The organism is Kitasatospora sp. NEAU-69 (assembly GCF_057158765.1).
In genome coordinates this window covers 229,497-286,936 of record NZ_JBWXUE010000005.1, presented here as the reverse complement: position 1 = coordinate 286,936, position 57,440 = coordinate 229,497, and the positions used below count along the sequence as shown (strand labels likewise).

General features: G+C 72.7%; 46 protein-coding genes (2 of these 46 cut by a window edge). 19 read left to right on the top strand and 27 right to left on the bottom strand.

What is annotated here, in order from left to right; translation table 11 throughout:
• On the bottom strand, positions 1 to 2,115 hold the 5' portion of the coding sequence (locus AC060L_RS08625) for a helix-turn-helix transcriptional regulator (RefSeq protein ID WP_483797983.1). 789 nt of this gene lie to the left of the window's left edge; only the first 2,115 of its 2,904 coding nucleotides appear in the window; it begins with the start codon at positions 2,113 to 2,115; its stop codon lies beyond the left edge, outside the window.
• Between the two features lie 438 nt (positions 2,116 to 2,553).
• Here AC060L_RS08625 and AC060L_RS08620 point away from each other — a divergent pair, with 438 nt between their 5' ends.
• Positions 2,554 to 3,420: a helix-turn-helix transcriptional regulator gene (locus AC060L_RS08620; RefSeq protein ID WP_483797982.1), complete on the top strand. Its 867-nt coding sequence runs from the start codon at positions 2,554 to 2,556 to the stop codon at positions 3,418 to 3,420.
• A 72-nt stretch (positions 3,421 to 3,492) separates the two neighbouring features.
• On the opposite strand, the gene AC060L_RS08615 is transcribed toward AC060L_RS08620, so the two are convergent.
• From AC060L_RS08615 to AC060L_RS08570, 10 genes are all read right to left on the bottom strand, one after another.
• A complete protein-coding gene (locus AC060L_RS08615) occupies positions 3,493 to 3,903 on the bottom strand; it encodes a nuclear transport factor 2 family protein (RefSeq protein ID WP_483797981.1) in 411 nt (136 codons plus the stop codon).
• Between the two features lie 66 nt (positions 3,904 to 3,969).
• Positions 3,970 to 5,676, bottom strand: a complete 1,707-nt coding sequence (locus AC060L_RS08610) for an FAD-dependent monooxygenase (protein WP_483797980.1) — start codon at positions 5,674 to 5,676, stop codon at positions 3,970 to 3,972.
• Between the two features lie 81 nt (positions 5,677 to 5,757).
• On the bottom strand, positions 5,758 to 7,338 hold the full coding sequence (locus tag AC060L_RS08605; protein ID WP_483797979.1) for an MFS transporter: 1,581 nt from the start codon (positions 7,336 to 7,338) through the stop codon (positions 5,758 to 5,760).
• 54 nt (positions 7,339 to 7,392) lie between these two features.
• Positions 7,393 to 8,604, bottom strand: coding sequence for an MFS transporter (locus AC060L_RS08600; RefSeq protein ID WP_483797978.1), 1,212 nt, complete (start codon positions 8,602 to 8,604; stop codon positions 7,393 to 7,395).
• Positions 8,605 to 8,608: 4 nt separating this feature from the next.
• Positions 8,609 to 9,562 carry an NADP-dependent oxidoreductase gene (locus tag AC060L_RS08595; RefSeq protein WP_483797977.1) on the bottom strand — a complete coding sequence of 318 codons (954 nt, stop codon included), beginning with the start codon at positions 9,560 to 9,562 and terminating at the stop codon, positions 8,609 to 8,611.
• Positions 9,559 to 10,281 (bottom strand): HAD family hydrolase, encoded by a 723-nt coding sequence (locus AC060L_RS08590; protein WP_483797976.1) that lies wholly within the window; start codon positions 10,279 to 10,281, stop codon positions 9,559 to 9,561. Before AC060L_RS08590 ends, AC060L_RS08595 begins: the two co-directional genes overlap by 4 nt.
• Before the next feature lie 4 nt (positions 10,282 to 10,285).
• On the bottom strand, positions 10,286 to 10,522 hold the full coding sequence (locus AC060L_RS08585; protein ID WP_483797975.1) for an acyl carrier protein: 237 nt from the start codon (positions 10,520 to 10,522) through the stop codon (positions 10,286 to 10,288).
• A gap of 39 nt (positions 10,523 to 10,561) precedes the next feature.
• Positions 10,562 to 11,596, bottom strand: coding sequence for a beta-ketoacyl-ACP synthase III (locus tag AC060L_RS08580; RefSeq protein ID WP_483797974.1), 1,035 nt, complete (start codon positions 11,594 to 11,596; stop codon positions 10,562 to 10,564).
• A gap of 86 nt (positions 11,597 to 11,682) precedes the next feature.
• Positions 11,683 to 12,396: an AAA family ATPase gene (locus tag AC060L_RS08575; RefSeq protein ID WP_483797973.1), complete on the bottom strand. Its 714-nt coding sequence runs from the start codon at positions 12,394 to 12,396 to the stop codon at positions 11,683 to 11,685.
• Positions 12,397 to 12,544: 148 nt separating this feature from the next.
• Complete coding sequence (locus AC060L_RS08570) at positions 12,545 to 13,549, bottom strand: AvrD family protein (protein WP_483797972.1); 1,005 nt, start codon at positions 13,547 to 13,549, stop codon at positions 12,545 to 12,547.
• Between the two features lie 327 nt (positions 13,550 to 13,876).
• Between AC060L_RS08570 and AC060L_RS08565 the strand changes: the two genes are divergently transcribed.
• The 6 genes from AC060L_RS08565 to AC060L_RS08540 all read left to right on the top strand — a co-directional run bounded on the left by AC060L_RS08565 (position 13,877) and on the right by AC060L_RS08540 (position 18,019).
• Complete coding sequence (locus AC060L_RS08565; protein ID WP_483797971.1) at positions 13,877 to 14,335, top strand: hotdog fold thioesterase; 459 nt, start codon at positions 13,877 to 13,879, stop codon at positions 14,333 to 14,335.
• 30 nt (positions 14,336 to 14,365) lie between these two features.
• A complete protein-coding gene (locus AC060L_RS08560; RefSeq protein WP_483797970.1) occupies positions 14,366 to 15,100 on the top strand; it encodes a dienelactone hydrolase family protein in 735 nt (244 codons plus the stop codon).
• An 11-nt stretch (positions 15,101 to 15,111) separates the two neighbouring features.
• On the top strand, positions 15,112 to 15,555 hold the full coding sequence (locus tag AC060L_RS08555) for a carboxymuconolactone decarboxylase family protein (protein WP_483797969.1): 444 nt from the start codon (positions 15,112 to 15,114) through the stop codon (positions 15,553 to 15,555).
• A 134-nt stretch (positions 15,556 to 15,689) separates the two neighbouring features.
• The gene (locus AC060L_RS08550; protein WP_483797968.1) at positions 15,690 to 16,754 is read left to right on the top strand and encodes an AvrD family protein; all 1,065 of its coding nucleotides are present in this window, start codon (positions 15,690 to 15,692) and stop codon (positions 16,752 to 16,754) included.
• 69 nt (positions 16,755 to 16,823) lie between these two features.
• Positions 16,824 to 17,387, top strand: a complete 564-nt coding sequence (locus AC060L_RS08545) for a hypothetical protein (RefSeq protein WP_483797967.1) — start codon at positions 16,824 to 16,826, stop codon at positions 17,385 to 17,387.
• Positions 17,388 to 17,488: 101 nt separating this feature from the next.
• Positions 17,489 to 18,019, top strand: coding sequence for a hypothetical protein (locus AC060L_RS08540; RefSeq protein ID WP_483797966.1), 531 nt, complete (start codon positions 17,489 to 17,491; stop codon positions 18,017 to 18,019).
• 27 nt (positions 18,020 to 18,046) lie between these two features.
• On the opposite strand, the gene AC060L_RS08535 is transcribed toward AC060L_RS08540, so the two are convergent.
• Positions 18,047 to 19,597: an AfsR/SARP family transcriptional regulator gene (locus AC060L_RS08535; RefSeq protein ID WP_483797965.1), complete on the bottom strand. Its 1,551-nt coding sequence runs from the start codon at positions 19,595 to 19,597 to the stop codon at positions 18,047 to 18,049.
• Between the two features lie 92 nt (positions 19,598 to 19,689).
• Here AC060L_RS08535 and AC060L_RS08530 point away from each other — a divergent pair, with 92 nt between their 5' ends.
• Entirely contained in the window at positions 19,690 to 22,791 is a 3,102-nt protein-coding gene (locus tag AC060L_RS08530) for an AfsR/SARP family transcriptional regulator (protein WP_483797964.1), read from the top strand.
• On the opposite strand, the gene AC060L_RS08525 is transcribed toward AC060L_RS08530, so the two are convergent.
• On the bottom strand, positions 22,719 to 24,800 hold the full coding sequence (locus AC060L_RS08525; protein WP_483797963.1) for an AfsR/SARP family transcriptional regulator: 2,082 nt from the start codon (positions 24,798 to 24,800) through the stop codon (positions 22,719 to 22,721). The genes AC060L_RS08530 and AC060L_RS08525 overlap by 73 nt on opposite strands.
• A gap of 312 nt (positions 24,801 to 25,112) precedes the next feature.
• Between AC060L_RS08525 and AC060L_RS08520 the strand changes: the two genes are divergently transcribed.
• Entirely contained in the window at positions 25,113 to 28,751 is a 3,639-nt protein-coding gene (locus AC060L_RS08520) for a protein kinase domain-containing protein (RefSeq protein WP_483797962.1), read from the top strand.
• 42 nt (positions 28,752 to 28,793) lie between these two features.
• Here AC060L_RS08520 and AC060L_RS08515 read toward each other — a convergent pair whose 3' ends face one another.
• A complete protein-coding gene (locus AC060L_RS08515; protein ID WP_483797961.1) occupies positions 28,794 to 30,176 on the bottom strand; it encodes a protein kinase domain-containing protein in 1,383 nt (460 codons plus the stop codon).
• 218 nt (positions 30,177 to 30,394) lie between these two features.
• Between AC060L_RS08515 and AC060L_RS08510 the strand changes: the two genes are divergently transcribed.
• On the top strand, positions 30,395 to 30,769 hold the full coding sequence (locus AC060L_RS08510; RefSeq protein WP_483797960.1) for a hypothetical protein: 375 nt from the start codon (positions 30,395 to 30,397) through the stop codon (positions 30,767 to 30,769).
• Positions 30,770 to 30,815: 46 nt separating this feature from the next.
• On the opposite strand, the gene AC060L_RS08505 is transcribed toward AC060L_RS08510, so the two are convergent.
• Positions 30,816 to 31,028, bottom strand: a complete 213-nt coding sequence (locus AC060L_RS08505; RefSeq protein ID WP_483797959.1) for a hypothetical protein — start codon at positions 31,026 to 31,028, stop codon at positions 30,816 to 30,818.
• Positions 31,029 to 31,531: 503 nt separating this feature from the next.
• On the opposite strand from AC060L_RS08505, the gene AC060L_RS08500 reads away from it, so the two are divergent.
• A complete protein-coding gene (locus tag AC060L_RS08500) occupies positions 31,532 to 32,032 on the top strand; it encodes a hypothetical protein (RefSeq protein ID WP_483797958.1) in 501 nt (166 codons plus the stop codon).
• A 185-nt stretch (positions 32,033 to 32,217) separates the two neighbouring features.
• Positions 32,218 to 33,090: an SURF1 family cytochrome oxidase biogenesis protein gene (locus tag AC060L_RS08495; protein WP_483797957.1), complete on the top strand. Its 873-nt coding sequence runs from the start codon at positions 32,218 to 32,220 to the stop codon at positions 33,088 to 33,090.
• Positions 33,091 to 33,099: 9 nt separating this feature from the next.
• Here the strand turns inward: AC060L_RS08495 and AC060L_RS08490 are convergent, their stop codons facing one another.
• A complete protein-coding gene (locus tag AC060L_RS08490; protein ID WP_483797956.1) occupies positions 33,100 to 35,664 on the bottom strand; it encodes an FtsX-like permease family protein in 2,565 nt (854 codons plus the stop codon).
• Positions 35,661 to 36,629, bottom strand: a complete 969-nt coding sequence (locus AC060L_RS08485) for an ABC transporter ATP-binding protein (RefSeq protein ID WP_483797955.1) — start codon at positions 36,627 to 36,629, stop codon at positions 35,661 to 35,663. The genes AC060L_RS08490 and AC060L_RS08485 overlap by 4 nt, the downstream gene beginning before the upstream one ends.
• A gap of 281 nt (positions 36,630 to 36,910) precedes the next feature.
• On the opposite strand from AC060L_RS08485, the gene AC060L_RS08480 reads away from it, so the two are divergent.
• Positions 36,911 to 38,263 carry a sensor histidine kinase gene (locus tag AC060L_RS08480; RefSeq protein WP_483797954.1) on the top strand — a complete coding sequence of 451 codons (1,353 nt, stop codon included), beginning with the start codon at positions 36,911 to 36,913 and terminating at the stop codon, positions 38,261 to 38,263.
• Positions 38,263 to 38,949, top strand: coding sequence for a response regulator (locus AC060L_RS08475; protein ID WP_483797953.1), 687 nt, complete (start codon positions 38,263 to 38,265; stop codon positions 38,947 to 38,949). The genes AC060L_RS08480 and AC060L_RS08475 overlap by 1 nt, the downstream gene beginning before the upstream one ends.
• Before the next feature lie 46 nt (positions 38,950 to 38,995).
• Here the strand turns inward: AC060L_RS08475 and AC060L_RS08470 are convergent, their stop codons facing one another.
• Entirely contained in the window at positions 38,996 to 39,655 is a 660-nt protein-coding gene (locus AC060L_RS08470; RefSeq protein ID WP_483797952.1) for a TetR/AcrR family transcriptional regulator, read from the bottom strand.
• Positions 39,656 to 39,792: 137 nt separating this feature from the next.
• Between AC060L_RS08470 and AC060L_RS08465 the strand changes: the two genes are divergently transcribed.
• Positions 39,793 to 40,728, top strand: a complete 936-nt coding sequence (locus AC060L_RS08465; RefSeq protein ID WP_483797951.1) for an NADP-dependent oxidoreductase — start codon at positions 39,793 to 39,795, stop codon at positions 40,726 to 40,728.
• Positions 40,729 to 40,922: 194 nt separating this feature from the next.
• Positions 40,923 to 41,249, top strand: a complete 327-nt coding sequence (locus tag AC060L_RS08460) for a carboxymuconolactone decarboxylase (RefSeq protein WP_483797950.1) — start codon at positions 40,923 to 40,925, stop codon at positions 41,247 to 41,249.
• A gap of 39 nt (positions 41,250 to 41,288) precedes the next feature.
• On the opposite strand, the gene AC060L_RS08455 is transcribed toward AC060L_RS08460, so the two are convergent.
• From AC060L_RS08455 to AC060L_RS08435, 5 genes are all read right to left on the bottom strand, one after another.
• Entirely contained in the window at positions 41,289 to 41,501 is a 213-nt protein-coding gene (locus tag AC060L_RS08455; RefSeq protein ID WP_483797949.1) for a hypothetical protein, read from the bottom strand.
• Positions 41,498 to 42,271 (bottom strand): COG4280 domain-containing protein, encoded by a 774-nt coding sequence (locus AC060L_RS08450; protein ID WP_483797948.1) that lies wholly within the window; start codon positions 42,269 to 42,271, stop codon positions 41,498 to 41,500. The genes AC060L_RS08455 and AC060L_RS08450 overlap by 4 nt, the downstream gene beginning before the upstream one ends.
• A 214-nt stretch (positions 42,272 to 42,485) precedes the next feature.
• Complete coding sequence (locus AC060L_RS08445) at positions 42,486 to 45,956, bottom strand: S8 family serine peptidase (protein WP_483797947.1); 3,471 nt, start codon at positions 45,954 to 45,956, stop codon at positions 42,486 to 42,488.
• A gap of 407 nt (positions 45,957 to 46,363) precedes the next feature.
• Entirely contained in the window at positions 46,364 to 46,864 is a 501-nt protein-coding gene (locus AC060L_RS08440) for an FMN-binding protein (protein WP_483797946.1), read from the bottom strand.
• Positions 46,865 to 46,952: 88 nt separating this feature from the next.
• Entirely contained in the window at positions 46,953 to 48,296 is a 1,344-nt protein-coding gene (locus AC060L_RS08435) for a ferredoxin reductase family protein (protein WP_483798021.1), read from the bottom strand.
• 378 nt (positions 48,297 to 48,674) lie between these two features.
• Here AC060L_RS08435 and AC060L_RS08430 point away from each other — a divergent pair, with 378 nt between their 5' ends.
• Both AC060L_RS08430 and AC060L_RS08425 read left to right on the top strand, forming a co-directional pair.
• Positions 48,675 to 49,382: a response regulator transcription factor gene (locus tag AC060L_RS08430; protein ID WP_483797945.1), complete on the top strand. Its 708-nt coding sequence runs from the start codon at positions 48,675 to 48,677 to the stop codon at positions 49,380 to 49,382.
• Positions 49,379 to 50,866: a sensor histidine kinase gene (locus tag AC060L_RS08425; RefSeq protein WP_483797944.1), complete on the top strand. Its 1,488-nt coding sequence runs from the start codon at positions 49,379 to 49,381 to the stop codon at positions 50,864 to 50,866. The genes AC060L_RS08430 and AC060L_RS08425 overlap by 4 nt, the downstream gene beginning before the upstream one ends.
• Before the next feature lie 27 nt (positions 50,867 to 50,893).
• On the opposite strand, the gene AC060L_RS08420 is transcribed toward AC060L_RS08425, so the two are convergent.
• Positions 50,894 to 51,784, bottom strand: a complete 891-nt coding sequence (locus AC060L_RS08420; RefSeq protein ID WP_483797943.1) for an FAD:protein FMN transferase — start codon at positions 51,782 to 51,784, stop codon at positions 50,894 to 50,896.
• A gap of 765 nt (positions 51,785 to 52,549) precedes the next feature.
• Between AC060L_RS08420 and AC060L_RS08415 the strand changes: the two genes are divergently transcribed.
• Entirely contained in the window at positions 52,550 to 54,469 is a 1,920-nt protein-coding gene (locus AC060L_RS08415) for a putative Ig domain-containing protein (protein ID WP_483797942.1), read from the top strand.
• 117 nt (positions 54,470 to 54,586) lie between these two features.
• Here the strand turns inward: AC060L_RS08415 and AC060L_RS08410 are convergent, their stop codons facing one another.
• The 3 genes from AC060L_RS08410 to AC060L_RS08400 all read right to left on the bottom strand — a co-directional run.
• Positions 54,587 to 56,083: a purine-cytosine permease family protein gene (locus AC060L_RS08410; protein WP_483797941.1), complete on the bottom strand. Its 1,497-nt coding sequence runs from the start codon at positions 56,081 to 56,083 to the stop codon at positions 54,587 to 54,589.
• 240 nt (positions 56,084 to 56,323) lie between these two features.
• The gene (locus AC060L_RS08405; protein WP_483797940.1) at positions 56,324 to 57,310 is read right to left on the bottom strand and encodes an SDR family NAD(P)-dependent oxidoreductase; all 987 of its coding nucleotides are present in this window, start codon (positions 57,308 to 57,310) and stop codon (positions 56,324 to 56,326) included.
• Positions 57,311 to 57,342: 32 nt separating this feature from the next.
• A protein-coding gene (locus AC060L_RS08400) for a UDP-N-acetylglucosamine--N-acetylmuramyl-(pentapeptide) pyrophosphoryl-undecaprenol N-acetylglucosamine transferase (protein ID WP_483797939.1) crosses the window boundary here: on the bottom strand, positions 57,343 to 57,440 show its final stretch. Its footprint extends 1,072 nt past the window's final position; 98 of the gene's 1,170 nt are visible here — the last part of the coding sequence; the start codon falls outside the window, past its right edge; its stop codon occupies positions 57,343 to 57,345.

Genomic DNA, 57,440 nt, shown 5'->3' with positions numbered 1-57,440 from the left:
GCCGCCGGCCCCGGCCACCACGGCGACACCCGACTCGGCCAGCCGGACGGCCCGGCCGGCGTCCGCCGGAGCACAGGCCCAGAGCAGCGGCTCGGCCCGGATCACCTGCGCCAGGCCGGTGAGCACGGGCCCGTTCACCTGCCGGGCCAGCTCCTCGGCCTCCTCGCTGACCAGCCGGGCACTGGCCAGCCGCCCGGTCCAGGTGTGGACGAGGCAGAGCGCCGTGAGGATGTCGAGGGTGAAGAAGTGCAGTCCGGCCCGGCGGGCGAGCACGAGGCCGCGCGACAGGTGCCGCTCGGCTTCGGCGAAGCTCTCGACGAAGAACTCGGCCCAGCCGAGCCGGGAGAGCGCGCCCGGCTCGGCGCTGAGCGTGCTGTCCGGCAGCGCGTCCACCGCCAGCGCCGCCTCGGCGATGGCGGCGCCGGCCGTCGGGCCGCCGACCGAGCCCGCCACGAACGCGCGCAGCGACCGGGCACCGGCCGCCGCCGCGTGGTCCCGGTGCAGTTCGGCGATGCGCAAGGCCTCGGCCGCCTCGGCGTGGGCCGCGCCGACGTCGCCCCGGTGCAGGGAGAGGAAGCCGAGTTCGATGTGCAGCTTGACGGTCTCGACCGGAGAGCTGTCCGGCTCGGGCAGATCCGCGAGGACGAGGCGGGCCAGCGCGGTGGCGTCGGTGTAGCGGCCGAGCTTGCGCTCCATGACCGTGCAGAAGACCGCGGCGTTGAGCCGGTCGGTGGTGGCATCGTGCGGCAGCCTGCCGAGCAGGTCCTGCAGCAGGTCGCGGCTCTGCGCCATCCGGCCGGAGAGGCCGAGGGCCCGTGCCAGCAGGAGGTCGATCTCGGTGCGGGCGGCGGTGTCGTGATCGGGCGTCAGCCACTGGGCGACCCGCAGCCAGTGGACCGCGGACGCCGGTGCGGTCCCGAGCGAGTCCCGCGCGGCCGTCACCAGGGTGGCCAGGTCGTCGGCTCCGCTGCCGTCCGCGGCCCGCGCGATGTGGTGCGCGCGTTTCGCGGCCGAGGCGCCGAGCCGGGCGAGTTCGTCGGCGGCCCTGCGGTGTGCGGCGAGCCGCCAGACCGGGTCCGACTGGTCGTACACCAGCCGGCGCAGCACCGGGTGGCGGAAGGAGAACCGCGGCAGGCCTGGCACCGGCCGCACGAGGTCCCGGCGGACCAGCGCGGCGAAGGCGGCCGAGGCCTGCTCCGGCGACAGCCCGGCGACGACCGCCACGTCGCTGGGGCCGAACGCGTCGCCCAGCACCGCCGCCGAGCGCGCCGCCAGCAGCTCCTCGGTGCCGAGTGCCGCCAACTCGGCGATCAGCAGGCCCGCCAGCCGGATCGGCAGGCCGTCCTCGCGCGCGCCGACGGCCCCGGCCGGATTCTCGGGCCACTGGTCCTCGAGGCCGCCGTCGAGGCCGCCGTTGACGAGGGCTTCGAGGTAGAGCGGGTTGCCGCCGCTCTGCGCGTGCAACCGCTCGATCCGCAGCGGTGACTGCGCGTCGGCGGCGTGCGCCAGCAGCCGGGCAGCGGCCAGCGTGAGCGGCGCGGGTTCGATCCGTTCGACGACGCCGGCGAGCTCCCCCGCGGCCAGCGTCGCCAGCAGCCGGGAGGATGCCTGCCGGGACCGGTAGGCCGTGGCCAGCAGGACGGGGTGCTCGGACGGGTGGCGGATCAGGTAGTCCAGGAGCTCGATCGAGCTCTGGTCCGCCCAGTGCAGATCGTCGAGCAGCATGACGAGCCCGCTGCCACCGGCCAGTCGGGACAGCGCGGCGCGCACCTGCTGGAACAACCCCAGCCGGCTGCTCCCGGCGGGCGGGCAGGCGCCGGGTCGCTGCGCGATCTCGGGCGGCAGGCTCCCCAGGGGTGCCACCCGCGGATCGTCGAAGGCGTCGATGAAGATCCGGTACGGCACGTCCTGTTCGAACTCCGTCGAGCGGCCGGACAGGACCAGGGCACCGTCCTCGGCGCCCAGCTCGCCCAGCTCGGCGAGCAGCCTGGTCTTGCCCATCCCGGGGTCGCCGACCACCTCCAGCACCATGGACTCCCCGGTGCGCAGGCGTGCCATGGCGCAGTGCAGCCTCGTGAGCTCCGCCTCTCGACCGACCAAGGGAGACACGGCCATCGGCCATCACTTCCTTCAGACTCGAGCCACCCCGAACCGACGCGCGCGGTGGGGCAGTTCTGCCTCACTCAACGCGCGTAGGTTCGGTAATCCTACGGATGTTCCGTGGGGATCCCGCGTGCCAGGGTCGGAAGAGACGGACGGCGGGCCGGGCGACTCCGGGGCGCGATCTGATGAACCGTCAGAGAAGCGGGCAGAAAGTGACATTCCCTCACATGTGCTGTGGTGAAAGGCGATTCATCTCGCCGACCGGGCGTCGTCCGTCGGATACGAAGCGATCGAAAGACGGGAATCCGCCTACGGAGTGTCGGACTCCCCTGCCAAGCTGGTTGGCAACGGTAGTACGCCGGGCCGGACCGACGGCCCCGGATCGCAAACCACTCGTCATTGCCGTGACGACGAACTGCACCATACCGGGAGAAGTGGATGGTACATGCCATGCCTGATGCTGCCAGACAGCACAGGCTGCAAGAGCTGAGCCGGTTCCTGCGGAGCAGGCGGGCCAAGCTGTCCCCCGAGGAACTCGGCCTCGGCACTTCGCGCAGACGCCGCACGCCCGGTCTGCGCCGCGAGGAGGTGGCCGTGCTGGCCGGCGTGGGGACCTCCTGGTACACCTGGCTGGAGCAGGGTCGTGACATCAACGTCTCGACCGAGGTGGTGCAGGCGATCAGCCGGGGGCTGCGGCTCAGTCAGGCGGAGGAGGAGTACCTCTTCCGCCTCGCCGGCGTGAGCCTGCCGAGCAGTCCGAGCCGGCCCCGGACCGCGCCGGAGGTGGAGGAGAGGAGCCACCTGGACCAGATCGTGGACCAGTGGTTCCCGCAGCCCGCGCTCGCGGTGGACCCGTTCTTCAACATCCTGGCCGCCAACGACGTGGTGCCGGAGGTGCTCGGCTTCTCCGCCGGCGGCAACGTGCTGACGACCTTCTTCACCGACCGGTCCTGCCGGGAGCGTTACCGGGATCCGGAGTACCTGTCGGCGCTGACGGTCTCCCACTTCAGGGCCACCATGGCACGCTACTTCGGTGACCCGCGCCTGGAGCGCCTGACCACTCATCTGTGCGAGCACAGCCCGGAGTTCACCGAGCTGTGGGAGAGCCACGACGTGCTGGACGTGAACCAGCACCGGGTCAAGGTGATCCGGCACGAGAAGGCCGGCGAGCTGTCGTTCAACGTGCACACCTGGAACCTCGCCGCCAATGACAACGTGCAGCTCATCCTGCACACGCCGACCAGCCAGGCGACCCGGGAGAGCCTGCACGGGCTGTTCCCCGGGCGGCCGTCGCCGTCGGACGGCTCGGGGGGCTGACGGCCGAACCCGGGGTGCGCCCGACCGGCTCCGGTCGGGCCCACGTCGGTTCAAGGTCTGGTTCGAGGCGCGTCAGGCCGCGAAGGCCAGCGCGGCGCCGTGGCTGTTCTCGAACATGTGGTAGCGCCGGATCAGCCCGCCCTCGACCGTGATCCGCAGCGCGAAGACGCTGGCGAAGAGCTTGCCGGTGCTGCGGACCTCATGCGCGAACGAGCCGAGCACCACGGCGTCCGGGCCGTCCACGATGATCTTCTCGACGTCGAACTCCTTGGTGGCGACGTCCTCCAGCGCGCTGCGCAGGAACTCGTCCACCTCGTCCGGGGTGGTCCGGTGTCCGGTCCACGGGACCGTCTCGGAGCCGGCGACCAGGAAGTCAACGGTCGGCGCGAACAGCGCCAGCATGCCCGGCCGGTCGCCGGCGCCGAACCGGCCGAAGAACTCCTGGATCGTCTCGGCGGTGCCGCGCTCGGTGGTCGTCGTCATCGGAAATGCCTTCCCTTCGTCGTACGTTCGTCGTGGATTCGTCGTGTCGGGGTGCCCGGGGAGCAGTCAGGCCGCGGCGTCCGCCGGTGCGGCGGCCGGCAGCAGCACCCCGCGCAGATGCGCCAGGATCCGCTCCAGCTCCGGCGTGCCGTCCTGCTCCGCGATGTAGTGGTCCGGCCGGACCAGCACCGCGCCGAACTCCCGCGGCCGCCAGGACAGGGCGGCGCCGACGGCGCCGAGCGGGGCAGCGGACGGCAGCCCGTCCACGAGCACTCCCCGCTCGGTGATCGTCCGCACCGTGACCAGGTCGCCGTACAGCCCGCGCAGTTCCTTCAGCGCCGTCTCGGTCGCCACCCGCGCGGTGTCGTCCCCGGCGGAGAGCGTGACCAGCAGGGTGTACTGCGCGGCGGAGAGCTCCTCGCGCAGCGGCGACACCCCACGGGTGCCGCTGACCTGCACCGGCAGGTTGGGCAGCAGGTGACCGTTGCGCAGCTCCGTGGGAGCGAGCGACGGCAGGCTGTCCAGCGGCAGCAGATCCAGCAGCGGAGCCGGGCCCTCCTGCGGCGAGGCCGGCGAGGCCGGCGATGTGGCCGCCTGCGGCTCGCCGACCGCGATCCCGGCCGGGTAGCCGTTGGTCAGTCCGGCGAGCCAAGGCGTGTAGAACCGGTCGAAGAGCCCGAGCCGCTCGGCGAGGCCGGCCGCCGCGTCCCGCAGTGCCACCTGCCAGGGCTCCTTGAGCAGCCACGCCTTGGTCTGCACCTCGGCCTGCTTCACGACGGCCGCGGTCACGGCCGACCGCTCGGCGCCGTAGCTGTCGAACAGTGCCGCGGGCGCGTGGCCCTGGAGTACCAGCGCCACCTTCCAGGCCAGGTTGTGCGCGTCGGTGACACCGGTGTTCAGGCCCTGGCCGCCCGCCGGGCTGTGGATGTGCGCGGCATCGCCCGCCACGAACACCCGGCCGACCTGGAACCGGTCGGTGTGCCGGGCGTGGATCTTGAAGGTGGTCTTCCAGTCCACGTCGTACAGGGTCAGCCCACCCGGGCCGCGGTTGTCCACGTACTCCTGCAGCACCTGGTCGGTGAGGTCCTCCGGGCGCATGTCCGGCGGGCCCGCGGTGAAGACCCGGAACCGGCCGTTGTACAGCGGGACCATCACCAGGATGCCGCGCGCGGACTGGAAGTAGTGGACGGCATCGCGCTGCAGCTCGCCGTCGACCGAACTGTCCGCGAGGATGAACAGGTTGGGGTAGGTCGAGCCCTCGAACTCCAGGCCGATCAGCCCGCGCACGGTGCTGCTCGCGCCGTCCGCGCCGATCACGTAGGAGAACTCGGCGCTCACCTGCTCCCCGGCCGGGGTCCGCAGGGTGGCCGTGACCCCGTTCTCGTCCTGGTCCAGCCCGACCAGGGTGGTCTCCCACTCGATGCGGCCGCCGGCCTCCTCCAGCGCGATGCGCAACAGGCTCTCGACGTCCGGCTGCGTGATCACGGCGGGCTGGGTCTCCTGGTCGAAGGAGAGCCGGCAGATCTGACGGGCGTCGGAGTAGTACCGGAACGAGTCGACGGGCAGCCCGTACGTCTCGATGTGCGCTCCGCCGCCCAGGCGGCGCAGGACCTCCAGGGTGCGCGGCCACACCATCAGTGCCTTGGTCAGCGGGCTGGGCCCGCTCACCTGGTCGATGAGCCGCACCGGGACTCCCCGGCGGACCAACTCGGTCGCTGCGGTCAGGCCGACGGGCCCGGCGCCCACCACCAGGACCGGTCGTGTGTCTGTCATGACGTCATTCCTCCTGGCAACTCGAAACCTTGGCTTGGCTTGTCACTTGCGATGTGCGGCACAGCTGACGCTTAGGGCCGGTCAGCCGGTCGTGACGGCTTCCGTCTGGAGCCGGCGCTCGTGCCCGGCGGCGGACGCCTTGCGCTCACGGAGCATCCAGACGATCGCGGGCGCCCCCAGCAGGCAGACGGCCGCGAGGATCCACAGCACGGTGTGGAAGGCGGAGGTGTAGGAGCCGGAGACGAACCGGACGAACGCGCCGTGGTCGCTCACGGCCACCGAGTCGGCGGCCGAGTTCAGTTCACCCTGGACCGCCTTGTTCGCCAGCGCGCCGGCACCGTGCGCGTACGGGCCGCCGAACCGGCCGAGCCCGCCGGTCAGCCGGCTCTGGGTGAGGCTGACCAGGACGGCGCTCATGGCGGCGATCGCCACCGTCTCACCGGTCAGCCGCATGGTGTTGAACATGCCGGCCGCCATGCCCGCCCGGTTGGCCTCCACCGTGCTGACCGCCGCGCCGTCCAGCAGGCCGAAGGAGATCCCGACGCCCGTTCCGATCACCAGCAGCGGACCTGCCAGGTCACCGGTGGTCGAGCTGCGGTCGATGCCGGTCAGCCAGGCCGCGCCGATCGCGACCAGCAGCAGGCTGCCACCGAGCAGCACCCGGGCCGGGACGGCCTTGGAGAGCACGCCCGCCGCCACCGGCAGCAGCAGCACCGGACCGCTCAGCAGCAGCATGGTCAGACCGGCCTGCCGTGAACTCATCCCGTTGATGCCGATGAAGAAGGAGGGCAGCATCACCAGCAGACAGACGAATCCGAAGGCCAGCAGCACCGGCATCAGCGAAACGGCGACGAACTGCGGCCGCCGGAACAGCGACAGCTCGAACATCGGCCGGCTCTGCCGCCGTTCGGCGACCACGAAGCCCGCCAGCAGCAGGGCCGCCAGGAGCAGCAGCACCAGCACCACCGGGTGCCCCCAACCCAGTTGCGGCCCCTCGACCAGGGCCAGGGTGGCGGCGAAGAGGCTGCCGCTGAAGGTCAGCGCACCCGGCCAGTCCACCCCGGTCGCCTCCAGGTCACGGGACTCGCGCAGGAACGGCAGGCTGAGCAGCACCACCGCGGAGACGGCCGCGTGGCACAGGAAGACCGTCCGCCAGCCGCCCGCCTGGACCAGCAAGCCCGCCACCGAGGGGCCGAGGGCCAGTCCCAGACCGAAGGAGGACCCGAGGAAGCCGAACGCCCGCATCCGGGCCGGACCTTCGAAGGTCTGCGCCAGCAGCGCCGAGGCCGCGGTGAGCACCATCGCCGCGCCCACCCCGGCGAGGGCACGCAGCAGGTCGAGCAGCACGATGTCCGAGACCAGCGCGCCACCGAGGGTGCAGAGCGTGAAGACGCTCAGGCCCAGGCCGAACATCCGGCGGCGCCCGACCAGGTCGGCGATCGAGCCGGCCGCCAGCATCACGCTGGCGAAGGTCAGGTTGTACGCGTTGACGACCCATTGGAGGCTCACGAGGCCGGCGCCCAGGTGGCTGCCGATCGACGGCAGGGCAACCGAGGTGCCGGTGAGCGAGGCGGGCAGCAGACCGCAGGAGACGCAGACCGCTATCAGGGTGATCGTGGGATGGACACGCGGGCGCGCGCCATCGAGGGACGCTATCGACACGGGAGTGCCTTTCATCGGCTCGTCAGCGGAAGGTCGGTCTGTGCGGGACAGGGCCTAGGCGACTGGTCGGCTGTCGGCAGCGTCACGCCGCCGCAGGGCGCTCGACTCGGCGCCCCAGAGGAGCAGGGCGAGCGTTGAGAGTCCGGCGCCCGCCGCGCAGACGCCGCTCCAGCCGGCCGACGCGTAGACCGCACCGGAGATCGCCGATCCGGCCACGCCGCCCAGGAAGTAGGTGGCCATGTAGGCCATGGTGATCCGGCTGCGTGCCTCCGGGCGGAGCCGGAACAGCACACCGAGGTTGGTCACCTGGGCACCCTGGACGCCGAAGTCCAGCAGCAGGACGCCCGCGATCAGCGGACCCGGCCAGCGCCCGCCGTTCAGGGCGAGCAGGCCCCAGCCGAGCAGCACCGCGCCGAGCAGGACGGTGCCGACCAGCCGGTCCCGGCCCCGGTCCACCAGCGGCCCGGTGACCCGCGCCGCCAGCGCCCCGGCCGCACCGAGCAGGCCGAAGACCCCGATCAGGCCCTCCCCGTACGAGTACGGCGGCCGCGCCAGCAGGAAGGCGACCGAGGCCCAGAAGGTGCTGAAGGAGGCGAACGACAGGAAGCCGTACGCGCAGCGCACCCGCAGCACCGGCTCCTCACGCACCACCGAGGCGACCGAGGCCAGCAGCGCCGGGTAGCGGATCCGCGGACCCGCCGGCACGTCGGGCAGCGTCCGCCACAGCACCGTCGCGAGCAGCACCATCAGCACCGCCGCCGCGACGAAGACGGCACGCCAGCCGCCGGCCCACTGGGCGACCAGACCGGCGCCGGTCCTCGCCAGCAGCACGCCGCCGAGGACCCCGCTCATCACCTTGCCGGTGACCCGGCCGCGCTGCTCCGGCTCCGCCAGGGTCGCCGCGAAGGAGACCAACAGCGGAGCGACCACCGCGGTCACGGACATCAGCCCGCAGAGCACGATCAGCGCGCCGATCGTGGGCGCCGTGGCCGCGGCGGCGTCCGCCACCGCCACCGCCGACAGCAGACCGACCACCAGCCGGCGCCGGTTGACCAGGTCGCCCAACGGCACCAGCAGGGCGAGCCCGATGGTGTATCCCAGGGTGGTGGCGGTGACCACCAGGGAGGCGGTGCCGCTGCTCGTGTGGAAGGTGGCGGCGATCACGGTGAGCAGCGGCTGCGCGTAGTAGATGTTGGCCACGCCCAGGCCGCCCGCGACCGCGAAGAGCGTGGTCATGGCCTTGGAGAGGCCGCTGCCGGGGAGCATCCGGTCAGTCCCGGACGGCGAGCACGATCTTGCCGGTGGTCCGGTTGGACTCGCCGAGCTCATGGGCCTTGGCCGCCTCCGCCAGCTGGAAGACCTCGGCGATCCGCACCCGCAGGCTGCCCTGGTCGGCCATCGCGGCGAGCGCCTCCAGGCCCAGGCGGTCGGGCTCGACCAGGAAGGAGCTGACCCGCACGCCCAGGCTCGCCGCCCGGGTGGCGAGCTCCGGGCTCACCTGACCGATCGTCAGGATCAGCAGCCCGCCGGGCCGCAGGGTGCGCAGCAGGTCGAAGCTGTGGTCGCCGCCGAGCACGTCCAGGACCACGTCCTGGTCCCGCACCTGCTCGTGGACCGGCGCCACGGTGTAGTCCACCGGGTCGTCCACCCCGACCGAGCGCAGGAACTCGTGCTTGGCCGCCGTCGCCGTCCCGGTCACCACCGCGCCGAGGTTCCTGGCGATCTGGGCGGCCAGGTGGCCGACCCCGCCGGCCGCGGCGCTGATCAGCACGCGCTGACCGGCCGTCAGGCGGGCCACCTCGACCATGGTCTGCCAGGCGGTGAGTCCGGCCAGCGGCAGCGCGGCGGCCTCGGCGAAGCTCAGCGCCGCCGGCTTGCGGGCCAACTGCCGGGCCGGCGCCGTGATGTACTCGCCGTAGCCACCACCCGGGCGGGGGAACCAGATCAGCCCGAAGACCTCGTCGCCGGGCTGGAACCGGGTCACCCTGGGCCCGGTCTCCACGACTCCTGCCACGTCCCACCCCTGGATGAACGGCGGGGTGCCGAGCGCTCCGGGCGGGAACACGCCGCTGCGGATCTTCCAGTCGACCGGGTTCACGCCCGCGGCGTGCACCTTGACCAGCACCTCGGTGGGCAGCGGCACCGGGCGGGGCACGTCCCGCAGTCGTAGCGTCTCCGGGCCGCCGATACCGACGGTCTGGATCGCCTTCATCGTCTCTGTCATGGTTCGAACCTCTCCCCTACCGTTTCGTTGAGGCTGTTCAGGCACTGCCCTGCACTTCGCTGCCCTGGCCCTGGTACGGCCCAGCCGCGGGCCGCCGCCTCCCGGCGCAGCCCGGGGTCGTCCCCGACCACGACCGGGTGCCCGACGGCGGCCAGCATCGGCACGTCCGAGACGTGGTCCCCGTAGGCGTGGCTGCCCGCCAGATCGATGCCGTGCAGGGCCGCGAACTCCTCGATCGCGCGCACCTTCGCGGCGCCGATCATCGGACGCGCCACCTCGCCGGTGTAGCGGCCGCCGCTGACCGCCGGGCGGGTGCAGAGCACGGCTGCGGCACCCACCCGGCGGGCGATCGGGTCGAGGCACGGCGGGAACGACCCGGAGACCAGCACCACCGGATCGCCCGCCGCCCGGTGCCTGGCCGCCACGGCCAGCACGTCCGGATCCGGCAACTCGCCGCGCCGCTCCTCCTCCTGCCACCAGTGCTCGCCCCGCTCGGCCAGTTCGGCGACCGCACGGCCGCCGAACTGCCGGAAGAACGCGCGGTTGACCTGCTCGTGGGGGACTCCGGCGGCCTTCAGCCGGCGGTTCTCCGCCATCGCCGCGTCGTAGGCGCCCTCGGCGGCTCCGCTCACCAGCAGGTCGTAGGCCAGGAAGCGGAACAGGCTGACGCCGCGCAGCAGCGTCCCGTCGACGTCGAAGAAGGCCGCGTGACGGGGCATCGGATCAGACGACCCGCTCGTCCAGGTAGCTGAGCCACTCGGCCAGCTCCTGATCGAGTCTCAGGTCGCCCTCCTCGACGTGTATCCCGTACTCCCGCTCGACGAACAGCGAGATCTCGATCAGGCTCAGGGAGTCCAGGTTGATGGCCTCCAGGGTCTCGTCGAGCCGCAGTTCGGCCGTGCTGATCTCCGCCTTGTCCGCGATGAACTCGAGGAGGCGGGGATGGGTGGTGACCGGCATGGTCGTTCCCCTCTTTCGTTCGCAGGAAATTTCCGATGGTCAGCCGGGCGTGTTCGCGCCGGCGGCGTTCCCTCCGCTCGGCCGCAGGTCCGGCCAGGTCAGCGCGGCCGCTCCCCAGGTGACACCGGCGCCGAACGCGGTCAGCACGATCCGCTCACCCGGCCTGAAGCGGCCGGTGGCCGAGGCCTCGTCCAGCGCCAGCGGGATGGAGGCGGCCGACGTGTTGCCGTACCGCTCCAGGTTGGTGAACGCGCGCTGCCTCGGCAGCCGCAGCTGGTCGCTGACGGCGTGCAGGATCCGCAGGTTGGCCTGGTGGCCGACCAGCCAGTCGACCTCCGCCACGCTCCAGCCGACCTGGGCGAGCACCCCGCGCGAGGACTCCTCCATCCGCCGGACCGCGTGCTGGAACACCTCCTGGCCGCGCATGGCGAAGTAGTAGTCCTCCGGCAGCGCCTCGTTGCCCTGGGAGCGCTGCCGCGAGCCGCCGGCCCGCACCGTGATCAGGTCGGCGAGCAGGCCGTCGCTGCCGAGTTGGAGGCCCAGCAGGGCGCCCGGCTCCTCCGGGGCACCGCCGCGCAGCACCACCGCGCCGGCGCCGTCGCCGAACAGCGGCGCGGTGGCACGGTCCACCGGGTTGATGATCGTGGTGAACGCCTCGGCCCCGATCACCAGGACCCGCTCGGCGAGCCCGCCGGCGATCAGCCCGGCGCCGGTCGCCAGGGCGTAGAGGAAGCCCGAGCACACCGCGCCGACGTCGAAGGCCGGGATGGTGCCGAGGCCGAGCCCCGCCGCGACGATCGGCCCGGTGGCCGGGCACTGGTAGTCGGGCGTCGCGGTGCCGACGACCACGACGTCCACCTGATCGACGCCGGCGGACTCGAGCGCGCGGCGGCCGGCCTCGATCGCCAGGTCGCTGGTCGCCTCCCCGCAGTCGACCACGTGGCGCTGGGCGATGCCGGTGCGGCTGCGGATCCACTCGTCCGAGGTGTCCATCCGCTCACAGAGCCGGTGGTTGGTCACGATCTGTTTCGGCACCGCCGAGCCCGTCCCGGCCAGAACTGACGTACGGCTCACTGACGTACGGTCCGCTGACGTACGGCTCACTGACGTGCCGTTCACTGACGTACGGTTCATGGAATCCCCCGGTGAGACGAGCCGGCTCAGCGCACGATGACCGAGGCGCGGTCGCTCTCGATCGTCATGTCGATCGCCTGGTACTCGTCCCCGGCCAGCTGGATCGCCCTCTCGACGGTGGTCACCGGGGTCAGGCCGAAGATCTCCACGATCCGGTCCAGCCGCTCGGGTATCGTGCCGCCGACCACGTGGACCGGGATCTCCAACTCCGAAGCGACCTCCAGCAGTCGCTTGTCGGCCAGCGAGCGGAAGTGCTCGTTGACCGGACGGTGGCCGTCCTTGGCCAGCGCCAGCTCGTTCGGCAGGTGGACGAAGGCGTCGTAGGTGGCCCGCACGTGCTGCTTGTAGGCCACCCCGAGCTGCTCCATGACCTGCTCGAAGACCCGGATGTCGGCCGTGCGCTCAACGCTCTCCAGCTCGCTCAGGTGGATCGAGTCGTTCGGGTTGATGCCGACGATCACCCGCACCGAGCCGTAGATCCACTCCTGCAGTGACGTGCCGTCGGAGACGAAGGTCTCGCCCGCCCGGGACTCGTGCAGGACCCGGTCGACGTGCCGGCGGACGATCAGCTGGACCAGCTCGGCAGCGGTGCACTGCTCCAGCGTCTTCCCGGGAACCGCCTCGGGCAGCAGTTCGCGCATGGTGCGGGCACGGGTGCGCTGAATTCCCACGTAGTGCGCGAGCGCATAGGTGGTGAAGGTCTTCCCGGAGGAATAGGTACCGGATATCGCGAGTCTCATGACAACACCTCAGATGTCGTTCCGCTCGAATGTCGGCAGGAAAGGGACGGCCCGGCAATGGCGACGGCCGACACGGCGCGCCGGGATCGGGAAATCCCCCGAAAAAGGGACAGGTGCGGGGCAAACGGAAAACGGATCCGGCGAGGCGTCAGGGCAGCCGGTGCGCGATGCTGCAGCGCATCTGCGTGCCGCCGACCTCGCCGATGATGTCGGCGGTGCGCCAGGTGCCGTCCGGGCGGTCCAGCAGCGCGCTGTCGGCCAGCTGCACCGTGATCGGCATGCCGGCCCGCAGGGGTTCGGCGGCGGCCGCGGCCGTGAGGGTGGTGCGGCGCATCCACAGCGTGTTGCTCTGCCCACGGCGCAGTCCGTCCAGCTCGTAGAGCAGGACCTGGCCGAGCTGCAGGCTCGTGACGAAGCTCTCGACCGGTCCGAGGAACGGCTGGTAGCCGCCCTCGATGCCCCCGTCCACCGGAAGCGTGCCGACCGGGCGCGGGCCGGCCTCTTCGGGGAAGCGGACCGACCCCCGCGCCAGGCTCCGGGCCGGGTCGAGCACGATCTCCTCGATGGTCTGCGCCCGGTGGACGAAAGCGGTTCCGTAGTAACGGGAGGCCGCGGGGCCGAGCAGCGCATCGGGGTCCGCGTACTGCGCCGCGGTGCCGCGCGGCACGGCGGCCGGGTGCTCGATCTCGCAGCGCACCCGCATGGCGCCGATGGTCACCTCGACCGTGGAGGCGCGCCCCGAGGCCTCGGTGCCCAGCAGGTCGGCCTGCACCGGCAGGTCGTCGAGCTCCTCCAGCGGCGTGCCCGCAGCCTTGATCCGCACCTGCCGCACCCGCATGGAGCGGCGCTGATCCGGCTCCAGCCCGAAGGTGTGGGTCAGCAGCAGATCGCCGGCCTGGACCGCGATGATGAGGGCGTCCACCGTGCTGAGGTGCGGTCGGAGCTCGACGTCGTCCTTCTTCCGCGACCAGTCGGCCGGGTACACCACGCCGAGCCGCGTCCGCAGGGCTGCCGTGCCGCTGTCGGAGGACTCCACCGAGACGTTCCGACAGGTGTACTCGACGCGCCGGTAGCCGGCCCCGAAGAAGCGCTGAGCGGCTGCTCCGAGATAGTCGTCGATCGAAGCGATGTGCACCGTAGTGGTTGAATTCACAGGGAATCTCCAGTCACCCGTTCCGCACGGGTCCGCCGATTATCCAGGCGAAATCCTGGGCACACGATGGGCGATCCGTTCGGCTCTGAACAGCATTCCCGGACCTGTTCGCCGGCCCAGACCGAAGCTAGCACGGCCGATCACCCGGCTGCCTGCGTCTGGCTATGCTGTTACTGCCACCACCACCATCAGCGGCACCAGCTCGACGCCTATTTGAGCATGTACATCTGAGCTAATGTCAGGGTGTCCCAAACGGATACCGGGCCGATCGGCAGAATTCCGGACTCCGTTTCCATGTCGCATCCAAGACGCTTCCTGGGAGCCGCGATGAGTACGGTCACCCGGCTCGGCCCGGTACCCGTCGTCCCCGCCTACCGGCACGAGCAGCTGGTGGCCAAGCTGGGCATCGAGATCGTCCGGTACGAGCCCGGACTGGTCGTCGGCACGATGCCGGTCGAGGGCAACCGCCAGCCGATCGGGATCCTGCACGGCGGTGCCAACGCGGTGCTGTCCGAGACGCTCGGCTCGCTCGCGGCACTGCTGTACGCGGGCCCCGGGCGTACCGCGGTCGGCCTCGACCTCTCCTGCACGCACCACCGGTGGGTCTCCGCGGGCACGGTGACGGGCGTCTGCCGCCCGCTGCACGAGGCCCGGACCAGCGCCAGCTACGAGATCGTCATCACCGACGCCGGCGGCCGCCGCACCTGCACGAGCCGACTGACCTGCGCCATCGGCGGAAAGTCCGGCCGGCGCAGCACTTTTGACGTCCAGCCAGTAGACAACTGACCAGTAGACAACTGAGAAGAGGTACCAGCGATGTGCCACCCCACAGACAGCAGGCCGCCCGGCGTCGAGAACCCGGGTGAGGTCGCGGAGCACGGCCCGATCGAGCTGACCGCCTCGGACGGCACCGTCTTCAACGCCTACCGCGCGCTTCCGGCCGAGCCGAACGGACGCAGCGTGGTGATCATCCCGGACGTCCGGGGCGTCCACCCCTACTACCAGGCGCTGGCCGAGCGCTTCGCCGAGGCGGGTTTCGCCGCCGTGGCGATCGACTACTACGGGCGGACCGCCGGTCTGGGCGACCGGGGCGACGACTTCCCGTGGTCGGAGCACTTCCCGAAGCTCCAGCCGGCCGAGATCGCGCTGGACGTCAAGGCGGCGGCCGACCACCTCGCCGAGGTCAGCCCCGGCCCGGTCTTCTCGGTCGGCTTCTGCTTCGGCGGCAGCCAGTCCTGGCGGCTGGCCGCCGGCGACGTGGGGCTGGCCGGCGCCATCGGTTTCTACGGCGCACCGGGCCTGGTCGAGGACGTCATCGACGGCATCTCCGCTCCGCTGCTGCTGCTGATCGCGGGCGACGACGTCGCCACCCCGCAGGAGGACTTCGAAGCCTTCGCGGCGAAGCTGGGCGACACGGGCAAGACCTACGAGATGAAGGTCTACGAGGGCGCCCCGCACTCCTTCTTCGACCGCGGCTTTGGCGAGTGGAAGGACGCCTGCGCCGACGCCTGGACGCGCATCCAGGAGTTCACCGCCCACCACGCGGCCTGATCGGCTTCCCGATGACCCAGTACCCGAGTGAGCGCTTCGCCCGCGGGGTGGCCAACCTCGCCGCGCTCGGCGACAGCGGCGAGACGATCTTCAACTCCCTGGCCGAGGTCGCACCGGATCTGAGCCGCTACGTGGCGGAGTTCGCCTTCGGCGACCTGTACTCACGGCCGGGTCTCGACCTGAAGCAGCGCCAACTGCTGACCATCGCCTCGCTGAACGCCCTGGGTGACTGCGAGCCGCAGCTCACCTTCCACATGAATCTGGCACTGAACGTGGGAGCGACCGCGCAGGAGATCGTCGAGACCATCCTGCACTGCCTCGCCTTCGTCGGCTTCCCCCGGACGTACAACAGCATGCGGATCGCCAAGCAGGTGCTCGGCGAGCGCGGCCTGCTGCCGGTCCAGGCCGCGGACTCCGGCGAATCGGACGCCGCCGGGGCGCCTTCGCCTGCGTAGTCCGTCCCGGTGCGGGTGCGCCCGCCCCCCTGCAGCGCGCACCCGCACCAGCTGCCGTCCTCCCACTCCCCTGACCTCCCTTCCCCTTCGCTCCCCTCCTCCCACTTCCCTCCCTCCCAGGTGGTGAGCAGACCATGATCGGGACACCTGTGCAGTTCTCCTGCATAGACGACTTCCTCGGGCCGGCCGACCGACGGTTCTTCGGCCTCGGTTTCAAGGGCGTGCAGCACGCCATCTCCCCGCTGACCGTCGGCACCCTGGGCGGCGGCCGCCGCGGCGCCGGCGGGCTCGCCGAGCTGAACCACGCCGGCGAGTGGAACCGCCAGACCTCCGGCATGCCGTTCGCCCCGTCCATCGACTGCCTCGACGCCCTGGCCCTCACGGCACAGCTCTGCGAGGCACACCTGCTGCACAGCTACGGCCTCGGCCCCGCGCAGCGCGGCCGGATGTGGCTGCGCCGCTACGAGTTCCGCGCTCCCGCCGAACCGCCGGCCACTCCCGGCGGCTTCCCGGTGCAGGCCGCGCTGGTCGAGACCAGGCCGACGCCGCAGAGCCTGGGCGGCTACGTGTCCACCTTCGAGTGCCGGCTCGGCGCCATCAGGACCTGGTGCGCGGTGGACCACGAGCTCACCACGATCCGCACCGACACCGCCGACTTCGCCTCCGCGCAGGACGCCCTGGGCCCGGACGGCCAGCGGTTCCACGCCACCGGCTACCGGCGCCGCTCCCACCACATCGCCGACGTGACGGTTTGGCTGCCCGAGAACCGCATCGAGGCGCAGGTGTCGGTCAGGCCCGACGGCGACGCGTTCCCCCGGCACACGGACCTCGGCGGCGCCTACCACCCCTCGCTCTCGTTGATCGACTGTCTGGCCGTGCAGGCGCAGCTCGGACAGGTCCTGCTCTACCAGATGGACGGTGCCGCCCGGATCGACGGCAGCACGCTGCGCATCCGCCGGGTCATCCTGACGGCGAAGACGCCCCACCAGCCCCTGGCCAACCCGTTCCGGGCCTCCGCCGAGATCAGCCGAAGCCGGCTGCTGACCTGGGACGGCGGCACCTGGCGGACCACCAGGCTGATCGGCCGCTGCCAGGGGATCAACGCGAGCCTCTCACTGGCCCACGAGCTGCCCGCCGCCATGCTGCTCGGGCAGACACCGCCGGGCGAGCCCCGCTCAACGCGCTTCGATCGGACGTAGATCACCGGACGGCAGTCTTGGTTCCACGGCGGCCGGACCGGACCGGGCCGCCCGAACCTGGAGGGGAACATGGCCAACTACACGCCCGTGCCCAGCGGTTGGGACCACATGAACTCGGGGATGGGAATCGCCCCGGGCCAGCACATCGACTCCGACCTGCTGACGGAGCCCACCGGCCCGCTGGGCATGGCCTACAAGCAGACCCTGCACTCCCTGATCTACCAGCAGGACGGGAACCTGGTGCTGTACCGCATCACGTCCTACGGCGCCCCGGAGGCGGGTGACGGGGACGGCGCGATCGGCGCAGCCCTTGCCGAGCTGGCCGCCAGCGGCGGGGAGGCGCCCGGCGGCGGTCAGGTGGGTGGCGACATCGTCGAGGCGGTGTGGTCCACCAAGACCAACGGTCACAGCGCCGGGGCCGTGGTGATGCAGGCCGACGGGAACTTCGTCGTGTACGACGCCGGCGACCAGCCGGTCTGGGCCAGCGGCACCGGTCCGCAGTACGCCGGGGAGAACGTCTGGCTCCGGGTCCAGCGGGACGGCAATGTCGTCCTGTACAAGGGCCACGCCCCCGGCGACAACAACTGGGTGCCGGTCTGGGCCACCAACACCAACATGCCGGGCGTCTCCTGACGTCCCCGGGCCCGTTGATCGTCTGTTGATCACCTGTAGCTATGTTCTCCCTCGGCCGGGAACCACCGGCTTCGAGGCGGTACCAGGAGGACGAGCTACACATGTGGAACAAGGTCGAGCACAGCGGACGGGGCCTGCGGCGGGCGGTCGGGCTCATCACGGCCGGGGCGCTGGCAGCCGTCGGCGTGGTCGCCGCGGCCGGCAACTCGCAGGCCACCGACGTGCCGTCGACGAGGAACACCATCGCGAACGGCCAAGAGCTCGACCAGGGCTGGTGGCTCTACAGCAGCGACAACAACACCAAGCTGATCATGCAGAGCGACGGCAACCTGGTCACGTACCACACCACTGACGGGTGGGCGAGTGCCAGCGCGGTGTGGTCCACCAACACGGTGGGCTGCGGCTCGCGGGCGGTGATGCAGAGCGACGGCAACCTCGTCGTCTACTCGGCCGGGAACGGGGTGTGCTGGGCCAGCAACACCGTGCAGCCGCCCGGGCAGTTCTGGTGCCTGACCGTCGAGAACGACCCCCACCTGGTCATCTGGGGCACCAACGGTCGCGTCGGACAGAACGGCATCGGCGCGTACGGGATCCAGATCGACCCGCACACGATCGTGGCGACACTGGTCTGACGTCACCTGACGTCACCTGGCGTGCCGTCACGAATCCCGCTGCGCCGCACATGGCCGGGCGGTCAGCCGCTCGACCATGTGCGCCACCGGCCAGAGCGGGCGGGCGGCGAGGCGGCTCGCGGCCTCCCGCAGGGCTGAGGGGAGCCCGCCGCAGGCGGCGATCAGCGCCGTGACGGCGGCCGGCTCCGCCTCGGCGCGGTGCGCCCCGATCAGCCGTGCCACCAGCTCCCGCGCCGCGCCGTCGGCCAGCGGGCCGAGCGAGAGCCGGCCCGCCACGGTGAGCCGGCGGCCGGTCACGATCGCGGCGCAGCCCGGCACGTCCGGCAGCAGTGCCGCGATCGGCGCCAGGCCCTCCAGGCCCTCCAGGCCCGGCACGTCGTCGAGCAGAACCAGGACCCGCCGGCCGGCCAGGGCCCGGCGGTACTCCGCCGCCAGGGCGTCCTGGTCGGTGGCCGGTCCCACGCCGGCGCCCAGCGCCCGCAGGAAGCCCGACAGCACGGTCACCACATCAGCCCCCGCCGCCCCCTGCGCGGCTTTCAGGTCCGCGAACAGCTGGCCGTCGGGGTAGGCGTCCTGCACCTGGTGTCCGAGCTGGACCGCGAGCGCCGTCTTCCCGGTACCGGCCGAGCCGTCGATCACCACGATCGGCGGCTCGTGGCGTTGGGGGGTGCGCAGCCGGCGCTCCAGTTCCGCGAGGGCGTCCGCGCGCCCGACGAAGTCGCCGTTCGCGTGCGGGAGCTGACGCGGCCGCAGCCGGCTCCGCCCGTCCTGGCGTCCGTCCTGGCGCCCGTCCAGGTGCCCACCCAGGTGACCGATCGGCTGCGCCGGCCGTCCGCTGAGCAGCTCCCGGTGGAGTGCCATCAGCTGGGGTCCGGGGTTGAGGCCGAGTTCCTCGGCCAGCAGGTCGCTCACCCGTGCGAAACAGGCGAGCGCCTCGGCCGTCCGCCCGCCCTGGTGGTGAGCGAGCGTCAGCAGGTAGTGGAAGCGTTCGCGCAGCGGATGCTCCGCGACCAGCGCGTCGGCCTGCGCCGCGACCTCCGCCCAGTTGCCGAGCCCGAGGTCGAGCTCCATCCGCAGTTCGACGGCGGCGAGCCGGCGCTCGGCGAGCTCACCGCGGGCTCGCGCCGCGAGCGGGCCCGGTATCCGGTCCAGAGCCGGCCCCGCCCACAGATCGAGCGCCTGGGTCAGGCGCTCCCTGGCGGCTGACGGGTCGTCGTGCCGCAGGACGGCGGCGGCGGCGACCGCGTCGTCGAAGCGGTGGGCGTCGATCGACTCCCTCGGCAAGTCGAGGCGGTAACCGCCGGTGACCGAGGTGACGGCCTGTGCAGCCGCCGCCGACGCCTCGCCCAGCCCACTGCGCAGCCTGCTGACGTGGGTGCGCAGGACGCCGGTGGCGCTCCGGGGCCAGCGCTCCTCGTCCTCACCCCAGACCGCCTCGATCAGCCGCCGGTCGGAGACGGCCTGCTGCGGGCTCAGCAACAGTGCCGCCAGGACAGCCTGTTGCTGGGGTCGCCCGAGATCCAGCGGCAGCCGGTCGTACCGGCCCCGCAACGGCCCCAGCAGGCTGAACTCCAGCACCGCGCACCCCCACCTGCCTATTCGCCGACAATCCCCTGATTATCGGTGCTGGTGAGACTGATACCTTCCTGAACCTCGGGAGGGAACCGGCCATGCCGACGACACAATCCGGCCACATGGCCACCATCAGCAGCACTGCCACCGCCAGCACGACCACTGCCACCGCCACTACTCGCGTGCCCGCTCCCAGGTCCGGCCCGGCCGACGCGCGGCTCGCGCCCGAGCTGCGGTTCAGCCTGCTCGGGCCGTTGCGCGGCTGGGCGGGCACCACCGAGCTCGACCTGGGCAGGCCACAACAGCGGGAGCTCCTGGCCGTCCTACTGACCGCCGCCGGGCGGACCGTCTCCACCGACCTGCTGATCGACGGCCTCTGGGACCAGGGGGACCGGCCGGCCGAGCCCCTGCGGGCGGTGCGCACCCATGTCTACCGCCTGCGCACCGAGCTGCGGAAACACGGCGCACAGGGCCTGCTCGCCACCGTCGGGGACGGCTACGCGCTGCGGATCCGGGCGAGCGCCCTGGACACCGACCGGTTCGAGCAGGCGGCGGCGCAAGCCGCGGCCGACCGGGCAGCCGGCCGACCGGCCGCCGCGACCCGCGCCCTGCTCACCGCGGCCCTGGAACTGTGGGCCGGCGAACCGCTGACCGGGATGACCGGTCCGCACGCCGAGGCGGTACGGGTCCGGCTCACCGAAGTCCACGCGCAGCTGCTGGAGACGAAGCTGGAGCTCGACCTGGAGCTCGGCGACCGGGCCGACGTCGCGGCCGGGCTCGGTGCGCTGGTGATGGCGCACCCCGGGCGGGTGCGGCTGCGCGAGCTGCAGATGCTCGCGCTGCACCGCGCGGGGCGCACCGGGGAGGCGCTCGCGGTCTACGAGGACACCCGCCGCTACCTCGCCGGGCACTCCACCGAGCAGAACGGCGGGCACTCCGGCGGGCAGAACGGCCTGCACGCCGGCGGGCCGGCCCGGGGCAAGCCGGTGCCGGACCGGCGGCTGACCGACCTCCAGGCCCGGATCCTGCGCGCCGACCCGACCCTGCTGCGGCAGCCGCCCGCCGGTCCGCCGGCGGACCGCCCGGTGCCGGAGCAACTCCCGCAGGCCGCGCATGACTTCACCGGCCGCTCGGCGCTGCTGGAACAGCTCACCGAGCTGCTGGCGAGCCCGTCCGGGCCGGGCGTCGCGATCACCGCCCTGGACGGGATCGGCGGCGTCGGCAAGACGGCGCTGGCCGTGCACGCCGCCGAGCGGCTGCGCGAGCAGTTCCCCGACGGCCGCCTCTACGCCGACCTGCGCGGCGCCGACCAGGAGGGCGCCGATCCCGCAGCCGTGCTGGTCCGGTTCCTGCAGGCGCTCGGCGCCGAGGACAGCGCGATCCCGCTGGCTCTCGACGAGCGCATCACCCTCTACCGCTCCCACCTCGCCGCCCGCCGCGTGCTCGTGCTGCTGGACAACGCCGCCGACGCGGCCCAGGTGAGCGCCCTGCTGCCGGGGGCGGCCGGGTGCGCGGTCATGGTCACCAGCCGGGCCCGGCTGACCGGGCTCGCCGGTGCCCGGCACCTCACGGTGAGCGCGCTGACCGGCCCGGAGGCCGTCGAACTCTTCGGCCGGGTCCTCGGCCCCGAGCGCGCCGCCGCCGAACCCGAGCAGTGCGCGACCGTGGTGGCCGCGTGCGACCGCCTGCCGCTGGCGATCCGGATCGCCGCGGCGAGGCTCGCTGCCCGGCCGGACTGGACGGTCGCCGAGCTCGCCGGCCGCCTCGCCGACGAGCACCGGCGGCTTGCCGAGCTGGCGACCGGGGACACGGCCGTGGCGGCCACCTTCGCGCTCTCCTACGCCGGGCTGACGCCGGAGCAGGCCGGTGCGTTCCGGCTGCTCTCGCTGCCGAACGTCCCCGAGATCGGCCTGGCCAGTGCGGCGGCCCTGCTCGGCCTCGGCAGCACCGATGCCGACACCCTGCTCGAACAGCTCACCGACCTCAACCTGCTGGAGCCACGGGCCGTAGGCCGGTACGGCAGCCACGACCTGATCCGGCTCTACGCCGCCGAGTGCTGCGCCCGCGAGGAGACGCCGACGGACCGCCGGCAGGCCCTCGCCCGGTTGCTGGACTTCTGCCTCGCCAGCGCCCGCCAGGCCGAGGCCGCCGCCCACTCCGTCCCGGTCGGCCAGCGTGACCTGACCGGCACGCCGACCAGCGCGCCCGGCCTGGAGTTCGACTCCGCCGAGCGGGCGGTCGGCTGGATGCGGACCGAGGCGCAACTCCAGCAGGCCATGGTCACCCGGGCACTGGCCGACCCGAGCCTGCCGCTGGTCCAGGCCGCCGACCTGATCGACAAGTTGGGCTCGGTGCTGTTCAGCAGGGCGCACTCCTGGTCGGTGGCGGAGCTGGCGGCCCGCACGGCCGCGGTCGCCGCCACCCGGGGCGACAGCCGGTGCGAGGCGCTGGCGCGGTACGTGCGCGGCAACATGCTCTGGCACGTCAACGACTTCGAGCAGGCCGAGCGGGAACTCACCCGGGTGCTGGAACTCTGCGTCGATGACGTCAGCCGGCGGGTGCGCGCCTGCGCCCTGCTCTCGCTCGGCTCCAACGCACGGGTCTACGGGCGGTTCGAGGAGGCCGTCGGCTTCTGCGAGGAGTCGATCGCCCTCTTCGAGAGCCTGGGCGACCACCACTCGGCCGGCGGCGCCCTCGGGGAACTCGCCTTCAACTACGCCAAGCTCGGCCGCTCCGCCGAGGCACTGGCGGCCGCCGAGCGCGGCGTGGCGCTGACCGGGTCCGCCACCTCGATCGCCCAGGCGATGAGCCGCTACTCGCTCGCCCGGGTGCTGCGCCTGTGCGGCTCGGCGGCCGCAGCGCTGGCCTGCGCCGAAGAGCTGCTCCCGGTGCTGCGCAGCCTCGACCTGGCGGCCTTCGAAGCCGCCACGGGCAACCTGATCGCGCAGATCCACCTGGAGGCCGGCGACGACCGGCGGGTGGTCGAGGTCGCCGAGGCGATCCTGCCGCTGGCACACCAGACCAGCGGCATGCTGGAGGCGGGCCTGCTCCGCTCGCTCGGCGTCGGCCTCGCCCGGCTCGGGCACCCGGCCCGGGGGCGCGCCTGCCTGGACGAGGCCGTGGACATCTACCAGACGCTCGGCGTGGCCTCGGAGGCGGCGGACACCCGGGCGCTCCTGGCCGGGGCGCACTTCGGCTGACGCACCGCCGGCTGATGCGTCCCCGGCTGACGCACCGTTGACTGATGCACCGTTGATTGGTGAGCCGTTGACTGATGCACCAGCAGACGGCTCTCCTCGCGCGCCGGCTCCCGGACCGGGCGAGGTCCGCTCCGGACCGGCCCGATCCGGGCCGGTCCCCGCCCGGTCCGGGTCCAGGCACGCGCGTAGGCGAGCACCAGTTGGTGGCCGGCGTAGTGGCCGGGCCGGGGGGAGGTCAGCAGTGCGGCATCGACCAGCGCCTCCAGGATCCGCTCGGCCTCCGCCTCGGGCAGACCCAGCGCCGTCGCGGCGGCCGGCAGGCTCCAGCCCTGCGACGGCGTTGCCGCCAGCGCGCACAACGCCCGAGCCTGCGAACCTGGGAGCCGGCCGAAGGCCTGGTCGAACGCCTCCGCCAAGCCCGCGCCGCCCGCCGCCAACTCGCGCAGCAGAAGCGCTTCGTCCGACACCCGTGCCGCGATCGCGGCCACGGTCCAGCCCGGCCGTCGGGCCAGCCGGGTGGCCAGCGCGCGGACGGCGAGCGGCAGTTCGCCACCGGCGGCGGTCAGTGCGGCGACGGCCGCCGGCTCCGCGCCGGCCCGCTCGGCGCCGAGGATCGCACCGACCAGCCGGGCGGATTCGGCCGGCCGAAGGCCGTCCAGCCGCACGGCCGCGGTCACCCCGATCGCCGGACGCGAGCGCGAACTGATCAGCACCGCGCAGCCCGCCGTGCCCGGCAGCAGCCGGCTGAGCTCCGTGGCACCGCCCGTACCGCCCGCACTGCCCGCGTCGCCCACGTCGTCGAGCACCACCAGGACGGACCGGCCGGCCAGGGTGGACCGGTACAGGGCCGCGCGCTCGGCGACACCCACGGGGACCCGGTCGGCGGGCACGCCGAGCGCCGTCAGGAACCCCGCGAGGACCTCGCCGGCACTCACCGGCGCCGCGGTGGAGCCGCGCAGGCAGGCCCACAGCTGCCCGTCGGGGAAGTCGGCGGCGATCGCGTGCGCGACCGAGACGACCACGGTGCTCTTGCCGACCCCGCCCATGCCCGTGACCAGCCCCACGGCATGGCCGCCGGCCCGCACCGCGGTGCTCAGCCGCGCGATCTCCTCCTCCCGTCCGACCAGGTCCGCGGGCGGCGAGGGCAGTTGGCGCGGCGTGGGCATGTGGCCGGGAAGCGGCAGTCGGCGCAGCGGGCCGGGCGGTCGGCGTGACAGGGAGGTCAGTTGGCGCGGCGGCGCCGCAGCGGCCCCGGCCCCGGCCCCGCCGAACACCTCGGTGCCCACCGGTGCGCTGCGCGGGTGCGGATCGCCGGACGGGTGCGGATCGCAGCCACGCAGGATGGCCTGCTGGACAGCGGCGAGCTCGGCGCCCGGATCGATCGCCAGCTCCTCCGCCAGCAGCCCGCGCACCCGGTGGAACACGTCCAGCGCATCGGCCTGCCGGCCGCACCGGAACAGCGCCGTCATCCGCAGCGCCTGGAGGCGCTCGGTGAACGGGGTGAGCTCACAGGCCGCCGCCAGATCCGCCAGGATCTCCGCGTGGCGACCGAGCGCCAGCTGGCACTCGAACCACTGGAGCCGGGCCCGCTCCCGGCGCTGCGCCAGCACCTCGCGCTGGCGCTCGCAGAGCGGGCCGATCGCGCCGACCAGCGCGGTGGCGCCGTGCCACAGGCCGAGCGCCGTCTGCAGCCGCGCCGCGTCGGCCGAGGCGTCGCCGAGCAGCGGCGCACCGGCGAGCCGCTCGAACTCCAGGGCGTCCACGGCGCTCCGGGGCACGTTCAGCGCGTACCCCCCGCCGACCCGGACGATCAGCTCCGGACCGAGGGCCTTCCGCAGCCGCAGCACATAGGTGGTGATCACGGATCCCGCGCTGCGCGCCGGGCTGTCCCCGTACAGGCCGTCGATGAGTTCGTCCACCCCGACCGCCCGCCCCGCCTGCAATGCCAGCGCGGCGAGCAGCGCGGTCTGGGTCGGCGACATCGCCGGCAGGCGCTGCCGATCCGTCATCACCTCCGGTACGCCGAGCAGCGCGAAGCACCACCGGAGCCCGGCCGCGGCCGGACCCCGGGCGGAGGGGCCCGGCCACTCCCCCTCCCGGGGAAACGCGCTGCCCTCCCCCGGTCGCCAGGCCAATCCAGTGCTCGTTGCCGGCGGCATCCCGCCCCACCTTCCCTCTGCGGTCCTTGGTCGGGGCGACACTCTCAGGACCCGATCGACAGACCATTGACGGAACGGCAAGCCCGCCCGCGGATACCCGGCCGCGTCGAATCGGGAGCTGTTAGATTCGCCGTAAGCACAGGGCTACCGGGGGAGGCGCTGATGGCTGGGCCTGGCGACTTGGCGGATTCGGCGACGCCATGGCGGGTCGGCGACGTGATCGAGGGCCGCTACCGCGTGCTCCGCGTGCACGAGCAGGGCGGGATGGGACTCGTCCACCGGGTGCGGCACCTCGGCTGGGGCATCGACCTGGCGGTCAAGAGCCCGCGGCCGGAACTGCTCCGCGACGATCGCGCGCGGGAGCGGTTCGTCGCCGAGGCGGAGAACTGGGTGTCGCTGGGGCTCCACCCGCACGTCTGCGGCTGCCACTACGTCCGGACGATCGACGGCGTCCCCCGGGTCTTCGCCGAGTACGTCACCGGCGGCAGTCTGGCCGAGTGGATCCACGACGGCCGGCTGTACCGGGGCGGCGCGGAGCAGGCGGTCAGCCGAATACTCGATGTGGCCGTCCAGGTCGCATGGGGGCTGGAGCACGCCCACGAGCAGGGCCTGGTGCACCAGGACGTGAAGCCGGGCAACGTCCTGCTGGACCTCCCCGCGGACGGCGCCGCCGACGGTGCGCGGCTCATCGCGAAGGTCACCGACTTCGGCCTGGCACGCGCCGGAGCGGCGGCATCGTCGGCCCCGACGACGGCCGTGGCCGGCGGGCAGCGGTCCCTCCTGGTCACCAGCGGCGGGATGACTCCGGCCTACGCGTCGCCGGAGCAGGCGACCGGGAAGCGCGTGGGCCGGCGCAGCGACGTCTTCAGCTTCGCCGTGTCGGTGCTGGAGATGTTCAACGGCGGCGTCACCTGGCTGGCCGGCGTCGCCGCGGGGCCGGCCCTGCAGGCCTACCGGGCGGCCGGACCGGCCGCGCCCGAGCACCCGCCGATGCCGCGTCAGGTCGCCGACCTGCTCGAACGCTGCCTCGATGACGACCCGGCCGCCCGGCCCGGCTCGATGGCCGAGATCGCGGCCCGGCTGATCGCGATCCACGAAGAGCTGACCGGCGTGCCGTACCCGCTCCGGGCACCCGTCAAGGCCGATCTGTTGGCCGACGAGCTCAACAACCGCGCCTTGTCCCTGCTCGACCTCGGGCGGCGGCAGGAGGCGGAGCAGGCCTTCGCCGAGGCCCTGACCGCCGACCCCCGGCATCCGCAGGCCACCTACAACGCCGGCCTGCTGCGCTGGCGGGCCGGCGCCCTGACCGACGAGGGCCTGCTGGCCGAGCTGGAAACGCTCCGTCAGGACCTGCCCGACCCTGCCGAGGCCGACCGGCTCGCCGCCCTGGTCCACCTGGAGCGCGGCGACCTCACCGCGGCCGGTGCGCTGCTGCAAGGCGGCACCAACGGTGAGCCGGCTGCCACCGACAGCCGGCCCGACGCCTCCGCTGGCGGGCCCGACCGCTCCACCGAGACCCTGCGGACGCTCGCCGCCCTGGGCTCCGGTGAGGCCACCGACGCCCGGTGCGTCGCCCTGTGGCAGGTGCCGTGGCGGGCGCACTTTCCGAGCTGGATCACGCCGGACTGCACGATCCGGGTGAGCGCCGACCTGCGCTTCGCCCTCACGGCCGGCGGCAACGACAACCTGCTCCGCCTGTGGGACGTCCGCACCGGCCGGGAGCTCCAGGCGCTCGCCGGTCACACCGACCGCGTCCAGTCGGCCGATCTCGGTGCGGACGGGCGCTACGCCGTCTCGGACGGCCGGGACGGGACGGTGCGGCTGTGGGACCTGGCCGAGGGCCGTCCGGTCCGGACCGTCGGCGTCACCCGCTGGCGCGACGGCAAGGGCCCCGAGCGGGAGCGGCGCGAGCGCGCCGAGAGGGCGGCGAAGGAGGCCGCGGGCGAGTTCACCGCGATCAGTCACCGGGTCAACCCGGACAACCCCGTCCTCGACACCGCGTCCTCCCCCGTGCGGCTGACCGCCGACGGCGGCGAAACGGCGTGGGCCGAGACCGACGGCCGGGTCCAGGTCTGGGACCTGCCGGCCGACCGGCATCTCGCCACGCTCGACGCCGAGCCGAACACCAGGGCGGTCGCGCTCACTGCGGACGGCCGGCTGGCCCTGTCCGGCTCCAAGGTGCAGCCGGCGGCCCTGCAGCTGTGGCAGGTGGCGAGCGGTGCCTGCCTCTGGCGCGTGGCCGACTACCCGGGCGGGGTCGAGGACCTCTGGTTCGGTCTGGACGGGGACCTGGCCGTGGTGCTGGGCGGCGACAAGGCCATCCGGATCTGGAGCGTGCAGAACGGCCGCTGCCTGCGAGTGCTGCAGCCGGCCTCCGACTTCCACCCCACCTCGGTCGCGCTGAGCGCCGACGCGCGGTCCATGCTCGTCGGCGGCTTCCACGGGGCGGTCCAGCACTGGGATCTGGCGACCGGGCGGGTTCTGCGCACCTTCCGGGGGCACCGGGACCGCGTGCGCGAGGTCGGCTTCACGGCCGACGGGCTCGCCTTCTCGGTCGGCTTCGACAGCGCGGTGCGCCTGTGGCGACTGCCGGGCGGTTTCACCGCTCCGACCCAGCCGAGCCGACCCCGCCGCCACCGCGAACTGAGCCGGGCGGACGATGCGGTGAAGTCCTTCATCGCCGCAGCCGAGGCGGCCGCGGCGGCGGGCCGGGTGACGCAGGCGCTCGAACTGCTCGATCAGGGCCGGGCGCTGCCCGGCTACGAGCGCGCGCCCGAGATCCTGCGGACCCTGCGCCGGATGGGCGGGCAGACCGTCCGCAGCGGACTGCGCGGTGCCTGGACCGCCAGGGCGCTCCCGAGCCTGATCGGCGAGGACCCGGACCGGGGCGGTATCCGCAGCGTGGACCTGAGCCACGACGCCCGCCTGGGCGCCCGCACCGGCTTCGACGGGCAGATCCAGATCTGGAACCTCGCCGAGGGCCGGCGCGAACGCGTCATCGACCTCACGGACTGGTCCGCCTCACTGCTCCGGTTCAGCCCGGACGGCGACAGGATCGTGTCCGTGGACCGCTCCGGCACGATCCGGACCTGGTCGGTCGGGACGGGCGACTGCCTGGACACCCTGCACCTCGGACGCCACTCCCGGGTCGACCTCAGCCCGGACTGCCGGTTCGCCTTCGTCACGAACGACGTGGCCATGACGATGGAGCTCTGGGACCTGGCCGAGCGCCGGGAGCTGCAGCGCCTCGCGCTGCCCGAACGGAAGGTCACCTCCCTGTCGGTCAGCGCGGACGGCCGCCGGGCCGTCACCGCGGGCGACGAGCAGCTGGTCCGCGTCTGGGACCTCACCACCGGCCGCTGCCTGCACACGCTCCCCGTGGAGTCGATCACCTGGACGACCGCGACGCTCAGCCCCGACGGCGCCTTCGTGCTGGCCACCGAGGCCTACCGCGACCCCGACTCGCCCCACACCCGCGGATCCGAAGGCGTGCTGGGCCGGCTGCGGCTCTGGGACGCCGCGACCGGAGCCTGCCTGCGCGCCTTCGACACGCAGGTCAGGTACACCTCGACGCTCGCCTTCACCACCGACGGACGCTTCGCCGTCTCCGCGGGCACCGACCCGGAGATCCGGATCTGGGACCTCACCACCGGCCGCTGCCTGCGGACCCTGGGCGGACACATGCGCTCGGTCAAGGACCTCCGGCTGACCTCCGACGCGGCCTTCCTGCTCAGCGGGGACGGTGACCAGACCCTGCGCCTGTGGGAGCTCGACTGGGACCTCCGGGCCCGCCCGGAGTGACCCGGCCACTCACCGCCGAACCGCTCACCGCCCCGGTGTCGGCTACATCGGGGCGGCCTGCACCGGGCCGGCCTGGACCAGGGCCTCGCGCAGGTCCGCCGCGCTCTGGAAGCCGCTCCCGGGCCGCTCGTCGAGTGCCGCGTCGATGACGGCGGCGAGGGCCTCGGGTATGCCCGGCTCCCGCTTGCGGATCGGCACCGCGGGCTCCTGCAGCACCACCACCCAGGGGTCCTTCCCACGGGGGAACGCGCGCGGCACCGCCCCGGTCAGCATCGTGTAGAGGCAGGCGGCGAGCGCCCAGAGATCCACACCGGGCGTCGCCCTGCGGAAGTCGATCACCTGCTGCCGGGGGATGAACGCGGGCTTGCCCGCCGACGCGCCGGTGCGGGTCAGCCCGCTCAGCCCCGCCTGGTCGAAGGCCTTGGCCAGGCCGAAGTCGGCGATCTTCGCCGTAGTCGCTCCCCCCGGCGTCCGGTGCAGCAGGATGTTGGACGGGCTGAGATCCCGGTGCACCACGCCCTGACCGTGCGCGTGCGCCAGGCCGTCGAGCGCCTCCAGGGTGATCCGCACCGCCTCGTCCACCGGCAGCCGACGGCCGGCGGACTGCTCCAGCACCCGGTCCAGGCTGCCGCCGGTGCAGAACTCGGTGGTCAGGAAGAAGCTGCCATCGGCGAAGCCGGCGTCGAGCAGTGCGGCGATGTGCGGGTGCCGCAGCGCCCGGGTGACCCCCACCTCGCGCAGGAACCGGGTCCGCGCCGTCGAACTCGCGGCCACCTTCGGCAACATGACCTTCAGCGCCACCTCCTGGCCGGTGAGCTTGTGCCGGGCCAGGTAGACCGCGCCCATCCCGCCACGGCCGAGTTCGCGGATCACCTCGTAGCCGGAGATCGCACCGAGGTCGGCCCGCCCACCGGCGGCGCGTTCGAGCAGCAGCTCCAACACGGCCGCGGGCTCGGACTGGCAGGACGCACAGAGCACCGGACCGTCCCGCCCGGCCTCCGCTTCGCCGAGGTCCCGCCCGCACTTCGCGCAGTGCACGAGCACCATCGTGGCCTGATGGGTGATCCCGACCCGGAAGACCGTGTCGCCCAGCCGGATCTCGTCGCCGTCCGCCAGATCGTGTTCCGGGTACGACTCGGCGGCGGCTTCCCCGGGTTCGAGGCCCGCGGGCCGCTTCCCGATCATCTTCCCGTTGACGTACGTGCCGTTGAGGCTGCCGAAGTCACGGATCCGGATGTCCGGCGGGTTGATGTCGAGCAGGCAGTGGTGGCGGGAGACGGTGCGGTGGTGCTCGTCGCTCGGCAGCCGGGGCGAGCAGTCGGGGGAACGCCCGAGCACGCAGGTGGTGCGTTCGTCGAACACGTACTCGCCGGGCTCGAGCCGGCCCTCGACGAGCGTCAGCGTGACCTGGAACGGGGTTGCCATCGATCTCCTTCGACGGGCTCGCGGGAGTCCGCAGGAGTCCGCGGGCGACGGGACCGGTTCCTCGCCATCGTCGGCGACCCGGACCGCTCGGTGACGCACGTTCATCCGACTGTACCCCCGGGCGGATTGGCGTGGCAGCGCGTGATCGCGAGAGTGTGGAATCGCGAGAGCAGGAGCCGCTGACGCGGCGGCACCGGTTGGCCGGGAAGAGGAACGACATGACAGAGACCCCGCCCACCGGGCCGCGCCGCGCCGGTGCGGGCAGTGAACGGCCATGGCTCTGGCTGCCGCTGGGAATCGTGATGCTGCTGGCAGCCGCCCCGATGCTCTTGCTGATCCTGGCCGGCGGCCTGTTCACGGAAGTGATGGGACTCGCCGACGGCGGGAACGGCGCCTGGGCCGGCGCGCTGCTACTGGCTCTGCTCCTGGCCTCTGGGCCGGTGCTCGGCCTGGGAGTTCCGGCCCTGACCCTGCTCTCGCCAACAGTGCGCCGCCTGGACCGCACCGCGCTGTTCGCCCTGCACAGCTGCGGACTTCTGGTCGGTACGTCGATCGAGTACGTCAGCTGGCTCTCCCCTGCCATGCACCACTGAGACGGAAGGTGCCCGCCGCAGATCACGACGGGCACCTCTGCGTGCTTCAGCCCTGCCAGCCGTCCGGCAGCCGGTAGAACGTGGTCATGAGAACGCCGGCCTTGCTGGGGAACCCCTGACCTGCCTGGGTGATCGTGATCGGCACCTTCACTTTCACCAGATCGCCGAGCGCAATCTGCCCAGTCTCCATCGCCTGCATCGCGAGGGCGTGGTGCTCCAGCCACTTGTGCGCCTGGAACGGCGCGCTGCTCTCAGTCATGCGCCGAGTATCGCAGCGCCATCCGCGACTTCTCGGAGACCGCTACCTGCCAGGCTTGTTCATGGCCGACTGCGGAACACGCGGGATTTGGCAGCAACTCGGCGACCCGCGACGCACGTTCGCGGCGCTGCGCCGGGTCGAGGCGGCGGCGCCGGAGGAGGTGCGCAGGTCGGCGTTGCGGGCGGTGACCGCGGGGCTGCTGTACGGCCCGTCGCCGGTCCCCGGGTGCGGGAGTTCGCACAGCGGACCGGTGCGATCGGCCGGTGAGCATCAACAGGGCGGGGGAATATAAAGGACGCCATCCGGAATAGTCGACACCCATTTCCCACAGGCACTACCGCTCCGACCTCCGGGGGCAATCATCGCCGCTTCCGGGCGCCCGCGAGAAATGATCAACCGCAGCATGAGAGATAGACAATGCTGGGGTCTGGACCCAGGCGGGATATCCGTGCAAGGCTGCTGGCAGCCCGACCGAGGAGCAGTCAACGCACAGGGGGATCTGCATGAGGCTTCACACTCGTGTCCGTGCCGGCATCACCGCACTCGCGATCGCCGCGAGCGGCCTGACCATGGCGATCGCGGGTCCCGCGACCGCCGCCCACGCATGCGGGAAATCCACACTCGGTCCGACCCGCTATATCTGGAGCGGGAACCACACAATCGGAATTTTCTACCTCGCGTGGAATTCGTGCGATGACACCGCCTACACCGAGGCCCACATCACCAATACGAACTGGACTGGTTCGCACGGCTACATCAACGTCTACAACTCCACCGGTGACTCCTATGCGCTAGGCCCGTCCTCGCCGACGATCGCCTCCGACGGGACCGCATGGTGGGAGTCGGGATTCCTGTCGATCTACTCCTACCCGAGCAGCGACCGCAACTATCTCGGTGACGTCCTGTTCACCAACAGCGGTCTAAACTGCACAGAGGGCTACACCCCGACCTGGAACTTCTCGGGGGCAGGGGTTCAGAGCCAGGGCTCGGACATGCACTGCTGACTGAGCCAACGCAGCCATGGCCGGCCCGACATCCCCCGGAGCAACCCTGGGGGATGTCGGGCCGGCCTGACTGGCCTCGGCAGCGGCGCGAGGGCAGCGCCCCCGCAGCCCGCAAGCGGACCCCGGGGCGGCCGACCGGCGGGGGCGGCGGCGGAGCGGTTTGGGGACGGAGGTACCTTCTCGTAGTGTTCCGCATCCTGCTTACGAGGCGGTGGGTGATCCTCACCCTCGTCTTCCTCGCGCTCATTCCCGCCTTGATCTGGTTGGGGCTCTGGCAGTTCCATCGCTACCAGCAGACCAACCGGCAGAACCTGAGCATCAGCGCCAGCCTGGCCGCGCCGCCGGTCGCGATGGACGTGCTCTCCAAGCCCGGCGGCACCGTGCCGGTGGCGGAGACGTACCGCACGGTCACCGCCACCGGGCACTACGACAGCGCGCACGAGTTCGTGGTGCGCCAGCGCACCGATGCCTCGGGCACCAACGAGGGCTACTACGTGGTGACGCCGCTGGTCACCGCGGAGGGCGAGGCGGTGCTGGTGAACCGCGGGTGGATCCAGCTGCCCAGCGGCGGCTCCGCGGCCGACTACCCGCCGGTGCCGCCTGCTCCCCCCGGGCAGCTGACCGTGACCGGGCGGCTGCGACCGGACGAGACCAACGCCTCCACCGGCATCCCGGCCCGGCGCGGGGTGCTGCCGCCGCGGCAGTTCATGCTGATCAACAGTGGCCAGCAGGCCGCCCAGCTGTCCGAGCCGGTGGTCGCGGGCTACCTGGAGCTGACGACGACCAGCCCCGCCCCGCCGGCGGCCGACCAGGCCGAGCTGGTGCCCAGCCCGAGCAGCAACAACAACGGCCAGTCCGGCGACGACGCCGTCGTGGGCAAGGGCGTGCACCTGCCGTACGCCATCCAGTGGTGGCTCTTCGCGGCGCTGGTCCCGGCGGGGTGGGTGATCCTCTTCCGGCGCGAGCTGCGGGAGAGGCCCGAGAGTGGAACCAAGGGCGACAGCGCAGGCGGCGGCGAGGGCGGCAGCCCGGAGAACGACCCGGTGGTGGTGGCTTAGCGCCTGCCGTCACTGGCCGACCGTCGCCGGCCGGCTTCGCAGTAGTGCCCGGGTGGGCAGGCCGGTTGCGGCGAGGCAGAGCAGAACGGCTCCGGCGGCCAGTGGCAGCGCCAGGCCCGGCGGGACGTACGGTCGGGTGTCCGCCACGCCGCGGGCGATCGGGACGAGGGTGATCCAGGCGATCGCCCCGCCGATGGTCAGACCGGCCACGGCGACCAGCAGTGCCTCCCAGCGCATCATGCAGCGCACCTGACGCCGGGTGGTGCCGGCCAGGCGCAGCAGCGCGACCTCACGACGCCGGTCGAGCACCGTCATGACCAGCGTGTTGGCGGCATTGACGGCGGCGAAGCCGCCCAGGACGCCCGCCATCACGGCGTTGGCCCAGGCGCCGAGGTCCGCCGCCCTGTTCGAACCGGCGACGAATCCGGCGCGGTCGGTGACGGTCACACCCTCGCCCAGCCCGCTCAGCCCGGCCGCTACAGCCGCCACGGCCGCGCGATCCGCGCCCGGTGCCTCGGCGACCAGGACCTGGCTGTCGAATCCGACCGTGACGTGCGCGGCGACGGCTGCCCGTGGCAGCACCACCTGGCCGAAGCCGAGCCCGCGGGCATAGGTGGCCACCACGGTGGGCGTCACCGCAGTGCCGTCCCCGAGCCAGAGCGGCACCCGGCCGCCGACCCGCACGCCCAGCGTGTCGGCCAGGTTCGCGTCCAGGGCGACGGTGTCGGCGGATTGGCCGAGGTCGGCGAGCGAACCCGTCCGTACCGCGAGGTCGAGCACCCTGGGCAGTCCGGCCGGGTCTCCGTCGATGCCGAGCGCGGTGGCGGAGTCGATCTCCCGATCGCTCGCGAAGAGGACGGAGGTGCGCAGCACGCCCACGGCGGCGGCCACGCCGGGCACCCGGGCCGCGCGCCCGGTGGTGTCCGCGGGCAGGCCGGGGCCGGTGGAGCCGAGCACCTGCTCGGCGGTGATGCCGGTGCGCACGTTGCCACTCGTGGCATGGGCGATGGTGCTCTGGATGGTCAGCAGGGTGCCGCAGAACGCGGTGACCAGGACGATCGGGGTGATCGCGGAGGCCAGCCGGCGGGCGTTGGCGCGGGTGTTGTCGGCGGCCAGCGAGCCGGGTGCGCCGCCGGCCCGCAGCAGGGTGCCGAGCACGGCGGCGGCCAGCCGGGCCACCCAGGGGCCCAGCAGGGCGACGGCCGTCATGAAGCACATGACCACGCCGAGCGCGGTGTTCGCGGCCTTCGCCCCGTCCAGGCCGGCGGCGAGGACGGCGGCAGCCACGCCGCCGCCGGCGAAGAGCAGGCCGAGACCGATCCGCACCGGGCCGGGCCGGCCCGGCCCGATGGCGGCCTCGCTCAGCGCCTGCCCCGGGCGCAGCCGGGAGGGGCGGCGGGCGGCCAGGAAGCCGGCGGTGAGCGCGGCCAGGGTGCAGATGAGGACGGCGGCGAGGAGCGGCAGCGGGCCGACGTCGAGCCGCACGCCGGACGGGATCGCGCCGCGCGACACCAGCTGGTCGAACCACCAGCGGGCCAGGGCGATCCCGGGCAGGATGCCGAGCGCCCCGGCCAAGGGGGCGAGCAGCATCGCCTCGGTGGCGATGGTGCGGCGGATCTGCCGGGGGGTGGCACCGATGGCGCGCAGCAGGGCGAACTCACGGGCGCGCTGACCGGTGGCCAGGGCGACGGTGCTCATCACGACGAAGATCGCGGTGATGGCCGCGTAACCGCCGAAGGAGCCGCCGATGCCCACCAGCAGGACGCGGGCGTCGCCGATCGCGGGCTGCTCGACCGCGCCGCGACCGTCCCCGGTGAAGACCTTGGCGGCGCTGCCGACCGCCTGCCGGATCTGGGCGGCGAGTGCCGGGACGGCGACGCCGTCGCGCGGTTGGACGGCGATCGCGTCGATGCGGCCCGGGTGGCCGGACAGACGGTCGGCGGTGGCGTCGGCGAACCAGACGGTCGGGGCGGCGGTGGCGCCAGCAGCAGAGGCGGCGGGCTCTCCGGTGACCAGGCCGCTGACGCGGAAACTGCCGGTGCCACCGGGCGCGGTGAGGCTGAGGCTCGCGCCCAGCGCGAGGTGGGCCGCGCGCGCCGTGTCGGCGTCCAGCACCACCTCGTTCGCGCCGGGCGGGCGGCCCTCGACGAGCCGCTCGGCGGGGTCGGCGGCGGGGCCGGCGATGCCGAGCGCGGCGAAGCCCCGGCCGGTCAGCGCGGGGTGGTCGCCGCCGGCCGGCAGCGGGAAGGCGCTGTCCGGCCGGGCCGCGGCCACGCCCGGCAGGGCGGCGATGCGGCCCGCGAGCGAGGCGTCCACCCGGGCCCGTTCGGGCGCCGCCTGGGTGACGGTCTCGGTCTCCTTGCCGGACTTCACGCTCATCCGGACGTCCGGGTCGGCGGCGACGACCACCGGCGCGCCGGCGTACCGGACGGGCGGCAGCTCCGCGGTCAGGCCGGTCTGCAGCAGGACGCCGCAGGCCACCACGACGGCGGCGGCCAGCAGCAGGGCGATCAGGGTGCCGGCAAAGGAGGCGGGCCGAAAGCGCACGGCGGCGCGGGCCAGTCCGTTCGTCATGCTGCGGCCCCCACGCGGCGGGCGGTCAGCGCGGCCATCCGGTCGGCGACGGACTGCGGGTCCGGGTGGTGCAGCTGGTCGGTGATGGCGCCGTCGACGAGGAACAGCACCCGGTCGGCCGCCGAGGCCGCCACCGGGTCGTGGGTCACCATGACGACCGTCGCGCCCAGGGCGTCCACCGCGTGCCGCAACAGGCCCAGCACCTCGTGCGCGGTGCGGGTGTCCAGCGCGCCGGTGGGCTCGTCGGCGAAGACCACGTCCGGGCGGGTGATCAGCGCCCGGGCGATCGCCACCCGTTGCTGCTGCCCGCCGGAGAGCTGGCCCGGCCGCCGCCCGGCGTGCTCGCCGAGGCCCACCCGGGCCAGCAACTCCCGCGCCCGCGCGCGGTCCTGGCGCACCCCGGCGAGCCGCTGCGGCAACAGCACGTTCTGCTCGACCGTCAGCGAGGGCAGCAGGTTGAAGGACTGGAAGACGAAACCGATCCGGCTGCGGCGCAGCTTGGTGAGCTGGTTCTCGCTCAGCCGGGTGATCTCCTCGCCGCCGAGCCGGATCTCGCCCGCGTCCGGCCGGTCCAGGCCCGCCGAGCACTGCAGGAACGTGGACTTGCCGGACCCGGACGGGCCCATCACGGCGGTGAAGCTGCCGTGGCCGAGCGCCAGGTCGATCCCGCGCAGGGCCTGCACCGCCCTGCCGCCACGGCCGTAGCTGCGGCGCACCCCGCGCAGCTCGATCGCGGGCTGCGCCGGCCGGTCCGCGGCGGACGGCACCGCTTGGTACGGGTCCACTTGGTGGGGGACCGCATGGTACGAAGCTGCTTCGTACGGAGTCGCATCGGCCTCGGTAGAGGCGACCGCGTTCCTCCGGTTGCCGGTCGTGAAGCCGGTCAGGGCACGGATCACGATCTCCTCCTGGGGGTCGGGGTGGTGGCGGAGCAGCCGGGGAATCCCGGCATGACTCCAGCTCATCACCCGGCCGGTGCGTTCTCGTCCGAACGCGGGACGAGAACGCACGGGGGACCGAGGTCCACCGGGCGGCGCGACCAGGACCCTGGTCCTACCGCCGGCTCCGTCTCAAGTGCCAAGGGTCGACGGCGGAGCGGTGGAAGAATGGTTCGGGCACGCCGGTTGCGGCGCGCCTGGCAGGGTCCACCCGGCAGGGCCGTTCGACCAGGGCCCACCGAGCAGGGCCCGTCGGCCGGGGCCGGGCGCGCGGGCCGCCGCACCATCCGCAGAGGAGAACCACCAGCATGGCGACGCACCGACCGCTGCCGCCGGACGGTCCGCCGCCGATGGGCGGTCCACCGATTCCCGACGACGAACCGGATGGCGACGCGCCCTGGACCCGCAACGACGCGCTGGTGACCGCCGGTTCGGCCATCCTGGACGTGTTCGGCTACACGATGAACAGCCTGGACGCCAACCGTCCGCTGAGCCTCCTCGGCCTGGTGCTCAGCGTGCTGACGGCGCTGCCGCTGCTGGCCCGGCGCCGTCGCCCACTCGCGGTCATGGCCGCGGTGCTGACCGGCAACCTGGTGCTCAACCTGAGCGCGCCGCTGTCGCACCACATCCCCTGCACCACCGCGGTGGCGCTGTTCGCCGTCGCCAGGTACTGCCCGCTCGTGGTCGCCCTACCGGCGGGGCTGGCCGCCGCCCTCGTCGCGCTGACCTACCGCGGGCCGCACCTGAGCCTGGCCGGGGAGGACCTGCTGGCCAGCGTGCTCGCGTCCGTAGGGGTGGTCGGCACGGGCGCGGTGATCACCCGCTGGCAGCACGGGGTGGAGACCAGCCGCCGGCTGCTGGAGGAGCGTGCGGTGGCGGAGGAACGGCGGCGGATCGCCCGGGAGTTGCACGACATCGTGGCGCACCAGATCACCACCATGCAGCTGATGGCCGGCGGTGCCAGGGCCAACCTGGGCGGCGACACGGAGGTGGTGCGCGAGGCCCTGGTGACCCTGGAGAGCGCCGGGCGCCTGGCGCTGCGCGAGATGCGCCAGCTGCTGGACGTCCTGCGGGCCGACGACGAGCGCGAGGAGACCCCGGCCCCGCCCCAGCCCGGCACCGCCGATCTCGAACGGATCGTCAACGAGTCGCGGCTGGCCGGCCTGCCCACCGAGCTCACCGTCCACGGCACCGCGCGGCCGCTGCCGCCGACCACCGACCTGGCGGTCTTCCGGATCGTCCAGGAGTCGCTCACCAACGCCCGCAAACACGCCGGCCCGGCCGAGGCCCGGGTCCGGCTGACCTACGGGCCGCGCTCGGTCACCGTGGAGGTCACCGACAACGGCTCCGGCCGGCCGGGGCGCACCGGCGGCGGGGCACACGGACAGAGCGGTGGGAGTCACAACGGTGCGGGTCACAGCGGCGGTGCGGGTCACGGCGGCGGGGGCGCCGCGCCGGGATCGGGCCGGGAGCGCGGCGGATACGGTCTGATCGGCATGCGGGAGCGGGCCGCCCTGCACGGCGGCGGCCTGGTGGCCGGACCGCTGGCGGAGGGCGGGTTCCGCGTCGCGGCCAGCCTGCCGCTGGCCCCGGCCGAAAGCGCCGACCGCGCCGAACGCGCCGAACGCGCCGAAAACATCGACAGGGAGGGACAGTTCTGATGACACCGACCGAGGAACCGATCAGGGTGCTGATCGCCGACGATCAGCCGCTGGTCCGGCGCGGCCTGGCGCTGATCCTCTCCCCCGCCCCGGGCATCGAGGTGGTGGCCGAGGCCGAGCACGGCGAGCAGGCCGTCGAACTCGCCCACCGACACCGGCCCTCGGTGGTGGTGATGGACATCCGGATGCCGGTCCTCGACGGCGTCCAGGCCACCGAGCGCCTCGCCCGCGAACTGCCCGAGTGCCGGGTGCTGGCGCTGAGCACCTTCGACATGGACGAGTACGTGGTGGCCGCGCTGCGTGCCGGGGCCAGCGGGTTCCTGCCCAAGGACGTCTCCCCGGAGGAGCTGCTCGCCGCGATCCGCACCGCGCACACCGGTGAGGCCGCCGTGGCGCCCCGGCTGCTCACCCGGCTGCTCTCCACCTACGTCACGGCGCCGCGCCCTTCGCGGCCGGCGGCCCCGGCGGCGGGCCTGGCCGAGCTGACGGCCCGCGAGGTCGAGGTGTGGCGCCTGATCGCCGGCGGTCTGGACAACGCCGAGATCGCGCGGGCCATGGAGATCAGCGCCTCCACGGTCAAGAACCACATCACCAGCATCTTCGGCAAGCTGCAGGTGCGCGACCGCGCCCAGGCGGTGATCGCCGCCTACGAGTCCGGCCTGGTGGCGGCCGGCTCGGCGGGCTGACCCGGCCCCCAGAAAGGCCACCACGTCACCGGATCAGGTCACCGGATCAGGACACCGGTGCGGGCTCGGCGGCGGTGATGCCGGTGATGGCAGTAGCCGTGTGCGTCGTGACCGCGGGTGCCGACGGGCTGCGGAGCAGCTCGAAGACCGAGTCCAGCGAGGCCGCCAGACGCTCGGGATCCGGGTCCGCCTTGCGCAGGATCTGCAGGCCCTGGGCCTGGGCCAGCAGCAGGCGGGCGGCGTCGCGCGGGCTCACGGCGGCGGTGAGCTCCCCGGTCGCGCGGGCCCGTTCGAGCTGGGCGGCGAAGGCGTCCTCCGCGCTGCGCAGGCCTGACCGGGCGAGCCCGGCGACGTCGGCGTCGCCCGGCAGCAGCTCGGCGATGCTGTTGACGCTGAAGCAGCCCGCGCCGCTGCAGGCGGAGTCGGACCGGAGCAGCGTCTCGAAGAGGCGCCGCAGCTGCGGCAGCGCGGGCTCCTGGTCGTCGAGCGTGGCAGCGAGCAGCTCGGCCTGCCGGCCGAGGTAGCGGCCGAGCGCCCGGACGAACAGCTGGTGCTTGTCACCGAACGCCGCGTATATCGAGCCGCGCCCCAGCCCCAGCTCCTCCACCAGGTCGTTCATGCTCGTGGCCTCGTAGCCCTTGCGCCAGAACAGGAGCATCGCCCGGTCCAGGATCGCCTCTTCGTCGAACGTCCGCGGTCTTCCCATGGCCCTACGGTACCCAAGCCCAGCGGCCGGCGCCGCACTTATTTGACCTCTCGTTCCAGAATCTGTAAGTTCTGGAACGAGAGGTCAAGTACTGCCCGGGCCATCACCGGGCCGCAGGAGCACCAGAGGAGCAGACCGTGAAGGCAGCAGTGATCAACAAGTACGGCCAGGTGGGCGACGTGGTGACGGTCGCCGACGTGCCAACCCCCGAGGTCGGCGGCCAGGACGTCCTGATCGAGGTCAGGGCGGCGGGCGTCAACCCGGTCGATCACCTGATCGTCAAGGGGTTCATGCAGCCCGGCGAGCTCTCGCAGACCCGGATCCTGGGCAACGAGGTCGCGGGTGTGGTCGTGGCGGTCGGCGACGGTGTGACGGCGTTCGCGGTGGGCGACGAGGTCTTCAGCCGGGTCGATCCGTACGTGGGCGGCGGGTTCGCCGAGTTCGTCGCGGTGCACGAGAGCCTGGTGGCCGCGAAGCCGGCGCAGCTCTCCTTCGAGGAGGCGGCTTCGCTGCCGCTCGTCGGGCTCACCGCCTGGCAGGCGCTGACCGAGCAGACGCAGCTGCGGGCGGGCCAGCGGGTGCTGATCCACGGCGGCACGGGCGGCGTGGGGTCCGTCGCCATCCAGATCGCCAAGCACCTGGGCGCCGAGGTGGTCACCACCGTGGGCGCGGACGGTGTGGAGCGGGCCCGCGCACTCGGGGCCGACCAGGTCATCGAGTACCGCAAGGAGAGGTTCGACGAGGTCGTCGGCGCGGTGGACGTGGTCCTCGACACCATCGGCGGGGAGACCCAGGCGCGCTCCTTCGGCGTGCTGAAGCCGGGCGGCGCGCTCGTGTCGATCGTCCTCGTCCCCGACATCGAGGCCCAGCGGGAGCGCTGGGGAGTCCAGGTGAGTGCGTTCCTCATGCACCCGGACGGGGCGCAACTGGCCAAGCTCGCAGGCCTGGTGGAGTCGGGAGAGCTCAAGCCCTGGGTGCAGCGGAGCTTCCCGCTCGACGAGGCGGCGGCGGCCCTGCTCGCGGTCGAGAACGGCGGGGCCCGCGGGAAGACCGTGCTCAGCATCCGCCCCTGAGCCCGGCGGTGCACCGGCCGGGCCGTACGGCGGGTCCGGCCGATGGGTCCGACCGGCGGGTCCGGCCGGTGGCGCCACGCGGTGCGGGAGCCGGACCGGGCCTCTAGTGTCGGACTCAAGCGGCCCGGGCGTCCGGCTGTCTTCGCCTCGCCCGGCCGGTCGTACGTTCGCACCTCATCGGAGGACAGCCGACCATGACAATGACGTCCGAAACCCCGGTCCTCGACACCCTGGCCGCCATGACGATCGACTCGATCGAGCGGTGCGGCATGGCCCCGGACATGCTGATTCTCACCCGGATCGCCGCGCTCGCCGCCACGGACGCACCGACGATCTCCTACCTCGCCCACATCGACCCCGCCATGAGGTCGGGTCTGACCGCCGAGCAGCTCCAGGACGTCCTGGTCGCCATCGCACCGATCGTGGGAACCGCCCGCGTGATGTCGGCGGCGGGCCACATCGCCGAGGCGCTGGGCATCACCATCGCGGTCGCCGCGGCGGAGGCCGAGGGGCTCGCGTAACGGCCCCCGCGCGCGTCGGGAGCGTGGCCTCGGCCTGGGTTACTTCCTCCCCTTCGGGGCCACGACTCGGCGCAGCGAGAGGCCCAGCAGCGCCGCGACCACGATCGGGAGCAGCCACCAGGCGTTGACGCCGCCGCCGTGGACCAGTCCGGCCGTGGCCCCGAGGGCGAGCACCACCCCCAGGGCGACGCGCCAGTCGTCGCCGACCACGAAGTCGTACCAGAAGGCGGCGAAGGATCGGATCCAGCTCATCGGGGGGCTCCCTGCGCGGACGGGTCCGCCGTCGGGGCGGCGGGTGCGGTGGGGCGGCGAAGGAGCGCGGTGTAGCCGGCGGCCAGCAGGGCCACCGCGGGCACCAGGACCAGCAGCGCGGCGTCCGAGCCGGGCCAGTGCGCGCCGGCTCCTTCGGTGGACCAGAAGATGCCGAAGGAGGTGAGCATGATGCCCACCGCGAACTTCATGGTGTTCTCCGGGACCTTGGCCAGCGGTGCGCGCACCGCGAAACCGAGCGCGGTGACGCTCAGCACGGCGGTCAGCGCGCCGAGTGCGGCGAGCGGGACGTCGTGCTGGTTGTTGCCGAAGGTGACCACGATGAAGGCGACTTCGAGCCCTTCGAGGAAGACGCCCTTGAACGCGAGGGTGAAGGCGTACCAGTCGCGGACCACGCCGCGCCCGCCGGCGGCAGCGGCAGAGGCGGCGGCGACCTCCTTGGCGTAGGCCGCGGATTCGTCGTGCAGCGCCTTGTGGCCGGAGGCACGCAGGATCGCCTTGCGCAGCCACTGGAGGCCGAAGATCAGCAGCAGCGCGCCGACGACCAGGCGCAGCGCACCCAGCGGGATCGCACCGACGGCCGGCCCCAGGATCGCGACGGTGGCCGCGAGCACCACCAGCGCCGCCAGCGTTCCCTGCACGGCGGAGCCCCAGTGCCGGCTGGTGCCGGCGGCCAGCACGATGGTCAACGCCTCGACGGCCTCCACCGCGCAGGCCAGGAAGACGGTGAGGAACAGGATCCAGGAGCTCATGCGCGGGCCCGCGGGCCGTGCACACGGTGGCAGAACGTCATCGGGCCATCCTAGTTGCGCCCATGGTCGCGACTGAAGAGCAGTGGCCACCGCCTGCGGGCTTTCCCGACAGCCGGGCAGCCAACGGCAAGGCCGCCCCCGCGTGCGCGGGGGCGGCCTCGGTGCCACGTGTCACGGAGCGGGCGTCAGCGGAAGCCGACGCCGACGCCGCGCGTCAGTTGACGGTGTAGCTGTACGGGATCTGGGCCAGGACCGAACCGGTGACGCTCATCGCGCTGTTCGCGACCTGCGTGCCGGCCGGACCGGAGACCAGGTAGAGCACGCCGTGCACCTGGCTGCCCTTGGCGCCCTTGGGCGTCAGGGTGACCTGCAGGCTGCCGGTCGCACCGGGCTGGACGATCACCGGGGTGACGGCCGGGGCGGCGGCGTTGTAGGCGGCGGCGAACGGGTCACCGGTGCTGGAGGTCAGCGCCGGGTCGAACGCCAGGGTGTGCGCCGAGGCGGTCACCGTGGAGGTGCCGGCCGGAGCGCCGCTGTCCGGGAACGGGCCGATCTGCTGGGCGTAGGTGCCCCAGAGACCCGGGACGACCGGCTGCGAGGCGCTGCCGTTGTCCTGGACGACCGAGACGGTCGAGCCGTTCTGGGCCTTCTTGAGGTCGCCGAACAGGTCGGGCGAGGCGGTCGGGCCGCTGAACTCGAGCTGCACCGGGGTGCTGGAGGCCGCCACCGCGGTCACCTTGTCGGTGCCCGGGGGAACCATGAAGCTGGGCGTCACGGTGCTGGTGGTCTGCGGCAGCGCGATGTTGGCCGAGGCACCGATCGGCAGCAGCGGCAGGTCGACCCGGTTGTTCAGCCGGCCGTCGGCCTGCAGGCTCTGCACGGCGGCGGTGTTGTTGGTGAACTGCACGTTGACCGTGACCGGCTTGCCGGCCGCGAGCTTGGTGCGGGTGTTGTTCGGCAGGCCGGGCGCGGTGGCCTGGTCCTGGTCGAAGCCGACCACACCGGTGAAGGCCTGGCCGAGCTCGGCACCGCTCACCGGGTTGAGCACGTTGAGCACGAAGCGCCAGCGCCCGGCGACCGGGTTGACGGTGGTGGCCGAGACGCCGGCCGCGGTGGCGGTGAGGTTGCCCGAGGCGTCGAAGGCCGCGTTGCTCTCGGCGTCGATCGGGGTGCCGTTGGGGCTGATCAGGACGCCCTGCATGACCAGGTTCGGGTCCTTGGCGACGGTCACGCCGACCCGCAGGTCCTTCTTGCCCTTCGGCACGTCGAAGGCCCAGGAGTTGGACTGCGCCGGGGAGGAACCACGGGCGTTGCCACCGGTGATGGTGCCGGTGAAGGTGCCGGTGTTGCCGTTCAGCGGAACGAGGCTGCGCAGCACGACCGGGACGCTGGTGGTGGTGCCGTTGGAGCTGGCGACCACGACGGACTCGGTGGTGTCGCCACCGGCGGCCGGGGTGGTGACCTGCACGTGCAGCTTCTTGGTCTCACCGGGCTTGAGGTCGGTGTACTGCGGGCTGACCGCACCGGCCGGGATGGCGCGCTGGGTGAAGGTGTCCAGCTGGACCGGGCCGGTGAAGCCCTTGTCACCGGCCGGCGTGTAGAGGATGCCGGTCCAGGTGCCCGCGGTCGGGTTCGGGACGTCCACGAAGCCGTAGTTGGCCGAGGTGGCGCCACCCTGCGGACGGGTGTTGGTCTCGAAGCGGCCGGACGGGTCGAGCAGCGTCAGCCGGACCACGGGGGTCACGGTGTTGTTGCCGGACTTCTGCGGAGCGCCCTGCCAGGCTATCGAGGCACCCAGGCGGTCGGCGCCGACGGGCACGTTGAACGTGACCTTGTGCGCGACCCAGGGAGCGCCGTTGGTGGCGTACGGGAACTGCGGGTCGGTCGAGGAGTTCACCGCGACCGTCTGCTTCGCGTCGCTCTGCGCCGCGTAGACGCGGGTCGAGGCGGTGACGGTCTGCGTCTTGGCGCTGGTGTTCACCACGGTGACGTCGGTGGTGTGGTCCGAGCCGGCCTGGCCGGTCACGGTGACCTGGCCGCTGGTGACCGCGACGGTGCTGCTGTCCTTCGAACCGGCCGGGCTCTGGTAGCCACGGGCGGCCTCGACGGCGGCACGCACGTTCAGCAGACCGGCGCCCTGCTCCTCGGCCGGCAGGCCGAGGTCCGCGGCGGTGCCGGCGAGGAACTGCTTGACCAGCGCGGGCTTCGGGGAGGCGCCGTTGTGGCTGTCCCGGTAGGCCTGGATCACGTCGGCGGCGGCGCCGGCGGTCATCGGGGCGGCCTGGCTGGTGCCACCGAAGGACTCGATCCCGGTGGGCTTGCCGTTGAAGTCGGTGCAGTCGCTGTAGAGCGTGAGGTCGGGCGAGCAGAGCGCCCAGTCCGACTCACCCGGGGCGACCAGGTCGACGGTGCGCCCGGCCTGGGTGACACCACCCGAGGAGAGCGCCGAGATCCGGTTGTCCGCCCAGGTGCCGTTGGAGAACCGGAAGGCCGCGTAACCGGTCTGCGCGTAGTTCTGGTTGTCCGTCGAGGCACCGGCCGCGATGACGTTCGGGTCGGTCGCCGGGGTGCCGACGGTGCCGTTGATACCGGCGTCACCGCTGGAGACGGCCACGGTGACGCCTGCGGCGGTCGCCATGTCGTTGAAGAGCGAGATGGTGTCGTGCGCGCCGCTGTCCGGCGTGATGTTGCTGCCGAACGACTCGTTGAGCACGTCCACGTGCGCGACCGAGACCGCGTAGTCGATCGACTGCAGGATCGCCGAGTTCGACATCAGCTCGCCGCCGGCCTGGAGCGCGACCAGCGAGGCACCCGGGGAGATGCCCTCGATCCGGATGTTGCAGCCGGCCGGGAGCGGGTGGCTCGGGTTGACGAACTTCGACAGGTCGTAGCTCTGCCGGCCCTGGGCGATCATCGCCGAGGCGTCACCGAAGGCCTCGCCGCCGCCGGACTGGGTGAAGAAGCCCTGGCCGGAGAAGTCCTTGTAGTCCACCACGGCGTGCGAGCCGTCGGGGCGGATGAAGTCCGGGTTGTTCGGGTCCAGGCCACCGGCGATGTAGGCGACCTTCACGCCCTTGCCGTCGGCGATCTCGTGCGCACCGGGCTGCCCGGGGGTGCTCTCGGCGTGCGTCGAGTAGAGGGCCTCGGGCTCCAGCAGCGGCTGGCTCGGGTCCTTGGGGCAGATCGCGTTCGGGTCGTACGTGTTGCCCGTGGCGGGCGCGGCGGCGACCTTGCTGTCCGCCTTGGCGCCCGAGTCGGTGCCCGTCGCGGCCGGCGCGGTGGCCGGGGTGGTCTTGACGCTCAGGTCATCGACGACCGAGGCGACCGACGGGTCGGCGACAAGCTGCGCCCGCAGGGCGGGGCTGACGGTCGCCGAGAAGGCGTTGCCGACCACGAAGCTCTTGACGTCGGTGCCGCCCGCGGCCTTCACCTTGGCCAGCAGCGGGGCCTGGTCGGCGCCCGCCTGCTTCTTGCGCGCATCCAGGTGACCGGCGTCGGCCGGGGTGCTGGTGAGCTGGTCCTTCAGGATCACGATCACGGGAGCCGGTGCACCGGTCTCCGAAGCCGCCTGGGCGTTCGGGGTCGGAACGGCCGGGGCGCCGGAGGCATTGGTCCCGAAAGCGAGGACCACGGATGCGGCGGTGAGCGTGACGGCTGCGAGCTGCGACTTGCGCCAGCCGATCATGAACATCCCTTCGTCTGGTGAGACGTCAGGGGGCGCGGCCAGACCGCGCATACCGGGGTCGGATGTACGTGTGCCTCTGGAACGCCCGTCCCGACAAGCACCCGCATTTCATCGTGTCGACACCCGCCACGACAAGGGGTTTACACGCACAAAGGGCATGGCAGAGCGGACCTCCACGTCCGATAGCCGGACAACCGCAGGTGAGAGGCCCTGTCGCAATCCGACGGTGCGTGAGGTTTTTATGAAGATCACGAAATTGTGATGTTTCGATCCTCCTTTTTTCTGACCGAACGTCAGGCCAATTGGTACCAAAAGGCGCTCGTACGCCTATCTATCGTCTCGTCGGCTTTTGTCCCCATCTGTCGTGTGTGGTCGTGCGCGGATTGACGGGTGGGTTCGAGGTCCCGTCAGTGCCCGGCCTGGTCCAGGGCGCTCTGCAGCGAACGCTGGTAGCCCTCGCTGGTGTAGGTGGCGCCCGAGATGACGTCCACCTGCGAGCTCTGGGCGGCGATCGCCTCCTGGTTGAGCTGCGGCAGCGCGTAGTTGTTGATCTCGGAGTCGCGGTCGCTCTCCGAGGGGTACTGGATCACGTCCACCTGGGTCAGCCGGCTGCCGGCGAGGGTGACCCGGACCTGGACCGGGCCGTACCGGGTGTCGACCGCGCTGCCGGTCACCACCCTGGTCGCGGCCGCGGCGCCGCCCGACGGCGATCCCGAGGGCGATCCGGACGGCGATCCGGAGCCCGAAGTCCCAGGGGCCGTGCCCGGCGACGCCGCGCCGGCGGCCCCCGCCGTGTTCGAGGAGATCGCCGGCAGGCTGGTCGCCGACGCCGAGCCGTGCGGCTTGAGCGAGAGCAGCAGGATGATGCCCGCCGCGGTGGCGGTACAGGTGACGACAACTCGACGCATCGGGTGGGCACTCCCTCGGTTTCGGTGGAACGGGCGCAGCGGCACGGGCGCGGCGGCACGGGCGCGGCGCGGGCCAGGCGGAACGGGCTCAGAAGACGAACGACTCGTGGTGGATCCGCCGCGGCGGCACCCCCGCCGCGCGCAGCTCGGCGACGGTGGCCGTGGCCATCCCCTCCGGCCCGCAGAGGAACACCTCGTGCGCGGCCAGCCCCGGCACCAGCCGCGCCAGCGCCCCGGCCGTGAGCGGATCGCCGATCTCGGCGCGCGGCCCTACCAGGAACCGCAGGTGGGCCCGGCGCTTGGCCGCCACCTGCTCCAGCTCGGTCCGGAAGAGCAGGTCCCGCTCACTGCTCGCCCGGTACAGCAGGGTGAGCTCGCCGGGCCCGGCCGGCAGCGTCTCGAAGAGCGCGCGGATCGGCGTGATCCCGACCCCCGCCGCGATCAGCAGCACCCGCCGGGCCTTGCGCCGGCGCGCCGTGAAGGCACCGTACGGACCCTCCGCCCGCACCCGCACGCCCGGCTGCAGGCTGGCCACCGCCGCACTGTGCCCGCCGAGGTCCTTGACGGTGAAGCGCAGGAACCGAGGGTGCGGCGGCGCGGAGAGCGAGTACGGGTTCTCCGCCCAGCGCAGTCCGGGCGCCATGAACTGGAGCCGGAAGAACTGGCCCGGCTCGCAACGCAGTTCGTCCAGCCGCTCACCGGTCAGGAACACCGACACCACGCCGGGCCCCTCGGGACGGACCTCGGCGACCCGCAGCCGGTGGCGCCGGTCGCGCAGGAACGGCACCGCCAGCCGGTACCAGCCGAGCAGCGCGAACGACCCGCCGTACAGCGCGTACCAGCCGAGCTTGCCGGGGCTCTCGCCGAGGTCGGCGCCGTTGCTCAGCTGGTGCCCGAAGCCCAGCGCGATCGCCAGGTAGGTGCCCAGGTGCAGGTAGTACCAGGCCTCGTAGCTCAGCTTGCGGCGGGCCGCCCGGGCCGAGAACGCACCGGTGGCGAACATCGCCAGGGTGGCCAGCGACGCCTTGATCATGTCGGGGAAGTGGAAGACCATCTGGACGCCCTCGCCGACCACGCTCTGGTGCGCGGTGAGCGCGTAGCCCCAGATGATCGTCAGCACGTGCGTGGTGACCAGGCCGACCAGGTAGCGGCCGCCGACGGCGTGCCAGCGGGCCAGCCGGTCCGCGCCGACCTCGCGCTCCAGCAGCGGGATCCGGGCCATCAGCAGGAGCAGCACCGGCGCCGCGTACCCCGCCAGCAGGCCGGTGATCCGGCCCGCGTTGGTCAGCCACTCGTCGGCGCCGTTCACCGCGAAGGTGTCCCGCCACCAGAGGGCCAGCACCCCGAGCCCGCCCGCGCCGATCGCGAGCAGGACCAGCAGCGGGACGAGCTCGGGCAGCTGACCGGCCGGGCTCACGCCCCGGCCGCGCATCACGTTCTGCGGCGGTCGGCGGTGGCCGCCGGGCTCGCGCCGCAGCTCACCGGGGGACGGCGCCGGACGCCGGGCGGTGGTGCTCAGGGTGACCTCCTCATGGGCGGCGACGGGTACGGCCGGGTGGTGCGCGGACGGTGGAAGTGCTGTCACCTTGTCACCGCAAGCTCTCAGTTCCCTATGAGCGCAGGGCCTCTGGACAGCCCCTGAGCCCGGAATTCCGGGGCCGGAGCCCGCTACCGGGGTCCGCAGATCTCACTGCTTTCTCATCGCCACCGGGCAGAATGGACGGACCGACCCGCTCCACGAGCGGGCCGGCCTGCCGAACGGACGGGCCGACCCGCGCCCGCCCAGCCGCCGACGGCCCGAAGGGACTCCATGACCGCCCGCCGCATCCTGGTCGTCGACGACGAGCCCGATCTGGTCGAGGTGCTCTGCGGCGCGCTGCGCTACGAGGGCTGGGAGGCCCGCGGCGTGGCCACCGGCGGCGAGGCGGTCAGCACCGCCTCGGCCTGGGCACCGGACGCGGTGGTGCTCGACGTGATGCTCCCCGACCTGGACGGGATGGCGGTGCTGGGCCGCATCCACGCCGAGCGCCCGGAGGTCCGGGTGCTCTTCCTGACCGCCAAGGACGCGCTGGAGGACCGCATCGCCGGGATCGCGGCCGGCGGCGACGACTACGTGACCAAGCCGTTCAGCCTGGCCGAGGTGGTGGTCCGGCTGCGCGCGCTGCTGCGCCGGGCGGACGCGGCCACCAGGCGGGACCCGCTGTCGCCGCCCGAGGGCGCGCTGGTGCTGGGCGGGCTGGTGCTGGTCGAGCAGTCCCGGGAGGTCAGCAGGGACGGCGACCCGATCGAGCTGAGCCCCACCGAGTTCGCGCTGCTGCGCTACCTGATGAGCCACCCGCACCGGGTGCTCAGCAAGGCGCAGATCCTGGACGCGGTCTGGTCCTACGACTTCGGCGGCCAGGCGCACGTGGTGGAGCTGTACATCAGCTACCTGCGCAAGAAGATCGACGCCGGCCGGACCCCGATGATCCACACCGTCCGCGGTGTGGGCTACATGCTCAAGAATCCGGCCGCGTGACGGTCCGCCCGCCGCGACCGCGCCTGCGACCTGTCCGGCGCCTGGCGCCGCGGACCCTGCGCGGCCGGCTGATCGCGGGCCTGCTCGCGCTGCTGCTGCTCACCTTCACCGGGGTCGGCGCGGTGGTCAGCAGCTCGCTGCACTCCTTCCTGGTGACCCGGCTCGACCAGCAGCTCACCGCCACCGGCGGCCGCTACGCCGCCAGCCTGGAGCACGCCGGCCGGGCCGGCGGTTCGCACCGCGACACCCGCGCCCAGGCGCCGGGCACCTTCGGCGCCCGGCTGCTGCACGGCGCGGTCACCCAGGCCGGCGTGGTGGACGGCGACGCCGACGACGACGCGGTCGCGGCCGGCACCAAGCTGCCGGACACCGACGACCTGGTCCAGCTCACCCCGGCCGAGCAGCAGCGGCTCGCCGCACTGCCGGTCGGCGGCGCGGCCGGCACCGTCCACCTGGCGGCCCTCGGCGACTACCGGGTCCAGGCGGTCGCCGGCGCGGACGGCGACGTGCTGGTCACCGGCCTGCCGATGAGCCAGGTCACCGGGACCGAGCACCAGATGCTGATGCTCGAACTCACCGTCTTCGCGGTGGCCGGCACCGCCGCGGGCCTGGCCGCGGCGCTCTGGGTCGGCTTCTCGCTGCGCCCGCTGAACCGGATCGCCGCCACCGCCGAGCAGGTCGCCGCGCTGCCGCTGGCCGACGGCCACGTGGTGCTCTCCGAACGGGTGCCGGACGACGATCCGGCCACCGAGACCGGCCGGGTCGGTCTCGCGCTCAACCGGATGCTCGGCCACGTGGCCGGCGCGCTCGCCCAGCGGGACACGGTGGAGGACCGCCTGCGCGCCTTCGCCGCCGACGCCGGCCACGAGCTGCGCACCCCGCTGGCCGCCGTCCGCGGCCACGCCGAACTCGCGCTGCGCCACCCGGGACCGGTGGCCGAGCCGGTCCGCCGCTCGCTGGAGCGGATCGAGGCCGAGGCCGGCCGGATGGGCACCATCGTCGAGGACCTGCTGCTGCTCGCCCGGCTCGACGCCGGCCGCCCGCTCGCCGCGGTCGAGGTCGACCTCACCCGGCTCGCCCTGGACGGCACCGCGGACGCCCGCGCCGCCGCGCCGGGGCACCAGTGGCGGCTGGACCTTCCGCAGCAGCCGGTGCTGGTCACCGGCGACGAGGACCGGCTGCGTCAGGTGGTCTCCAACCTGCTCGGCAACGCCCACCGGCACACCCCCGAGGGCAGCACGGTCACGCTGCGGCTGGCCGGACGCACGCTGACCGTCAGTGACGACGGTCCGGGCGTGCCGCGCGAACTGGTCCCGCTGGTGTTCGAGCGCTTCGTCCGCGGCGACCAGTCCCGGACCCGCAGCACCGGCGGCACCGGTCTCGGGCTGGCCATCGTGCACGCCGTGGTCAGCGCCCACGGCGGGCTGGTCACCCTCACCAGCCCGCCCACCGGCGGCACCACGGTCACCGTCACCCTGCCGTAAACCGGACCCCGGACGGCCGGGCGGCGGTCAGCCGTCGGCGGTGGCGAGCAGCGCGGGCAGGCCCGGGGTGTACCAGGGGCGGCCGTCCGGGTCGATGGTCAGCGCCTGGTAGCCGTCGCGCTCGGCCAGCTCCGCCAGCCAGCCGTGTGCCGTGGCAGCACCACCCCGGCTGCCGGCCATCGCGAAGGCGGCGGTGGCGTAGCCGTCGGCGAGCGCCAGGTCGGGCCCGGTGACGGTGACCTGGGCCAGGCCGGTGGCCGGGCGGCCGGTGTGCGGATCGTAGACGTGGGCACCGCGCTCGGCGGTGCCCGAGGTGGCCACCGCCCCGTCGCCGACCCGCAGCACGGCCAGCACGGTGCCGGGTCGGTGCGGGTCGGTGATCCCGACCCGCCAGGGCGTCGGGTCCGAGCCGGCGTGCAGCCGTACGTCACCACCGGCGTTGAGCAGATGCCGGTCCAGCCCGTGCGCGCGGGCGAGGGCGGCGGCGCGCTCGGCGGCCCAGCCCTTCACCGCGCCGCACGGGTCGAAGTGCGGCGGGTCGCCGACCGCCCAGGCGTCGAACGCGCCGGCGCTCTCCCGCTTCAGCCGCGCGCAGAGCGCGAGCAGCTCGTCGATCTCGGGCCCGTCGGGGTGCTCGGCCAGGGCGGCCAACGGCAGCCGTCCGTCGCGGATGCGGCTGATCGGGCTGTCGGGACGGAACGGCGAGAAGACCTCGTCGATGTGGCGCAGGTGCCCGAACGCGGCTGCGGCCGCCGTCTCGAAGCGGTCCGGATCGGTGTCGGCCGGGGCCGCGAGCGAGATGACGGTGCCCATGACGTGGTCGGTTGCGGTGCGCACGTCCACGAGCTTGCCGCATCGGGGCTCCCCGGTGCCAACCCGGTCACGGCCGTCCACGGTCGCGCGGGCTGCTCCGAGCATGAGGCCCTCCCTGCGAGGCGGAGTCGGCGTCCTGATCCGCGCCGTGCGCCGGCAGAGACAAGCATGCCGACCGCCCGCTTGACTGCCCATGGCCAAGTTCCTCTGAAAATCTTCTGAATACCCTCTGAGACTTCTCGCCGATCACCCGGCGGCTCCCGTCCCCCGGTCTCCGGTCGAACGGCCACGGGCCGGGGCGGCGCCGGAGCGCGACCCGCTGGTCAAGTGCCTGGCCCCGCCCGCCGCGGTGCCACAGCAACTGCCGGAGCAGGACGGGCCCCGCCCCGGACCGACACGACCGATCGATCGGTCGGTGACGAGAATCCCCGTCCGCTCCGTTGACCGACTCGCGCCAACTCTGCTTTGCTTCACCGCAGCGAACGGCGCACCACCTGAGATACCGCCAAACTCCGTGCGACTTCACACAGTTGGTTCCACCCCCACCGGAGCCGGACGAGAAGCCCGGCGCGGATCAGCACGCCGTGTACCAGTGCCTCCCGTGTACCAGTGCATCCCGACTGCCGTGCCCCGTGCCCGTGCAGTCACCGCGTGAACCTCCGCCCCCGCTCTCCCCCGCCTCCGCTCTCCCCTCCCCGCCTTCGCTCCCGTGGCGTGGCTCCTTGGGCAGTCGGCTCGACTCGGCTCGGCACGGCTCGCCGAGTCATCGCCATGCCCGTGCGCCCCGCCGGCTCATCCGTGCAGTAGATCCGACCGCCCACGCCCATCGGCGCATCAGGCGGTCGAACAGCAGAGAGGAAACGCTCAGACATGGGCATCCCCCACATGCGTGGCGCAGCTCGCATCGCCCTGACGGGCATCGCGTCGCTGTCCCTCGCAACCGGCGCCATGCTGGCCACCGCCGCACCCCAGGCGATCGCCGCCACACCGGCCGCCACCGCCGGCCAGTCGGCCGCCAACCCTTACAACCCCTCGACCGGTCACTCGTACCGGCACGGCGTGATTCCGACCATCCAGCAGAACAACAAGATGAAGGCCTGGACGGCGGCACACCCCACGCCGAACGTCGCGACCGGGCAGGAGACGCTCTCCTACGGCGGCGGCATCGACGGCACCGGCGTCAACAGCGGCCACGCCAAGGTCTACCTGGTCTTCTACGGCAGCCAGTGGGGCTCCCAGAGCACCGACAGCAACGGCAACGCGAAGTTCTCGGGCGACGCCGACGGCGCGGCAGGTGCCGCGCAGCAGATGTTCAAGGGCATCGGCACCAACAACGAGCTCTGGTCGGCCGACCTGACCCAGTGGTGCGACGGCCCCAACGTGACTGCCGGCGCGACGAGTTGCCCGTCGAACGCGAACTTCGTGCCGTACCAGGCCGGCGGTGTGCTGTCCGGCGTCTGGGAAGACACCTCGGCCGCCTCGCCGAGCGCGGCGACCGGCCACCAGCTGGGCCAGGAGGCGATCAACGCCGCGGCCCACTTCGGCAACACCACCGCGGCGTCCAACCGCAACAGCTACTACGTGATCATGTCGCCGACCGGGACCAACCCGGACAACTACCAGGGCCAGTACTGCGCCTGGCACGACTACAACGGTGACAGCTCGCTGACCGGCGGCCCGGTCACCTCGCCGTACGGCGACATCGCGTTCAGCAACCAGCCGTACAACATGGACTCGGGCTCGGGCTGCGGCGTCGGCTTCATCAACTCGCCCGGAACCCTTGACGGTTGGACCATCACGCTCGGCCACGAGTGGCACGAGATGATGTCCGACATGAACCCGGCCGGCGGCTGGACCAACCAGGTCAGCGGCAGCTCGTTCAACGGCCAGGAGAACTCCGACGAGTGCGCGTGGCTGGCCCCCGGCACCACCGGCGGCGGCGGCAACGTCAGCTTCGGCAGCTTCGGCACCTACGCCGAGCAGGCCAGCTGGTCGAACGACACCAACGCCTGTGCCCTCTCGCACCCGATCGTCGGCGGCGGCTCCGGCCAGAACACCGTCACGGTGACCAACCCGGGCGCCCAGAGCGGCACCGTCGGCACCGCGGCCAGCCTGCAGATCAGCGGCACCGACTCGGGCTCCGGCCAGACCCTGACCTACTCGGCCACCGGCCTGCCGGCCGGCCTGTCGATCAGCTCCTCGGGCCTGATCTCCGGCACCCCGACCACCGCGGGCAGCTACACGGTGAACGTGACGGCCAAGGACGGCACCGGCTCCACCGGTAGCGCCTCCTTCGGCTGGACCATCGCCGGCTCCGGCGGCGGTGGCTGCACCGGCAGCGGCCAGCTGCTCGGCAACCCCGGCTTCGAGAGCGGTAGCGCCTCCCCGTGGACCGCCACCGCCGGCGTCATCAACAACGACACCATCAGCGAGCCCGCCCACTCCGGCAGCTGGGACGCCTGGCTGGACGGCTATGGCGCTGCCCACACCGACAGCATCACGCAGACGGTGACCATCCCGGCCGGCTGCTCCGCGACCTTCAGCTTCTGGCTGCACATCGACACCGCGAAGACCGGCACCACCGCGGCCGACAAGCTCACCGTCTCGGCCAACGGCACCACGCTGGCCACCTACAGCAACCTGAACGCCAACAGCGGCTACGTGCAGAAGACCTTCAACCTCTCCTCGTACGCCGGCAAGAGCGTCACGCTGAAGTTCAACGGCGTGGAGAACTCCTCCTCCGCCCAGACCAGCTTCGTGATCGACGACACCGCGCTCAACGCCTCCTGATCTCCGGATCTCCTGATCTCCTGATCTCCTGATCGGATGACGCTCTGACGCCCTGAAAGCTGCGGGGGCGGGCCCATCGGGCCCGCCCCCGCAGCCGTCGACCGGCGCCGCCGTGGGTCAGACGGTGACGCGCTCGGGCTCGCCGGCCTCGATGACGGCGGGCTCAGCGGCAGCCTCAGCGGCACGCTCGTCAGCGGGGACGTTCTCCCGGGGAGTCGGGAGCACGGCCATGATCGCGGCGGAGATCACGATGGTCGCCGCCCAGGCCAGGCCGTACTTGCCGATCGGGGTGCCGGAGAACGGCCCGGCGAACCATTCGCACTTGGTGAACGCGAGGCCGATCAGCAGCGCGAGCACCCAGGACACCATCGCCTGCCAGCAGAACCCGCCCACGTACCAGTAGCGGCTGGTCCGGCCAGTGTCCATCAGCGCGGCGGCGTCGTAGCGCACCGCGCGCGAGCGGCGGCGGAACATGTCCACCGCGTAGACGCCGATCCAAGCCGAGAAGGAGACGGCGAGCAGGATCAGGAAGGTGATGAAGGAGCCCAGGAAGCTCTTCGCGACCAGCATCAGCATCAGGCCGCCGACCAGCGAGATCACGGCGTTGATGCTGACGGCCATCGCACGCGGCAGCTTGACGCCCATGGTCTGGGCGGTGAAACCGGCCGAGTACATCGAGAGGCTGTTGATCAGCAGCATGCCGACGATCGCGGTCAGCAGGTACGGCACGGCCAGCCAGGTCGGCAGCAGGTCGCCGAGGAAGGAGACCGGGTCCGAGGCCTGCGCCAGACCGGGCGAGGCCACCGCCATCACGGCGCCCATCAGCACCATCGGCACCACGACCAGACCGGCGCCGGAGACCGTCACGCCGACGATCTTCTTGCCGGAGACGGCGTGCGGCAGGTAGCGCGCGAAGTCCGGGCCGGTGGGGACCCAGCTGATGCCACCGGCGGCGATGGTGCCGATGCCGGCGATCATCATCGCGGTGGTGCCGGCGGGCTTGGAGAAGACCTCGCTCCAGTGGATGTGCGCGATCAGGTAGCCCAGCACCAGGACGCTGAAGACGCCGAAGAGGTACGTCGACCACTTGTTGCAGACGTTCAGCGCCTTCCGGCCCATGCCGGAGACCAGGAACGTGCAGGCGACGAAGACGAAGAGCGTCACGACGATCAGCACCGTGTTGCTCTTGACCCCGAAGAGCAGGTCGAGCACGGTCAGCACCGCGTACGCGCCGGTGACGGCGTTGATCGTCTCCCAGCCGAACCGGGCGACCCAGAGGATCGCGCCGGGGAAGAGGTTGCCGCGCACACCGAAGGTGGCCCGGGACAGCGTCGCCCCCGGCGCTCCGCCCCACTTGCCGGAGACCGACAGCACGCCGACCAGGCCGAACGAGACGGCCGCGGCGCAGGCCGCGACGATCAGCACCTGCCAGAAGTTCAGCTGGTTGAGCACCACCAGGGCCGCACCCATGGTGAGCAGCAGGACGCTGATGTTCGCCGCGACCCAGGTCGGGAAGAGCTCGCGCACTCTGCCCCGGCGCTCATGGTCCGGGACGGGTTCGATACCGCGGGTCTCTATCGCGCCGTCGGTGTCGGCGGTGGACAGCTTGTCCATGAGGGTGGCTCCGTGCGTGTGAAGCGGGAGATAATTCGGACATGTGGAACATATGCGGAACTCTTCGCGCGTAGCACGCGAGTTAAGCCATCGTACTTTGTTCCAGATGTGACCTGATTGATGTCTTTACTCCCCCGGGGTACCGAAAGATCCGGTTGGCGGCGCGGATCCGGCGGCCCCGGAGGTCTGGACATGGCCACTCTGTCCTGCTGTGACTGTCATCACAGTCACAGCCGCGCGTCACACCTGGTAGCGGTCGGGCGCGAAGAGTGCGAGGTTCTCGCCGATCCAGCGGGACGTCGCGGTGAGGCCCTCCTCCAGCGTGACCCGGGGGCGCCAGCCGGTGAGCTCGCGGGCCTTGGTGTTGTCCGAGAGCAGGCGCTCCACCTCACTGCCGCCGGGGCGCAGCCGGTCGGGGTCGACCACGATCTCGGCCTCCTTGCCGGAGGCGGCGATCAGCGAGCGGGCCAGGTCACCGATGGAGATCTCGGTGCCGGTGCCGAGGTTGAGCACCTCGCCGAGCGCGCGGTCGGCGGTGGCGGCGGCCAGGAAGCCCGCGGCGGTGTCGGTGGCGTAGGTGAAGTCCCGGGTCGGGGTGAGCGTACCGAGCCTGATCTCCCGCGAACCGGAGTGGAGTTGGGCCAGGATCGCGGGGATGACGGCGCGCGCGGACTGCCGCGGGCCGTACGTGTTGAACGGCCGCACCACGGTCACCGGCAGCTCGAAGGAGTGCCAGTACGAGAGCGCCGTCATGTCGGCGCCGATCTTGGAGGCGGAGTACGGCGACTGCGGCTGGAGCGGGTGCCGCTCGCTGATCGGCACGGTGATCGCGGTGCCGTAGACCTCGCTGGTGGAGGTGTGCACGAGGCGGGCGCCGTGCCGCAGGCAGGCGGCGGCGACGTTCTGGGTGCCGACCACGTTGGTCTGCACGTACGCCTCGGGCGACTGGTAGCTGTACGGGATGCCGATCAGCGCGGCCAGGTGGAAGACGGTGTCGCAGCCGGCCACCGCGTCCAGCACCCGGCCGGCGTCCCGGACGTCGCCGGCGAGCATCTCCACCTCGCCGGTGGCCAGGTAGCGGGCGAGGTAACCGCGCTCGGCGTACGGCTTGTAGTGCACCAGGGCCCGCACCCGGGCGCCGCGCTGCACCAGCTGGTCGACCAGGGTGCTGCCGATGAAGCCCTCGGCGCCGGTGACGAGGACGCGCTTGCCGTTCCAGTCGTTCATGTTGAAGCTCCCTTGCGGTGTGGGTTGGGGTGTCAGTTGCAGTAAGAGGGGACGTAGGCGCTGGGCTGGGGGCCGACCGGGGCGCTGCGCCCGATGGCGCGCAGCACCTTGGCGGCGAGCAGGTCCGCCG

Coding starts and splice junctions, on each gene's coding strand:
- AC060L_RS08615 (WP_483797981.1), bottom strand. CDS start 3,903: ATGACGACGACCACCGAGCGCGGCACCGCCGAGACGATCCAGGAGTTC.
- AC060L_RS08415 (WP_483797942.1), top strand. CDS start 52,550: ATGGGCATCCCCCACATGCGTGGCGCAGCTCGCATCGCCCTGACGGGC.
- AC060L_RS08520 (WP_483797962.1), top strand. CDS start 25,113: ATGGCTGGGCCTGGCGACTTGGCGGATTCGGCGACGCCATGGCGGGTC.
- AC060L_RS08545 (WP_483797967.1), top strand. CDS start 16,824: ATGGCCAACTACACGCCCGTGCCCAGCGGTTGGGACCACATGAACTCG.
- AC060L_RS08470 (WP_483797952.1), bottom strand. CDS start 39,655: ATGGGAAGACCGCGGACGTTCGACGAAGAGGCGATCCTGGACCGGGCG.
- AC060L_RS08445 (WP_483797947.1), bottom strand. CDS start 45,956: ATGATCGGCTGGCGCAAGTCGCAGCTCGCAGCCGTCACGCTCACCGCC.
- AC060L_RS08505 (WP_483797959.1), bottom strand. CDS start 31,028: ATGACTGAGAGCAGCGCGCCGTTCCAGGCGCACAAGTGGCTGGAGCAC.
- AC060L_RS08480 (WP_483797954.1), top strand. CDS start 36,911: ATGGCGACGCACCGACCGCTGCCGCCGGACGGTCCGCCGCCGATGGGC.
- AC060L_RS08435 (WP_483798021.1), bottom strand. CDS start 48,296: ATGCGCGGCCGGGGCGTGAGCCCGGCCGGTCAGCTGCCCGAGCTCGTC.
- AC060L_RS08455 (WP_483797949.1), bottom strand. CDS start 41,501: ATGAGCTGGATCCGATCCTTCGCCGCCTTCTGGTACGACTTCGTGGTC.
- AC060L_RS08540 (WP_483797966.1), top strand. CDS start 17,489: ATGTGGAACAAGGTCGAGCACAGCGGACGGGGCCTGCGGCGGGCGGTC.
- AC060L_RS08585 (WP_483797975.1), bottom strand. CDS start 10,522: ATGCCGGTCACCACCCATCCCCGCCTCCTCGAGTTCATCGCGGACAAG.
- AC060L_RS08430 (WP_483797945.1), top strand. CDS start 48,675: ATGACCGCCCGCCGCATCCTGGTCGTCGACGACGAGCCCGATCTGGTC.
- AC060L_RS08405 (WP_483797940.1), bottom strand. CDS start 57,310: ATGAACGACTGGAACGGCAAGCGCGTCCTCGTCACCGGCGCCGAGGGC.
- AC060L_RS08555 (WP_483797969.1), top strand. CDS start 15,112: ATGACCCAGTACCCGAGTGAGCGCTTCGCCCGCGGGGTGGCCAACCTC.
- AC060L_RS08525 (WP_483797963.1), bottom strand. CDS start 24,800: ATGACGGATCGGCAGCGCCTGCCGGCGATGTCGCCGACCCAGACCGCG.
- AC060L_RS08590 (WP_483797976.1), bottom strand. CDS start 10,281: ATGCCCCGTCACGCGGCCTTCTTCGACGTCGACGGGACGCTGCTGCGC.
- AC060L_RS08600 (WP_483797978.1), bottom strand. CDS start 8,604: ATGCTCCCCGGCAGCGGCCTCTCCAAGGCCATGACCACGCTCTTCGCG.
- AC060L_RS08575 (WP_483797973.1), bottom strand. CDS start 12,396: ATGAGACTCGCGATATCCGGTACCTATTCCTCCGGGAAGACCTTCACC.
- AC060L_RS08610 (WP_483797980.1), bottom strand. CDS start 5,676: ATGACAGACACACGACCGGTCCTGGTGGTGGGCGCCGGGCCCGTCGGC.
- AC060L_RS08500 (WP_483797958.1), top strand. CDS start 31,532: ATGAGGCTTCACACTCGTGTCCGTGCCGGCATCACCGCACTCGCGATC.
- AC060L_RS08595 (WP_483797977.1), bottom strand. CDS start 9,562: ATGACAGAGACGATGAAGGCGATCCAGACCGTCGGTATCGGCGGCCCG.
- AC060L_RS08530 (WP_483797964.1), top strand. CDS start 19,690: ATGCCGACGACACAATCCGGCCACATGGCCACCATCAGCAGCACTGCC.
- AC060L_RS08420 (WP_483797943.1), bottom strand. CDS start 51,784: ATGCTCGGAGCAGCCCGCGCGACCGTGGACGGCCGTGACCGGGTTGGC.
- AC060L_RS08490 (WP_483797956.1), bottom strand. CDS start 35,664: ATGACGAACGGACTGGCCCGCGCCGCCGTGCGCTTTCGGCCCGCCTCC.
- AC060L_RS08515 (WP_483797961.1), bottom strand. CDS start 30,176: ATGGCAACCCCGTTCCAGGTCACGCTGACGCTCGTCGAGGGCCGGCTC.
- AC060L_RS08560 (WP_483797970.1), top strand. CDS start 14,366: ATGTGCCACCCCACAGACAGCAGGCCGCCCGGCGTCGAGAACCCGGGT.
- AC060L_RS08550 (WP_483797968.1), top strand. CDS start 15,690: ATGATCGGGACACCTGTGCAGTTCTCCTGCATAGACGACTTCCTCGGG.
- AC060L_RS08450 (WP_483797948.1), bottom strand. CDS start 42,271: ATGAGCTCCTGGATCCTGTTCCTCACCGTCTTCCTGGCCTGCGCGGTG.
- AC060L_RS08475 (WP_483797953.1), top strand. CDS start 38,263: ATGACACCGACCGAGGAACCGATCAGGGTGCTGATCGCCGACGATCAG.
- AC060L_RS08620 (WP_483797982.1), top strand. CDS start 2,554: ATGCCTGATGCTGCCAGACAGCACAGGCTGCAAGAGCTGAGCCGGTTC.
- AC060L_RS08460 (WP_483797950.1), top strand. CDS start 40,923: ATGACAATGACGTCCGAAACCCCGGTCCTCGACACCCTGGCCGCCATG.
- AC060L_RS08565 (WP_483797971.1), top strand. CDS start 13,877: ATGAGTACGGTCACCCGGCTCGGCCCGGTACCCGTCGTCCCCGCCTAC.
- AC060L_RS08440 (WP_483797946.1), bottom strand. CDS start 46,864: ATGCGTCGAGTTGTCGTCACCTGTACCGCCACCGCGGCGGGCATCATC.
- AC060L_RS08410 (WP_483797941.1), bottom strand. CDS start 56,083: ATGGACAAGCTGTCCACCGCCGACACCGACGGCGCGATAGAGACCCGC.
- AC060L_RS08510 (WP_483797960.1), top strand. CDS start 30,395: ATGACAGAGACCCCGCCCACCGGGCCGCGCCGCGCCGGTGCGGGCAGT.
- AC060L_RS08485 (WP_483797955.1), bottom strand. CDS start 36,629: ATGAGCTGGAGTCATGCCGGGATTCCCCGGCTGCTCCGCCACCACCCC.